Source organism: Kitasatospora sp. NPDC096077 (genome assembly GCF_040303245.1).
Classification (GTDB): Bacteria; Actinomycetota; Actinomycetes; order Streptomycetales; family Streptomycetaceae; genus Kitasatospora.
Map to the genome: position 1 here is coordinate 1 of NZ_JBEOSV010000053.1, position 57,671 is coordinate 57,671.

46 protein-coding genes, 1 pseudogene and 1 riboswitch (1 of these 48 running past the window's edge) are annotated in these 57,671 nt (G+C 72.4%); of the genes and pseudogenes, 37 read left to right on the forward strand and 10 right to left on the reverse strand.

Annotation, left to right across the window (positions count from 1 at the left end; all coding sequences use genetic code 11):
* Positions 1-184: 184 nt before the first annotated feature.
* From ABTZ03_RS32260 to ABTZ03_RS32280, 5 genes are all read left to right on the forward strand, one after another.
* Positions 185-1,393, forward strand: a complete 1,209-nt coding sequence (locus ABTZ03_RS32260) for a L,D-transpeptidase (protein ID WP_350516725.1) — start codon at positions 185-187, stop codon at positions 1,391-1,393.
* A 186-nt stretch (positions 1,394-1,579) separates the two neighbouring features.
* Complete coding sequence (locus ABTZ03_RS32265) at positions 1,580-2,818, forward strand: L,D-transpeptidase (protein WP_350516683.1); 1,239 nt, start codon at positions 1,580-1,582, stop codon at positions 2,816-2,818.
* 163 nt (positions 2,819-2,981) lie between these two features.
* Positions 2,982-4,208: a L,D-transpeptidase gene (locus ABTZ03_RS32270; RefSeq protein WP_350516684.1), complete on the forward strand. Its 1,227-nt coding sequence runs from the start codon at positions 2,982-2,984 to the stop codon at positions 4,206-4,208.
* 159 nt (positions 4,209-4,367) lie between these two features.
* Entirely contained in the window at positions 4,368-4,913 is a 546-nt protein-coding gene (locus tag ABTZ03_RS32275; RefSeq protein WP_350516685.1) for an ATP-binding protein, read from the forward strand.
* 789 nt (positions 4,914-5,702) lie between these two features.
* A complete protein-coding gene (locus ABTZ03_RS32280) occupies positions 5,703-6,563 on the forward strand; it encodes a DMT family transporter (protein WP_350516686.1) in 861 nt (286 codons plus the stop codon).
* Positions 6,564-6,670: 107 nt separating this feature from the next.
* On the opposite strand, the gene ABTZ03_RS32285 is transcribed toward ABTZ03_RS32280, so the two are convergent.
* The 3 genes from ABTZ03_RS32285 to ABTZ03_RS32295 form a co-directional block, all read right to left on the reverse strand.
* Positions 6,671-7,120, reverse strand: coding sequence for a hypothetical protein (locus ABTZ03_RS32285; RefSeq protein ID WP_350516687.1), 450 nt, complete (start codon positions 7,118-7,120; stop codon positions 6,671-6,673).
* Positions 7,121-7,181: 61 nt separating this feature from the next.
* Positions 7,182-7,682 (reverse strand): GNAT family N-acetyltransferase, encoded by a 501-nt coding sequence (locus tag ABTZ03_RS32290; protein ID WP_350516688.1) that lies wholly within the window; start codon positions 7,680-7,682, stop codon positions 7,182-7,184.
* 121 nt (positions 7,683-7,803) lie between these two features.
* Positions 7,804-8,547: a TetR/AcrR family transcriptional regulator gene (locus tag ABTZ03_RS32295; protein ID WP_350516689.1), complete on the reverse strand. Its 744-nt coding sequence runs from the start codon at positions 8,545-8,547 to the stop codon at positions 7,804-7,806.
* Between the two features lie 144 nt (positions 8,548-8,691).
* Here ABTZ03_RS32295 and ABTZ03_RS32300 point away from each other — a divergent pair, with 144 nt between their 5' ends.
* Positions 8,692-9,285 (forward strand): NADPH-dependent FMN reductase, encoded by a 594-nt coding sequence (locus ABTZ03_RS32300; RefSeq protein ID WP_350516690.1) that lies wholly within the window; start codon positions 8,692-8,694, stop codon positions 9,283-9,285.
* 25 nt (positions 9,286-9,310) lie between these two features.
* Positions 9,311-10,861, forward strand: coding sequence for a DHA2 family efflux MFS transporter permease subunit (locus ABTZ03_RS32305; protein ID WP_350516691.1), 1,551 nt, complete (start codon positions 9,311-9,313; stop codon positions 10,859-10,861).
* Here ABTZ03_RS32305 and ABTZ03_RS32310 read toward each other — a convergent pair.
* From ABTZ03_RS32310 to gcvT, 5 genes are all read right to left on the reverse strand, one after another.
* The gene (locus ABTZ03_RS32310) at positions 10,858-10,998 is read right to left on the reverse strand and encodes a hypothetical protein (RefSeq protein WP_350516692.1); all 141 of its coding nucleotides are present in this window, start codon (positions 10,996-10,998) and stop codon (positions 10,858-10,860) included. The two genes, ABTZ03_RS32305 and ABTZ03_RS32310, sit on opposite strands and share 4 nt — an antisense overlap.
* A gap of 105 nt (positions 10,999-11,103) precedes the next feature.
* Positions 11,104-12,471 (reverse strand): L-serine ammonia-lyase, encoded by a 1,368-nt coding sequence (locus ABTZ03_RS32315; RefSeq protein ID WP_350516693.1) that lies wholly within the window; start codon positions 12,469-12,471, stop codon positions 11,104-11,106.
* Between the two features lie 160 nt (positions 12,472-12,631).
* A complete protein-coding gene (gene glyA / locus ABTZ03_RS32320; protein ID WP_350516694.1) occupies positions 12,632-13,900 on the reverse strand; it encodes a serine hydroxymethyltransferase in 1,269 nt (422 codons plus the stop codon).
* An 81-nt stretch (positions 13,901-13,981) separates the two neighbouring features.
* A complete protein-coding gene (gene gcvH, locus ABTZ03_RS32325; protein WP_350516695.1) occupies positions 13,982-14,365 on the reverse strand; it encodes a glycine cleavage system protein GcvH in 384 nt (127 codons plus the stop codon).
* Between the two features lie 111 nt (positions 14,366-14,476).
* Positions 14,477-15,598 carry a glycine cleavage system aminomethyltransferase GcvT gene (gcvT, locus tag ABTZ03_RS32330; RefSeq protein ID WP_350516696.1) on the reverse strand — a complete coding sequence of 374 codons (1,122 nt, stop codon included), beginning with the start codon at positions 15,596-15,598 and terminating at the stop codon, positions 14,477-14,479.
* Between the two features lie 244 nt (positions 15,599-15,842).
* Positions 15,843-15,947: riboswitch (glycine riboswitch) on the reverse strand.
* A 210-nt stretch (positions 15,948-16,157) separates the two neighbouring features.
* Here gcvT and ABTZ03_RS32335 point away from each other — a divergent pair.
* The 7 genes from ABTZ03_RS32335 to ABTZ03_RS32365 all read left to right on the forward strand — a co-directional run bounded on the left by ABTZ03_RS32335 (position 16,158) and on the right by ABTZ03_RS32365 (position 24,640).
* Complete coding sequence (locus ABTZ03_RS32335) at positions 16,158-16,964, forward strand: enhanced serine sensitivity protein SseB C-terminal domain-containing protein (RefSeq protein ID WP_350516697.1); 807 nt, start codon at positions 16,158-16,160, stop codon at positions 16,962-16,964.
* A gap of 115 nt (positions 16,965-17,079) precedes the next feature.
* Positions 17,080-18,033, forward strand: a complete 954-nt coding sequence (locus ABTZ03_RS32340) for an enhanced serine sensitivity protein SseB C-terminal domain-containing protein (protein WP_350516698.1) — start codon at positions 17,080-17,082, stop codon at positions 18,031-18,033.
* 466 nt (positions 18,034-18,499) lie between these two features.
* Positions 18,500-19,489: an ABC transporter permease gene (locus ABTZ03_RS32345; protein ID WP_350516699.1), complete on the forward strand. Its 990-nt coding sequence runs from the start codon at positions 18,500-18,502 to the stop codon at positions 19,487-19,489.
* 66 nt (positions 19,490-19,555) lie between these two features.
* A complete protein-coding gene (locus ABTZ03_RS32350) occupies positions 19,556-21,325 on the forward strand; it encodes an ABC transporter substrate-binding protein (RefSeq protein ID WP_350516700.1) in 1,770 nt (589 codons plus the stop codon).
* Positions 21,326-21,424: 99 nt separating this feature from the next.
* On the forward strand, positions 21,425-22,435 hold the full coding sequence (locus ABTZ03_RS32355) for an ABC transporter permease (RefSeq protein WP_350516701.1): 1,011 nt from the start codon (positions 21,425-21,427) through the stop codon (positions 22,433-22,435).
* Positions 22,432-23,541 (forward strand): ABC transporter ATP-binding protein, encoded by a 1,110-nt coding sequence (locus tag ABTZ03_RS32360; RefSeq protein WP_400920625.1) that lies wholly within the window; start codon positions 22,432-22,434, stop codon positions 23,539-23,541. Before ABTZ03_RS32355 ends, ABTZ03_RS32360 begins: the two co-directional genes overlap by 4 nt.
* 34 nt (positions 23,542-23,575) lie before the next feature.
* Entirely contained in the window at positions 23,576-24,640 is a 1,065-nt protein-coding gene (locus ABTZ03_RS32365) for an ABC transporter ATP-binding protein (RefSeq protein WP_350516702.1), read from the forward strand.
* 73 nt (positions 24,641-24,713) lie between these two features.
* Here ABTZ03_RS32365 and ABTZ03_RS32370 read toward each other — a convergent pair whose 3' ends face one another.
* Positions 24,714-26,132, reverse strand: coding sequence for an acyltransferase family protein (locus ABTZ03_RS32370; protein ID WP_350516703.1), 1,419 nt, complete (start codon positions 26,130-26,132; stop codon positions 24,714-24,716).
* 128 nt (positions 26,133-26,260) lie between these two features.
* On the opposite strand from ABTZ03_RS32370, the gene ABTZ03_RS32375 reads away from it, so the two are divergent.
* Positions 26,261-26,920, forward strand: coding sequence for a trimeric intracellular cation channel family protein (locus ABTZ03_RS32375; RefSeq protein ID WP_350516704.1), 660 nt, complete (start codon positions 26,261-26,263; stop codon positions 26,918-26,920).
* Here the strand turns inward: ABTZ03_RS32375 and ABTZ03_RS32380 are convergent.
* Positions 26,826-27,593: an IclR family transcriptional regulator gene (locus ABTZ03_RS32380; RefSeq protein WP_350516705.1), complete on the reverse strand. Its 768-nt coding sequence runs from the start codon at positions 27,591-27,593 to the stop codon at positions 26,826-26,828. The genes ABTZ03_RS32375 and ABTZ03_RS32380 overlap by 95 nt on opposite strands.
* Positions 27,594-27,801: 208 nt before the next feature.
* Here ABTZ03_RS32380 and ABTZ03_RS32385 point away from each other — a divergent pair, with 208 nt between their 5' ends.
* The 22 genes and pseudogenes from ABTZ03_RS32385 to ABTZ03_RS32490 form a co-directional block, all read left to right on the forward strand.
* Entirely contained in the window at positions 27,802-28,983 is a 1,182-nt protein-coding gene (locus ABTZ03_RS32385) for a cysteine desulfurase family protein (protein WP_350516706.1), read from the forward strand.
* A gap of 110 nt (positions 28,984-29,093) precedes the next feature.
* Positions 29,094-30,230, forward strand: coding sequence for a tRNA 2-thiouridine(34) synthase MnmA (gene mnmA / locus ABTZ03_RS32390; RefSeq protein ID WP_350516707.1), 1,137 nt, complete (start codon positions 29,094-29,096; stop codon positions 30,228-30,230).
* Positions 30,231-30,366: 136 nt separating this feature from the next.
* A complete protein-coding gene (locus ABTZ03_RS32395) occupies positions 30,367-31,431 on the forward strand; it encodes an alpha/beta hydrolase family protein (RefSeq protein ID WP_350516708.1) in 1,065 nt (354 codons plus the stop codon).
* Positions 31,432-31,672: 241 nt separating this feature from the next.
* On the forward strand, positions 31,673-32,248 hold the full coding sequence (locus tag ABTZ03_RS32400) for a TetR/AcrR family transcriptional regulator (RefSeq protein WP_350516709.1): 576 nt from the start codon (positions 31,673-31,675) through the stop codon (positions 32,246-32,248).
* A gap of 61 nt (positions 32,249-32,309) precedes the next feature.
* Positions 32,310-32,834, forward strand: a complete 525-nt coding sequence (locus ABTZ03_RS32405; RefSeq protein ID WP_350516710.1) for an LOG family protein — start codon at positions 32,310-32,312, stop codon at positions 32,832-32,834.
* A gap of 13 nt (positions 32,835-32,847) precedes the next feature.
* A complete protein-coding gene (locus ABTZ03_RS32410; protein WP_350516711.1) occupies positions 32,848-33,537 on the forward strand; it encodes an SDR family oxidoreductase in 690 nt (229 codons plus the stop codon).
* 34 nt (positions 33,538-33,571) lie between these two features.
* On the forward strand, positions 33,572-34,588 hold the full coding sequence (locus tag ABTZ03_RS32415) for a methionine synthase (RefSeq protein WP_350516712.1): 1,017 nt from the start codon (positions 33,572-33,574) through the stop codon (positions 34,586-34,588).
* Positions 34,589-34,607: 19 nt separating this feature from the next.
* Positions 34,608-36,896 (forward strand): NAD-dependent DNA ligase LigA, encoded by a 2,289-nt coding sequence (gene ligA, locus ABTZ03_RS32420; protein ID WP_350516713.1) that lies wholly within the window; start codon positions 34,608-34,610, stop codon positions 36,894-36,896.
* A 385-nt stretch (positions 36,897-37,281) separates the two neighbouring features.
* Positions 37,282-39,033: pseudogene (locus tag ABTZ03_RS32425) on the forward strand (putative bifunctional diguanylate cyclase/phosphodiesterase); the annotation flags it as partial.
* Positions 39,034-39,252: 219 nt separating this feature from the next.
* A complete protein-coding gene (gene gatC / locus ABTZ03_RS32430) occupies positions 39,253-39,549 on the forward strand; it encodes an Asp-tRNA(Asn)/Glu-tRNA(Gln) amidotransferase subunit GatC (protein WP_030057414.1) in 297 nt (98 codons plus the stop codon).
* 5 nt (positions 39,550-39,554) lie between these two features.
* On the forward strand, positions 39,555-41,048 hold the full coding sequence (gatA, locus tag ABTZ03_RS32435; RefSeq protein ID WP_350516715.1) for an Asp-tRNA(Asn)/Glu-tRNA(Gln) amidotransferase subunit GatA: 1,494 nt from the start codon (positions 39,555-39,557) through the stop codon (positions 41,046-41,048).
* Positions 41,045-41,302, forward strand: a complete 258-nt coding sequence (locus ABTZ03_RS32440) for a hypothetical protein (protein ID WP_350516716.1) — start codon at positions 41,045-41,047, stop codon at positions 41,300-41,302. Before gatA ends, ABTZ03_RS32440 begins: the two co-directional genes overlap by 4 nt.
* A 73-nt stretch (positions 41,303-41,375) precedes the next feature.
* Positions 41,376-42,887 carry an Asp-tRNA(Asn)/Glu-tRNA(Gln) amidotransferase subunit GatB gene (gene gatB / locus ABTZ03_RS32445; protein ID WP_350516717.1) on the forward strand — a complete coding sequence of 504 codons (1,512 nt, stop codon included), beginning with the start codon at positions 41,376-41,378 and terminating at the stop codon, positions 42,885-42,887.
* 289 nt (positions 42,888-43,176) lie between these two features.
* Positions 43,177-43,335: a hypothetical protein gene (locus ABTZ03_RS32450; protein WP_350516718.1), complete on the forward strand. Its 159-nt coding sequence runs from the start codon at positions 43,177-43,179 to the stop codon at positions 43,333-43,335.
* A 143-nt stretch (positions 43,336-43,478) separates the two neighbouring features.
* Positions 43,479-46,526: a helix-turn-helix transcriptional regulator gene (locus ABTZ03_RS32455; protein ID WP_350516719.1), complete on the forward strand. Its 3,048-nt coding sequence runs from the start codon at positions 43,479-43,481 to the stop codon at positions 46,524-46,526.
* Positions 46,527-47,003: 477 nt separating this feature from the next.
* Entirely contained in the window at positions 47,004-49,964 is a 2,961-nt protein-coding gene (locus tag ABTZ03_RS32460) for a putative bifunctional diguanylate cyclase/phosphodiesterase (RefSeq protein WP_502894655.1), read from the forward strand.
* A 329-nt stretch (positions 49,965-50,293) separates the two neighbouring features.
* Positions 50,294-52,147: an acetolactate synthase large subunit gene (locus ABTZ03_RS32465; RefSeq protein WP_350516720.1), complete on the forward strand. Its 1,854-nt coding sequence runs from the start codon at positions 50,294-50,296 to the stop codon at positions 52,145-52,147.
* Positions 52,148-52,184: 37 nt separating this feature from the next.
* On the forward strand, positions 52,185-52,709 hold the full coding sequence (gene ilvN, locus ABTZ03_RS32470; RefSeq protein ID WP_030286969.1) for an acetolactate synthase small subunit: 525 nt from the start codon (positions 52,185-52,187) through the stop codon (positions 52,707-52,709).
* 98 nt (positions 52,710-52,807) lie between these two features.
* On the forward strand, positions 52,808-53,806 hold the full coding sequence (gene ilvC, locus ABTZ03_RS32475) for a ketol-acid reductoisomerase (protein WP_350516721.1): 999 nt from the start codon (positions 52,808-52,810) through the stop codon (positions 53,804-53,806).
* A gap of 225 nt (positions 53,807-54,031) precedes the next feature.
* Positions 54,032-55,630 (forward strand): phosphoglycerate dehydrogenase, encoded by a 1,599-nt coding sequence (serA, locus tag ABTZ03_RS32480; protein WP_350516722.1) that lies wholly within the window; start codon positions 54,032-54,034, stop codon positions 55,628-55,630.
* Positions 55,631-55,913: 283 nt separating this feature from the next.
* Positions 55,914-56,072 (forward strand): hypothetical protein, encoded by a 159-nt coding sequence (locus ABTZ03_RS32485; RefSeq protein WP_350516723.1) that lies wholly within the window; start codon positions 55,914-55,916, stop codon positions 56,070-56,072.
* Positions 56,073-56,296: 224 nt separating this feature from the next.
* Positions 56,297-57,671: the start of a S8 family serine peptidase gene (locus ABTZ03_RS32490; protein ID WP_350516724.1), read on the forward strand. Its footprint extends 1,955 nt past the window's final position; 1,375 of the gene's 3,330 nt are visible here — the first part of the coding sequence; the start codon lies at positions 56,297-56,299; its stop codon lies off the right edge, out of view.

Genomic DNA, 57,671 nt, shown 5'->3' on the forward strand with positions numbered 1-57,671 from the left:
GGCGCGGCGGGTTGCGGCGGGGCTCGGTGGCCTGGCGGTGCGCGCGGGGTGTGGGGGCGCGTCTGGTGGGACGGGCGGGGCTGGTGTTTCGGGGGTTGGCGTGTCTCTGTCGGGAGGGTTGTCGTTGTTCCGTGGGCATCGGACGTGAACAGTGGGAGGCCCCGGGATGCGGCGCCGAGTGGGGATGTGGGCGCGGCGGGTTGCGGCGGGGCTCTGTGGCCTGGCGGTGCTCGCCGGGTGTGGGGGCTCTTCTGGTGGGACGGGCGGGGACGCGGTCGGGGGCGGTCCGCGTACTCCGGCGCCGCCGCCGTCGCGGGCGGTGCTGAGTGCGCTGCCCGCGGACGGGGCGCAGGATGTGCCGCCGGAGGGGCCGGTGCGGGTGAATGTGACCCAGGGGCGGCTGGTGTCCGTGCGGTTGGCGGACGCGAAGGGGACGGAGCTGCCGGGGACGATCGGCGCGGACGGGGCCGGCTGGGCGCCGGACGGACCGCTGCCGCTCGGTACGGCGTTCACGGTGGACGCGGTCGCGGAGGACGACCAGGGTCAACGGGCCGCCCAGCACTCGGCGTTCTCCACGGTGGCCCGGGCGCACACCTTCGTGGCCTTCTTCACGCCGGAGGACGGGTCGACGGTCGGGGTGGGGATGCCGGTCTCGCTGCGGTTCAGCCGGCCGATCGGGGACCGGGCGGCGGTGGAGCGGGCCGTGCAGGTCGGCGCGGACCCGCCGGTGCCGGTGGCCGCGCACTGGTTCGGCAACCAGCGGCTGGACTTCCGCCCGCAGCAGTACTGGGCGGCCGGCACCAGGGTGACGGTGGCGCTGCGGCTGAAGGACGTGCAGGGCTCGCCGGGGGAGTTCGGCAGCCAGAACCGGGACCTGCACTTCACGGTGGGGCGGGCGCAGGTGTCCACGGTGGACCTGGACGCGCACACGCTGACCGTCCGGGCCGGTGCGGGCGGCAAGGTGGTGAAGGTGCTCAAGGTGTCCGGCGGCAGCCCCGACCACTCCACCTACCGGGGGGTGATGGTGGTGTCGGAGAAGTACAAGGTGACCCGGATGAACTCGCAGAGCGTCGGCATGGGCGACGAGTACGACATCAAGGACGTCCCGCACGCGATGCGGCTGACCACCTCCGGCACCTTCGTGCACGGCAACTACTGGGCCGATCCGGGGGTGTTCGGCACCGCCAACACCAGCCACGGGTGCATCGGGCTGGCCGACAGCAAGGGCGGCACCGGCAAGGACACCCCGGCGGGCTGGCTGTTCGAGCACACCGTCCCGGGGGACGTGCTGGAGGTGAAGGCGTCGGCCGGGGACTTCGTCCCGCCGTCGAACGGGCTGAACGGCTGGAACGTGCCGTGGGACCAGTGGGTGGCCGGGAGCGCCCTGCGGTAGCGGTCTTCACACCTCCCCCCGGAGTTCACCGGGAGGGCCCGGCTATCCTGCTCCGGCGCGTCGGAGGCCGCCCCGGGAGCGCACCACCGGCGAGCGGGCGATCGGCTCTACGAAAGATCGGGATCCGGTGCAACTTCTCGGGGTGCTCGCCGCGTCAAGTGAGTGAACATCGGGAGGGGAGATTCCGTGAAGACGGGGAAGACGGCCGGGGCCGCGATACGCAGAGGTGCGATGGCGCTGGCCATGGGCGGGGTGCTGCTGCTGACCGCGGCGTGCAACGACGACAAGGGCGGGAAGTCCGCGGACGCCGCCGCGACGGCGTCCGCGGACGCGAACGGGACGGCCGCCCCCGGGGGGAGCGCGGCCTCGCCGAAGGCCTCGGCGGCCGTGCTCGCGGTCGAGCCGAAGGACGGTGCCCAGGACGTCGCGCCGAGCGCGCTGAAGGTGTCCGTCAGCAACGGCAAGCTGACCACGGTCGAGGTGACGGACAAGAACGGCAAGCCCGTCGAGGGGGCGATCACCCCGGACGGCACCGGCTGGAAGCCGGCCGCGGCGCTCGCGGTCGGCATGGCGTACAAGGTGGACGCGCAGGCCAAGGACGACGCCGGGCTGGTGTCCGCGTCGACCACCTCGTTCACCACGCTGACGCCGGACAAGAAGGTGTCCACCAACGACAACATCGCCGACGGCGCCACCTACGGCGTCGGCATGATCGTCTCGGTGAACTTCACCAAGGACGTCAAGAACAAGGACGAGGTGCTGAAGGGCATCACGTTCCAGACCGACAACGGCACCGTGGTCAAGGGCCACTGGTTCGACAGCCGCCGGGTGGACTTCCGTCCGGAGGAGTACTGGAAGCCGGGCACCAAGGTGACCATCAAGTACCGGCTGAAGAGCGTCGAGGTCGCGCCGGGCGTCTACGGGGACGTGGACAAGGACGAGCCGTTCACCATCGGCCGTTCGATGGTCTCCACCGCCGACGCCAAGACCCACAAGATGACGGTCGAGCGGGACGGCAAGAGCAGTACTCTGCCGGTCACCATGGGTGCCGACGCGACGCCGTCCTGGAGCGGGACGATGGTGGTCATGGCCAAGGAGAAGGTCACCCACATGGACTCGCACACCGTCGGTCTGGGTGGCGAGTACGACATCCCGGACGTGCCGCACGCGATGCGGCTGACCACCTCCGGCACCTTCGTGCACGGCAACTACTGGTACAAGGGCATGCCGTTCGGCAACGTCAACGGCAGCCACGGCTGCATCTCGATGCAGGACGTGCAGGGCGGCAGCGACTCCTCGTCGGCCGGCACGTTCTACAACGAGTCGATGGTCGGCGATGTGGTGAAGGTCGTGAACAGCAAGGAGAAGACCGTCTCGCCCTCCAACGGGCTGGGCGGCTGGAACATCACCTGGGCCAACTGGTAGACCCGGGGGTTCTGGACGAGCGGCCCGGACTCACCCGTTGGGGTGGTCGGGCCGCTCGGTTTTCGGGGCAGAAAGCCCCTCGGGCGGCGCAACCTTTCCGATGGTCCGGCACATCTACGGTTCGGGTCCGTCGTGGCCGCGGGGAGCAAGGGAGGGAACGGCGTTGAGATCGATACGCAGAGTGGTGGCCGCCGGTCTGGTCGGCGGGGCGATGGCGCTGACGGCCGCGTGCGGCGGGGGCAGCGGGGGCGGCAGCGGCAGTGGGGTCGCCAAGGCCGACCTGGGAGCCGGGGCCGGGGCGACCGCGTCCGCGACGACGGCGCCCTCCACCGCGGCGCCGAAGGCGTCCACGGCCGCGGTGAGCATCGAGCCGAAGAACGGCGCGGTGGACGTGGCGCCGGGCGCGCTCAGGATCGGCGCGACCGGGGGGAAGCTCACCACCGTCAAGGTGAGCGACAAGTCCGGCAAGGAGGTCCCCGGCACGATCGCCGCGGACGGCGCCAGCTGGACCCCGACCACCGGGCTCGCGGTGGGCACCGCCTACCAGGTCAGCGCGATGGCCGCGGACGCTTCCGGTGCGGTGGCCGAGGCGGACAGCAGCTTCACCACGTTGACCCCGGCGGCGCTGGCGAAGGCCTCCGACAACGTGGACGACAACGCCACCTACGGCGTCGGCATGATCGTCTCGGTGGACTTCAGCAAGGACGTGAAGAACCGGGACGCGGTGCTGAAGGGCATCACGTTCGAGACCAGTGACGGCACCGTGGTCAAGGGCCACTGGTTCGACGACCGACGGCTGGACTTCCGTCCGGAGCAGTACTGGAAGCCGGGCACCAAGGTGACGGTGCACTACCGCCTGAAGAGCGTGGAGATCGCCCCCGGGGTGTACGGCTCCGACCGGGACGAGCCCTTCACGATCGGGCGATCCCAGATCTCGACGGTTGACGCCGCCGCGCACCGGATGACGGTCGCCGACGGCGGGCAGAGCACCGACATCGACATCACTTCTGGCTCGGACGACCACCCGACCTGGAACGGCACCATGGTGATCATGTCCAAGGAGGGCACGGTGCGGATGCAGTCCAGCACCCTGCCCGGGATGACCGGCGCGCCCTACGACCTCCAGGTGCCGCACTCCATGCGGTTGACCACCTCGGGCACCTATGTGCACGGCAACTGGTGGAGCAACAGCTTCGGCGAGGACAACGTCAGCCACGGCTGCGTGGGCCTCAAGGACGTCAAGGGCGGCGGGGACTCCACCACGATGGGCAGGTTCTACGACGGCTCGCTCGTCGGGGACGTGGTGATCGTGAAGAACTCGGTGAAGAAGGAGACCCTCGACCCGTCGAACGGGCTGAGCGGTTGGAACCTGCCGTGGAGCAACTGGTAGCCGCACGATCCGCCAGGTGACGGCGGTTTCACGTCAACCCGGGCTTGACTTCGGTCGGTCCGGGTCGATGCTTTCCTGCCCCGGGCATATGCCGACTCGGGGGAGATCGTTTGCTCATTGTCCGTACGCGGCCGCTTGCGTTCCGCAATGATGGTCCGCATGGCGGGTTGGGGCGAAACAGATCAGTCACCGGTTCCGGCGGCCGGCGTGGTCGCGGAGGCGTCGTGGACCGACGGCCGGAGTGCGCTCTCGGCGCTGGAACGGCTCAGTCCCGAGGAGCTGCAGGAGATGTACTCCGGCAGACTGTGCGACCAGTCCGCGCCGAACGAGGTGCGGCTGCCGTCCCGGCCGGAGTCCGGCCCGGTGGCCCGTCGGCTGGTGCTGAACGTCCTGGAGTCCTGGGAGCTCCACCAGCACCTGGAGGCCGGGGAGCTGCTCACCAGTGAGCTGGTGGCCAACGCGGTGCGGCACGCCGCCGGGCGCACCATCGGACTGCACGTCAGTCGCAAGCCCGGCTGGCTGCGGGTCGAGGTCCGGGACTCCTCCCGCTCGCTGCCCTGCATGATCCTCGCCGAGCCCCGGCCGGTGAACGAGCGCGGCCGCGGGCTGAAGATCGTCGACGACCTCGCCGACCGCTGGGGTGCGGACCTGCTGCCGCTCGGCAAGGGCGTCTGGTTCGAGCTGAAGGTCCGCGAGCGCGGCTGAGGCGCCGGATACGCGCAGGGCCCCCGGTGTCGCCGTGGTCCGGCGGGTGGGGGCCCGTGCAGGTCATCGCGCGGCCAAGGGGGTGCGTGTCGCGCGATGGGCGTCGGCAGTGCCAGGTCGGGCCCGCCGAAGTTCGATGGCTCGACTATCGCATGGATCTCAGCATGTGGGCAAACCGGGTGGCTTTGATTGCAAGGTTTGTAACCTACTTCACCTTTGGATTTTGCATAGGTTCACGCTGTCGCCTGTGAATATTCATGATCTTGGTGATGCGGCCGCGCGGGGGAGCGGTCGGCGGCGGCATCCGGGGGTGGACTCCGGGAGGGTGGGGTGGTCGGGGTGCGAACGGGCCGCCGTTCGTGCCGGGTTCATCGTGCGGCCGAAGTCGACCGTCGACAGTGCGTCGCTAAAGGTTGGCCGACAGCTGCCGTGGTACGGAACGACACCGCCCGCGCCGCCCGTGCTCCCCACGGGCTTCCGCCCCCTGATCGTTGTGGTGACGCACGGATGTGCGCCCAGTACCATCGGGCTCGTGAACTCGTACTGGCGCGTCGCGCTGCCACCGCTCGCCGCCTGATCGGGCGCGCTCCGGTGGTTTGAACCCCGTTCCCGGCCCTGTGTGGCGCCGGGGATTCGTGGTGTGCGCCCGTTCTCGGAACCAGTCCCCTTGACGGTCTTCGACGACGGAAGTTCACGACTGTGCCGAATCGCCTGTCCGCGCCCGCGCGCGCTCGCCTGACCTCTCCCGCTCCCCGTTCTCCCCGCCGCACCCGCCCGTTCGACGGGCCGGTGCCGATCCTGGCCGCCGCCCTGCTGTGGGGCACCACCGGGACGGCCAGTTCGCTGGCGCCCGCCGGTGCCCCGGCGGCGGGGATCGGGGCCGCCGCACTCGTCCTCGGCGGGGCGCTGCTGTTCCTCACCGACCGCACCGCCTGGTCGCTGCCCCGCGCCTGCCGCGCGGGGGAGCGGTGGCTGTTGGCCCTCGGAGCCGTGGCCGTGGTGGGCTACCCGCTCACCTTCTACCCGGCGGTGACCCGCACCGGGGTCGCCGTCGCCACCGTGATCGCCCTCGGCAGCGCGCCGGTGTTCACCGGCCTGCTCGGCTGGCTCGCCCGGCAGGGCCGCCCCGGCGCCCGGTGGACCGGGGCCACGGCGCTGGCCGTGCTGGGCTGCGCGGTGCTGGTGCTCGGTCCCCAACTCGCCGGCGCCGGCGGGGCGGTGGACCCGCTGGGGGTGCTGCTCGCGGCGCTCTCCGGGCTCTCCTACGCGGTGTACTCGCTGGTCGCCGGGCGGCTGATCGCGGCCGGGCGTCCGTCCGCCGGGGTGATGGGCGCGATGTTCGGCGCGGCGGCCGTACTGGTGCTGCCGGTGCTCGCGCTGGAGCCGCACGGTTGGCTGGCCACGGTGCGCGGCGCGGGCGTCGTGCTGCACCTCGGGGTGATCACCACCTTCCTCGCCTACCGCCTCTTCGGCCACGGCCTGCGCCACACCTCGGCCCAGACCGCCACCACCCTCACCCTCGCCGAGCCCGCCGTAGCCGCCGTCCTCGGCGTCGCCGCCCTGGGCGAACGGCTCCCGGCACTCTCCTGGTCCGGCCTCGCCATCCTGGCGGGCGGCCTGGCCGCCCTGACCCTCCCCACCCGCCGCTAGCCGGATCGCCACCCCGCGCAGGAAGTCGGACCCGCCGACTTCCTGCGCCTGGGGGGTGGCAAGCGCCACCGGACGGTGGCCGCGAGATGCGACGAACTCGCCGTCCGCTACGAGGCGACCGTGCTGGTCGCGGCCATCAACGAGTGGCTCTGAGCAGATCGGACGGCCGGCGCCGGGCGGCCGTCCTCATGGGAGGGGTCGGCGGGCGCGGGCCACGGAGCCCAAGGCAGGGCGTCCCGCCACCCCGGGCGCCCAAACGCCCAGTCCTGAAGCACCCGAGCCGCGGTCTCATGGCCGTACAGATCGAACGGCCCGTCCACCCGTGCCTGAAAGTGGAGGTCCGGCCCGCCTTCCCGGAACTCGATCTGACAGCTCATGTCTTCGTTGAGACAGACCTGCATGTAGTACTGGTCCGCCGGCTCCAAGTCCACCCGCTCAACGATCACGAAGCGGTGGCGCAGATTCATCTCACTCAGTAGATCGAACAGTGCGTCCTCGGAAGGGTCGTCCCAGCAGTCTCCGCTCCACGTTCGCGCTCGCAGCACCGGCTTCACCATGGGACGGACCCTATCGATGTCGATCTACGTCTGAAACAGGCCCTGGTCCCGTACTTCGCGGTCATCGTTTCAGGTCTGTGGTCAGTGGCTTTATGCCTCCGGTTGCCGAGTCGGTCGGAACCGTCGACGTGGCTGGCCCGGTGATCGACATCAGCTTCTCCGGTTCGGATACGGCCGAGAAGCCGGCACGTGCGTAGACCTCATGCGCGTCCAACGTGGAGAGCATCAACCGCTTCAGCCGGTAGGGCGCCAGCGCCGCGACGACCGAGTCCGCCAGCCAGCTGCCGATGCCCAGGCCGCGTGACTCACGGGCGACATAGACGTCGCAGAGCCAGCCGAAGGTGGCGTAGTCCGTCACGACTCGGGCGAACGCGACTTGCTCGGCAGTGTCCGGGGTGTAGACACCGAAGACGAGTGAGTGCTCGATCGACAGCGCCACGGTCTCTCGGCTCCGGCCCAGGGCCCAGAAGGCGTCCGTGGAAAGCCAGTGGTGTACGCGGTCGAGATCGATGCGCGCGGGGTCGGTGTCGAGGGTGAAGCCGTCTGCCCTGGTCGTGATCACGGCATCTGATCGTACGGGGCCTGCCCGGAGGGCTGGGCCTGCCGGGTTGCCGTTGGCCGGATCGTCGCCCCGCGCGAGAAGTCGGACCGGCCGACTTCCTGCGCGGCGGGTCCGACGCCGGTCAGATGCCGAAGTGGGTGGCGATGCCGTCGAGGACGCAGTCCAGGCCGGTTTCGAAGTGCCAGTCGGGGTCGTCCTTGCGGGTGGCCTGGCGCAGGTACTGCTGGTAGGCGGGGTAGCGGCCGGTGCCCATCAGGTAGGACATCCGGGGGGCGAGGCCGACCCGGGTCTCGTCGCCGTCGGACCAGCCGCGGGAGCGGCGCAGGTCCTGGAGGGCGATGTCGGTGGCGGACGAGCCGTGGACGTAGATGGCGACCGTGCGGAAGATCGCCATGGTGGTGTCGGCGTCCAGGCCGTGACCGGCGAGGGCGGCGAACGCGCGCTCGGGGACGGCGAGTTGGTGGGGGCTGAGGGAGAACGGGGTGGCCGCCCGGGCGATCCACGGGTGGGCGAGGCTCATCGCCCGCAGGTGGACGGCCAGGGCGTGCATGGTGGTGCGCCAGTCGGCGGCGGGGGCGTCCAGGGGGAGTCCGCCGTAGACGGAGTCGACCATCAGCTCGATGAGTTCGTCCTTGCCGGAGACGTACCGGTAGGCGGCCATCGGGGCCACACCGAGGGCGGTGGCCAGGCGGCGCATGGTGACGGCGTCCAGGCCCTCGGTGTCGGCGATGGCCACCGCGGCCTCGGCGATCCGCTGCGGGGTGAGGGTGCTGCGCGGCGCGGGGGCCGGGCGGTCGAGCCGCTCCCAGAGCGAGGGCTGCGGCTGGTCGTGGTCGTCCCCGGTGGGGGCCTGCTGGGTGGGCATGGGGGCGGGCTCCTTCCGGCTGGGGAGTTTCACCGTACCACTCCGCGTGTACAACGTATTTGTCGAGTGGACGACGTACGCGTCAGTGTGTACGTTGTATCTCGCGCCGATACGGCGTACACAACATCCCGGAGGGGGATCCCCATGTCCACGGAGCAGAACCTCGATGTCGCCGTCGTCCTCGGCAGCACCCGGAACGGCCGCTTCGGCCCGGTCGTCGCCGACTGGCTGATCGGCCACCTGGAGGCCCGCGGCGACATGACCGCCGACCTGGTCGACCTGGCGGCCACCCCGCTGCCCACCGTGATGCCGTCCTGGGGCGTCGAACTGCCGGAGCAGGAGCGCGAGTTGCTCGCCGCCGTGTCGCCCCGGCTGGCCGCCGCGGACGCCTTCGTCTTCGTCACGCCCGAGTACAACCACAGCTTCCCGGCCCCGCTGAAGAACGCGATCGACTGGCACAACCAGCAGTGGCACGGCAAGCCGATCGCCTTCGTCTCGTACGGCGGGCTCTCCGGCGGCCTCCGGGCGGTCGAGCAACTTCGGGTGGTGATGGCCGAGTTGAACGCGGTGACGATCCGCAACACGGTCAGCTTCCACGGCGCCGCCCAGGCCTTCGACACCGACGGCAAGCCGAAGGACCCGGCCGCCGACACCGCCGCCAAGACCATGCTCGACCAGCTGGACTGGTGGGCCCGGCCGCTGCGGGACGCCCGGCGGGCCCGCCCGTTCACCGTCTGAGCCGGACAGTGAAGGGGGAACGGCCATGACCACGGAACGGGCCGAGGAACGGGGCAAACCACCGCTGCTCGGCGTGCTCGGACTGATGCTCGGCATCTTCCTCTCCGCCCTGGACGGGCAGATCATCGGCACCGCGCTGCCGACCGTCGTCGGCGACCTCGGCGGGCTGGAACACCTCGCCTGGGTGGTCACCGCCTACCTGCTCACCTCCGCCGCCGCCACCCCGCTCTGGGGTCGGCTCGGCGACCTGTACGGGCGCAAGGGCGCCTACCAGTGGGCGGTGGCGGTCTTCCTGCTCGGCTCGGTGCTCTCCGGACTCTCGCAGGACATGGGCGAGTTGATCGCCTTCCGGGCACTCCAGGGGGTCGGCGCGGGCGGGCTGATGGTCGGCGCGCTCTCGGTGCTGGGGGTGCTGGTGCCGGCCTCCGAGCGGGGCCGGGTGCAGTCGGTGGTCGGGGTGCTGATGCCGATCGCCTTCGTCGGCGGGCCGCTGCTCGGCGGCCTCCTCACCGACCGGCTCAGCTGGCGGTGGGCCTTCTACGTCAACCTGCCGGTCGGGGTGTTCGCCCTGGTCGCGGTCGGCGTCGCGGTGCGGCTGGAGAAGACCGAACGGGTCCGCGCCCCCTTCGACTGGGCCGGGGTGGCCCTGCTGACCACCGGCATCCTCGGGCTCACCCTGGTCAGCAGCTGGGGCGGGACGGCGTACCCGTGGACCTCGCCGCTGATCCTCGGGACGGCCGTGGTGGCCGCCCTCGCGCTGGCCGGCTTCGTCCGCGCCGAACTGCGCGCCCCCGGACCGCTGATCCCGCCCGCGCTGTTCCACAGCCGCAACTTCACGGTGGCCCAGGTGCTGGGCTTCCTCACCGGCGCGGTGATGCTCGCCCTGATCGGCTACCTGCCGCAGTACCTCCAGTTCGTCCAGGGCGCCTCGCCCACCACCGGCGGGCTGCTCCTGCTGCCGCTGATGCTCGGCATGATGGGCACCCAGCTGGTCACCGCCCGGCTGATGGGCCGGCCCGGCGGCGAGCGGCGCTACCCGCTGCTGGGCGGGGCGCTGGCGGCGGTCGGGGCCGCGCTCCTGCTGCTGCTGGGGACGGACACCCCGGTGGTCCTGGCCTCCGGGCTCACGGCGGTCGCCGGGATCGGCATCGGACTGCTGATGCAGAGCACCCTGCTGACCTCGATCGGCGCGGTCCCGCGCGAGGACATGGGGGCGGCCATGGGCGTGGTGACCCTGCTGCGGAACATCGGCGGCTCGCTCGGGGTGGCCGCCCTCGGCGCGGTCTACACGACCCGGCTGACCGCGGGCCTGGAGGCGCGGCTGGGCCCGACCGAGGCGGCCCACCTGACCGGTGGCGGCGGACTCGCCCCGGCCTCGCTGACGGGCCTGCCGGCGGCCGTCCGGGACGCCGTGGGCACGGCGGTCACCAGCGGGCTGCACGGCACGGTGGCCGGCGGCGTCGCCCTGGCGACGGTGGCGACGGCGGTCGCCTGCCTGGCCCGCCCGACCCCGGCCCCGCAGCCCCAGCCGGAGGCGTCCGCGGCACCGGCGAAAGCCCCGGCGGCCCGGCGCTAGGACCGCCTGCCCCGCAGCACGGCCAGCACGACCGCGAGGAGGACCGAGCCCACCAGGGTCGTCACGGCGGGCGTCAGCGGGTCGCCCGTCTCCACGGCCGACCAGAACCCGCGGATCCCCGCGCCGATCATCCTCATGGCGGGCACCGTGCCGCCCACCTCCGGTACGCGTCAGCCCTGGAACGGGCCGGCCCCCGGACGGCACGGGGTTCCGTCCGGGGGCCGGCCGTCAGGCCCCCGCCGTCAGCACTCGATGACGTTCACGGCGAGGCCGCCGCGCGAGGTCTCCTTGTACTTGATCTTCATGTCGGCGCCGGTCTCCTTCATCGTCTTGATCGCCTTGTCCAGCGAGACGTGGTGGCGCCCGTCGCCGCGCAGCGCCATCCGGGCCGCGGTGACGGCCTTGACCGACGCCATGCCGTTGCGCTCGATGCAGGGGATCTGGACCAGGCCGCCGACCGGGTCGCAGGTGAGGCCGAGGTTGTGCTCGATGCCGATCTCGGCGGCGTTCTCGACCTGCTCGGGGGTGCCGCCGAGGACCTCGGCCAGGCCGCCCGCGGCCATCGAGCAGGCGGAGCCGACCTCGCCCTGGCAGCCGACCTCGGCGCCGGAGATGGAGGCGTTCTCCTTGAAGAGCATGCCGATGGCGCCGGCCGCGAGCAGGAAGCGGACGATGCCGTCGTCGTCGGCGCCCGGGATGAAGTTCAGGTAGTAGTGCAGCGTGGCGGGGATGATGCCCGCCGCACCGTTGGTCGGCGCGGTGACCACCCGGCGCCCGGAGGCGTTCTCCTCGTTGACCGCCATCGCGTAGAGGGTCACCCACTCCATCGCGTTGGCCGGCCCGATCCCCTCGGCGCGCAGCGCCCGCGCCGCGGCGGCGGCCCGGCGGCGGACCTTCAGCCCGCCCGGCAGGATCCCCTCGCGGCTCATGCCGGCCCGCACGCACTCCTGCATCACGGACCAGATCTCCAGCAGCCCGGTGCGGATCTCCTCCTCGCTGCGCCAGGCCTTCTCGTTCTCCAGCATCAGGCCGGAGATCGACAGCCCGGTCTCCCGGCTGAGCCGCAGCAGTTCGTCGCCGGTGCGGAAGGGGTACTTCAGCGCGGTGTCGTCGGGCTTGACCCGGTCCGCGCCGATCGCGTCCTCGTCGACGACGAAGCCGCCACCGACCGAGTAGTAGGTCTTCTCCAGCAGGGTCGAGCCGTCCGCCGCGAACGCCCACAGGGTCATCCCGTTGGCGTGGTACGGCAGCGAGCGGCGCCGGTGCAGGATCAGCTGGGTGTCGGGGTCGAAGTCGATCGGGTGCTCGCCGAGCAGGCTGAGCCGCTTCTCGGCGATGATCCGCTCGACGTCCTTGTCCGCCTGGTCGACGTCGACGGTGCGGGGCGAGTGGCCCTCCAGGCCCAGCAGGACGGCCTTCGGGGTGCCGTGGCCGTGGCCGGTGGCGCCCAGCGAGCCGTACAGCTCGGCGCGTACGCCGGTGACCCGGTCCAGCAGGCCCTCGGAGCGCAGGCGGCGGGCGAACATCCGGGCGGCACGCATCGGGCCGACGGTGTGGGAGCTCGACGGGCCGATGCCGATGGAGAAGAGGTCGAAGACACTGATGGCCACGGGGGGACGTCCTTGTCGGGTCTCGTGGAAGGACTTGCGGGCAGGGGCTGACACGGGACGGGGCACCGCGCGCACTGTCCAGTGTGCGCGGTGCCCCGGGGTCCCAGGTACACCGGCGGAGTGAGGCCGGTCACCTAAGCCCGAACGATCACCGAGGCGATCAGAGGTTCGGGTAGAGCGGGTACTTCTCGGCCAGGGCGGTGACCCGGGCCTTCAGCGCGGTGGCGACGGTCTCGTCGAAGCCGGGCTTGAGCGCCTCGGCGATGACGTCGGCGACCTCGCGGAAGTCCTCGGCCGCGAAGCCGCGGGTGGCCAGCGCCGGGGTGCCGATCCGCAGGCCGGAGGTGACCATCGGCGGGCGCGGGTCGTTCGGGACGGCGTTGCGGTTGACGGTGATGCCGACCTCGTGCAGCCGGTCCTCGGCCTGCTGGCCGTCGAGCTGGCTGTTGCGCAGGTCGACCAGGACCAGGTGGACGTCGGTGCCGCCGGACAGCACGGTGGCGCCGGCCTCGGCGACGTCGGCCTGCAGCAGGCGCTCGGCCAGGATCCGGGCGCCGTCCAGGGTGCGCTGCTGGCGCTCCTTGAACTCCTCCGAGGCGGCGACCTTGAAGGCGACGGCCTTGCCCGCGATCACGTGCTCCAGCGGACCGCCCTGCTGGCCGGGGAAGACCGCGGAGTTGATCTTCTTGGCGTACTCGGCCTTGGACAGGATGACGCCGCCGCGCGGGCCGCCCAGGGTCTTGTGGGTGGTGGTGGTGACCACGTCCGCGTACGGCACCGGGTTCGGGTGCAGACCCGCGGCGACCAGGCCGGCGAAGTGCGCCATGTCGACCATGAGCAGCGCGCCGACCTCGTCGGCGACCCGGCGGAACGCGGCGAAGTCCAGCTGGCGCGGGTAGGCGGACCAGCCGGCGATGATCAGCTTGGGCTGGTGCTCCTTGGCGAGGCGCTCGACCTCGGCCATGTCGACCTGGCCGGTCTTCTCGTCGACGTGGTACGCGGCCACGTTGTAGAGCTTGCCGGAGAAGTTGATCTTCATGCCGTGGGTCAGGTGACCGCCGTGGGCCAGGCTCAGGCCCAGGATGGTGTCGCCCGGCTGGATCAGCGCGAACATCGCGGCGGCGTTGGCCTGCGCGCCCGAGTGCGGCTGGACGTTGGCGTGCTCGGCGCCGAACAGGGCCTTGATCCGGTCGATCGCGATCTGCTCGACCACGTCGACGTGCTCGCAACCGCCGTAGTAGCGACGGCCGGGGTAGCCCTCGGCGTACTTGTTGGTGAGCACCGAGCCCTGGGCCTCCATGACGGCCACCGGGGCGAAGTTCTCGGAGGCGATCATCTCCAGGGTGGTCTGCTGGCGGTGCAGCTCGGCGTCGACCGCGGCGGCGATCTCCGGGTCGAGGGCGTGCAGGGACTGGTTCAGAACCGTCATGGTGTGGTCTTCCCGGGAGGAGAGCGGAGGGACGGTGGAGCGGGGCGGCCCGGCCTGCGGCGGACCGCCCCTACGGGCGGCTCAGCCCTCGGCGTGGGTGAGCGCGTTGTACTGGTCGGCGCTGAGCAGCTCGTCGGTCGACTCGACCCGCACCTTGAACAGCCAGCCGCCCTCGAACGGGGCGCTGTTGACGAGGGCGTTGTCGTCCAGGACGTCCTGGTTGACCTCGACGACCTCGCCGGTCACCGGGGAGTACAGGTCGCTGACCGACTTGGTGGACTCCAGCTCGCCGCAGGTCTCACCGGCGGTCACGGTGTCGCCGACCGCGGGCAGCTGCACGTAGACGATGTCACCGAGCGCGTCGGCGGCGTGCTTGGTGATGCCGATCGTCGAGACACCGTCGGCGTCGGCGGCCGTCAGCCACTCGTGCTCCTTGGTGTACTGCAGGTGCTGGGGGTTGCTCATGGCGTCATTCTCCAGGATGGGAAGCGGGTACGACGCAGCGGGCCGCCGCACGGACGGCTCCGACGTGCGTCGATGGGAAAACGGCGGGGCCGGGACGGCCTCGGCGGTTGGTCAGCGGGCGCGCTTGTAGAACGGCAGCGCCACGACCTGGACCGGCTCGTGCTTGCCGCGCACGTCCACCGCGACGGTGCTGCCCGGGGTGGCGTGGGCCGCGTCCACGTAGGCCATCGCGATCGGCTTGCCCAGCGTCGGGGACGGCGCGCCGGAGGTGATCCGGCCGATCGGGGCACCGTCGGTGGAGACCACGGTGTACTCGGCGCGCGGCACCCGCTTGCCCTCGGAGACCAGGCCGACCAGCACCTTCGGCGGGTTGCTCTCGGCCGCGGCGGCGGCCTGCTCCAGCGCCTTGCGGCCGACGAAGGCGCCCTCGTTGGTGGTCTTGTCGAAGCGGACGACCCGGCCCAGGCCGGCGTCGAACGGGGTCAGGTCGGTGGACAGCTCGTGCCCGTACAGCGGCATGCCCGCCTCCAGGCGCAGCGTGTCGCGGCAGGACAGGCCGCACGGGACCAGGCCGCGGCCCTCGCCGGCCGCCGTCAGCGCCTGCCAGACCGACTCGGCGTCGGCCGGGGCGCAGAAGATCTCGAAGCCGTCCTCGCCGGTGTAGCCCGTCCGGGCCAGCAGCACGTCCTGGCCGGCCACCGTGGCCGGGAGGATCGCGTAGTACTTCAGACCGGGCAGGTCGGCGTCGGTGTTCTCGGTCAGGATCGCGGTGGCCTCCGGGCCCTGCACGGCGATCAGCGCGTAGGTGTCGCGGTCGTCGGTGACGACGGCGTCGAAGCCCTTGGCGCGGGCGATCAGCTCGTCCAGGACCAGCTGGGCGTTGGAGGCGTTGGCGACGACCAGGAAGGCGTCCTCGCGCAGCCGGTAGACGATCAGGTCGTCCAGGATGCCGCCGTCCTCGGCGCAGATCATGGTGTAGCGGGCGCGCAGCTCGCCGAGCGCGGAGACGAAGCCGACCAGCGCGTGGTCCAGCATCTCGCCGGCCTGCGGGCCTGTGACGGTGATCTCGCCCATGTGCGAGAGGTCGAACAGACCGGCCTTGGTGCGGACGGCGAGGTGCTCCTCGCGCTCGCTGCCGTAACGCAGCGGCATGTCCCAGCCGGCGAAGTCGGTCATGGTCGCGCCGAGGGCGCGGTGCAGCGCGTCGAGCGCGGTCAGGCGGAGGGACGACATGGCCAGGAACTCCTCGGTCGGGGCACTCAGGGGTGCACGCGCCGGACCGGGCCCGTTCGGGGCCGACCCTGCGCGCGGGCATGCGGCGGCGTGGGTCTCCCCATCTGTCGTCGGACCTGAGAGCTTCACCGCCGTCCGCCCTCGGCTGTGACCAGCACCAGCTGGTTCCAGCATCGGGGACGGGACGGCGGCTTGCACCGTGGGTGGGCGCACGACCGGGCCGTGCGCCGCTTTCCAGATGTGCCTAACCCGCGCGGTAGGGGGGCCTGAGAGATTCCGGGGAGGACTTGCTCCTTCGGCGCCGGCTGTGCCTCCTGAGGGGCACTCCGGGCTCTCCCGCGCGGGTTCGAGCGGCCGGTGTGGAGTTGTGGGGGCCCGCGGCGCATGCCGTCGGACGCGCACATCATGGCACGTCCGCGCGCACGAGGGGAGAGGGGACCCGGTCACACGCGGGCGAGGGAGCACCGGGACCGGACAAGCGGGCGAACACGAGCCCTAAACTTCTCCGCGTCGGCGCAGCAGTGGGCGGCCGACCTTGCACGAGGGCGGATCGCGGCGCATGGGGTACCCGGTGGAGCAGCAGCAGGGGTGGGGCGGGCCGGAGGCGGCGCCGACGGGCGGTGCGTGGCCGGCGAACGAGCTGGAGCAGGTGCTGACCGCCGCGCTGGGGGACCCGGGGGCGACGCCGCGGGTGATCGAGGTGCTGGCCCGCAGCCAGGTGTGGATCCCGCTGCCGGCCGGGGGCGACCCGGGCGGGCAGGGGCTGGACCTGCCGACCGTCGAGCTGGCCGGGGCCCCGTACGTGCCGGTGTTCTCCTCGCAGGAGGTGTTCCTCCAGCAGGCGCCCGGGATGGCCTTCGCGGTCGCCCCGGCTTGGGAGTTCGCCCGCGGGCTGCCGCTGGGGGTGGGGATCGCGGTCAACCCCGAGGCGGCGGTGGGCATCCCGGTGCCGCCGCAGGGCGTGGCCGAGCTGCGCCGCGGCCCGCGGGACGACCGCTGGGAGCACACCGAGAGCGCGCCGGGGGCGCCGGCCGGCGGCCGGGTGGCGCTGCGCGAGCCGGTGCCGGGCGAGGACCCGGAGCACTTCCTGGCCGCCTGCCGGGCGGAACTGTCGGCCCTCCCCGGGGTGTTGACCGCGCGCCGGGCGCTGGCCAGCGTCGAGGGCGAGCCGACGGTGATGTTCGTGGGCGTCCAGCTGGACCCGGCGGCCCCGGCCGACCCGGGTGCGGTGAACGAGGCGCTCGGGCGGGCGTTGGGAACCGCGCCGCTGCCGGGCGGCGTCCACCTCGTACTGCTCGACCTCGTCGACGACCCGGTGGTCGAGTGGCTGCTCACCCAGGTCATGCCCTTCTACTCGCGGGTGTGAGCGGGGTTCCATCACAGGCACGTCGCCGTGGCGGTGGCCGGTGCCGCGCCATAGGGTGCGTGCAGGCGGCTGACGGGCCGGCGGGTTCAGGAAAGAGGCGCGGCGAGGTGGGCGCATGAGTGCGGGAACGGGAGCGGGCGGGGTGCCGGGGCCCTGGGGCCAGGCTCCGGCCGGGCGCCCGGGAGCGGATCCGGGCGCGTTGGAGCAGGTGCTGCGCGAGGTCGCGCCGGAGCGCTTCGACGCGTACGAGCGGCTGCTGCACGCGCTGGCCGAGGGCCGGGTCTGGATGCTGCTCTGGCACGGCACCCCGGGCAGTCCGGACGCGCAGTACGGGAACATGGAGATCAGCGGCCACGGCTACGCGCCGGCCGTGACCTCGCCCGAGCAGCTGGCGGCCTCGGGCTGGGCGCGGGCCCACGAGGTCATCTCCGGGCCGGAGATCGCCGCTTCGCTGTACCGCACCCGCTGGGGCCTGTGGCTGAATCCGCACGCCCCGGGCGGCGGGGTCGGGGTGCCGTGGGCGGACCTGCGGCGGATCGCCGCGGGCCTGGACCGGCTGCCGGCCGGTCCGTTGCAGCTGAGCGAGCCGCAGGTGAACGCCCAGCAGTTCTTCGCAGTGCTGGAGCGGCAGGCCGGTGAGGTGCGCGCGGTGCGGGCGCTGCGCCGGGCCTGGGTGCGGCCGGCGGTGGGGGAGCCGTACCTGGCGATCGGCCTGGACCTGTACGAGAGTTCGCCGCCGGCCGTGGAGGCGGTGCGGGCGCTGATGCAGCGGGCGATCGCGGTGGCCCCGGAGGGGCTCGCGGTGTCCACGGTGGCGATGGCGGACGAGTACGACCCGGTGGCGCTGTGGATGCGCGCCAACGCGCGGCCGTTCTTCGACCGGGAGGCGGGGCGGCCGGCGTCCGGTCCGTACCCGCAGGTCTCGCCGTCGTACCCGGGGCAGTCGCTGCCCGGTCAGCCGGGGCCCGGGCAGCCGGTGTCGGGGTACGCCCCGTACGGCACCCAGCCGCCCGCGCCGGGCTGGGGGCAGCAGCCCCAGCGGCCGTGGCCCGGATACCCGGGCCGCTGATCGGCGAAACCCCGGAACTCGATAAAACCTTTGGCATGGAGCCGACTTGATTCGCCATCAGGTCGACTTCGATGCTTTCCGGACGAATTTTCCAACCCTGATGCGGGCACATCTTGACATGGCGCTTACAGCCGTGTGAAGAGGTATATGCCGAAGATCGGGGAGGTGCATGCGGGCAGATCACAGTTGGGCATCTGTCGGTTGGCAGGGCTGGCGCAAGCCAGTTCGGATGGCAGAGAGTTCTGCGCAACGCATCGCGCGTACTGGAAACCCCACGAAGGTGAACGCGCACGCCGACCGCTCGATCCACGCGACGCCCATCCCGCGTGGTGGCAGTACCCGTGCACGTCGTACTGCCGCGAACACCCGCTCCTAGCACCTCCGCACGTCCGCAGCCAGCCGTACCGCCGATCCCGGCGCCCGGCGCCCGTGGGCCGGCCACCGTCGGCGAGGGGACCAACTGACCATGACCACAACCATCTCCACCGCCGGGAACGAACCGGAGGCACCGCCCTCCCCGAGCCCGGCCAAGACGATCGAGGGCCGTTCCCTCGGTCGGATCGCCTGGATCCGCTTCAAGCGGGACAAGGCCGCTGTCGCCGGCGGCATCGTGGTGATCCTGCTGATCCTCCTGGCCGTCCTGTCCGGGCCGTTGGAGTCCCTGTTCGGGCTTGACCCCGATGCGTCGAACACCGACCTGCTGGACGCCAACCTCGGTGGACTCCCGCTCGGGGACTGGGGCGGGATGAGTGCGGACCACCCGCTCGGCGTCGACCCGCTGCAGGGTCGTGACCTGCTCGCCCGCGTGATCGACGGCTCCTGGGTCTCCCTGCTGGTCGCCTTCGGCGCGACCGTGCTGTCCAACACCATCGGCACCGTGCTCGGCGTGATGGCCGGTTACTACGGCGGCTGGGTGGACACCCTGATCAGCCGGCTGATGGACGTCTTCCTGGCGTTCCCGCTGCTGCTGTTCGCCATCGCGATCTCCGCCTCGCTCCAGGGCGGCGCGTTCGGCCTGCACGGCCTCCCGCTGCACATCATGGTGCTGATCTTCGTGATCGGCTTCTTCAACTGGCCCTACATGGGCCGGATCGTGCGCGGGCAGACCCTCTCACTGCGCGAGCGGGAGTTCGTCCACGCGGCCCGCAGCCTCGGCGCCCGCGGCCCGTTCATCCTGTTCAAGGAGCTGCTGCCCAACCTGGTCGGCCCGATCCTGGTCTACTCGACCCTGCTGATCCCGACCAACATCCTCTTCGAGGCCGGGCTGAGCTTCCTCGGCGTCGGCATCCAGCCCCCGCAGTCCTCCTGGGGCGGCATGCTGGCCGACGCGAAGAACTACTACCAGGTGGACCCCCAGTACATGGTGGTCCCCGGTGTGGCGATCTTCATCACCGTGCTCGCGTTCAACCTGCTCGGCGACGGGCTGCGTGACGCCCTCGATCCCAAGAGCAACTGACCCGCGGACAACTGATCCGACGTCAGGCACTCCCTCCTCCACATCCTCAAGGGGTTGATCCCACCCATGCGTAGGTCCCGTACCGTCGCACTGACCGCCGTGGCCGCCGCCGCGGTCCTGGTCGTCACCGGCTGCACGTCCAGCTCCAAGGGCGGAAGCTCGTCCTCCTCCTCCAACGACGCGAGTGGCAGCGGTGCCGACGCGGGCACCAAGCAGATTGTCAACGTCTCGGACAAGAAGGGCGGGACGGTCACCTACGAGATGAAGGGCACCCCGGACTCCCTCGACCCGGGCAACACCTACTACGCGTACATCTACAACTTCTCGCGCCTGTACGCCCGTCCGCTGACCACCTTCAGCCCGGGGCCCGGCGCGGACGGCAACAAGCTGGTCCCGGACCTCGCCGAGTCGATGGGCCAGGTCAGCCCCGACGGCCTGACCTGGACGTACAAGCTGCGCGCGGGCCTGAAGTACGACGACGGCACCCCGATCAGCTCCAAGGACGTCAAGTACGCCGTGGAGCGCTCGAACTTCGCGCCCGAGGTGAACTCCAACGGCCCGACGTACTTCCACGACCTGCTGGTCGACAACCCGACGCCGTACCAGGGTCCGTACAAGGACAAGACCGGCGACCTGAAGTCGATCGAGACGCCGGACGACACCACGATCGTCTTCCACCTCCAGCACCCCTTCGCCGACTTCGACTACCTGGTCAGCGCCCCGCAGACCGCGCCGGTCCCGCAGGCCAAGGACACCGGTGCCGACTACGTGAAGCACATCGTGTCCTCGGGCAGCTTCAAGTTCCAGTCCTACGAGGACGGCAAGCAGGCCGTCCTGGTGCCGAACACCAACTGGGACAAGAGCACCGACCCGATCCGGAAGCAGCTGCCGGACAAGATCGTGCTCAAGATGAACATCGACCAGGCCACCATCGACAAGGACCTGATCGCCGGCAACGCCCAGGTCGACCTGGTCGGCGGCGGCGTCGACCCGCAGACCCAGGCGCAGATCCTGCGCGACTCCAAGCTCAAGGCCAAGACCGACAACGCCTACGGCGGCCGCCTGGTCTACATGGCGATCAACACCAAGGTCGCGCCGTTCGACAACGTCGACTGCCGCAAGGCCGTCCAGTTCGCGATCGACAAGGTCGCGGTGCAGACCGCGCTCGGCGGCCCGATCCGCGGCCAGGTGGCCAACACCGTGCTCCCGCCGGACATCCCGGGCCACCAGGACTTCAACCTGTACGAGACCAAGGACAACAAGGGTGACGAGGCCAAGGCCAAGGACTCCCTGAAGGCCTGCGGCAAGGACGGCGGCTTCAGCACCGTCCTCACCGCCCGCACCGAGCGCGCCACCGAGGTCGCCGCGGCCACCCAGATCCAGGCGCAGCTGAAGAAGGTCGGCATCAACGTCGAGATCCAGCAGTTCCCGCAGGGCAAGTACCTGACCGACTCGGCCGGCGCGCCGCAGTTCACCCAGGACCACAACATCGGTCTGATGATGATGCAGTGGGGCGCCGACTGGCCGACCGGCTACGGCTTCCTGCAGCAGATCGTCGACGGCCGCGCGATCAAGGCCTCCGGCAACAGCAACCTCGCCCAGCTGAACGACCCGGCCGTCAACAAGATGCTCGACGACGCCGCGATCAACCCGGACAAGACCGCCCGCGAGAAGATCTACGGCGACATCGACAAGAAGGTCATGGACGCCGCGGTCTACGTCCCGCTGACCGACTTCAAGGTCTTCCTGTTCCGCCCGGACAGCGCGACCAACGTGACCTCCACCGCGGCCTTCTCGGGTGAGTACGACTACCTGAACATCGGCAGCACCAAGTAAAGAGCCTGGCTCCGCATCCCTGAAGGCAGGTGAAGGCAGCGGCGCCCGCCGCCGTCCGGAAGACCCCGGACGGCGGCGGGCCGCCGGAGCCGCCCAACTGTGTTTGCCTACATCATCCGCAGGATCTTCGCGGCCGTGGTGCTGCTGCTGGTCGTCAGCGCCGTCACCTTCGCGATCTTCTTCCTGCTCCCGCGCCTCGCCGGCGAGACCACCGACCAGCTGGCCGCGCAGTACATCGGGAAGGACCCGGGGCCCGCCGCGATCGAGGCGGTCAAGCAGAACCTCGGACTCGACCAGCCGCTGTACACCCAGTACTGGCACTTCCTGAAGGGCCTGTTCGCCGGCGCCGAGTACAAGTTCGGGCCGGAACCGGCCACCTGCCACGTGCCCTGCTTCGGCTACTCCTTCAAGAGCCACCTGGAGGTCTGGCCGCTGATCACCAGCCGGATCCCGGTCACCATCTCGCTCGCCATCGGCGCGGCGGTGCTCTGGCTGATCTCCGGCATCACCACCGGCGTGATCTCCGCCCTCAAGCCGCGGTCGATCTTCGACCGGCTCTCCATGGGCATCGCCCTGGCCGGCGTCTCGCTGCCGGTCTTCTTCACCGGCGCCCTGCTGCTGACCGTGTTCAGCTACGAGTGGCCGATCCTGGACAACCTGCACTACGTCGACTTCACCGACGACCCGCTGATGTGGGCCCGCAACCTGATCCTGCCGTGGATCTCGCTGGCCTTCCTCTACTCCGCGCTCTACGCCCGGCTCACCCGCGCCGGGATGCTGGAGACGATGAGCGAGGACTACATCCGCACCGCCCGCTCCAAGGGCCTGGTCGAGCGCAAGGTCGTCGTCAAGCACGGGCTGCGCTCCGCGCTCACCCCGATCGTCACCATCTTCGGCATGGACCTCGGGCTGCTGCTCGGCGGCGCCCTGATCACCGAGCAGGTCTTCTCGCTCAACGGCGTCGGCCAGTTCGCCGTCCAGGCGATCACCGACAACGACCTGCCCAAGATCCTCGGCGTCACCCTGCTCGCCGCCTTCTTCATCGTCGTCTGCAACCTCGTGGTCGACCTCCTGTACGCCCTCGTCGACCCCCGCGTGAGGCTCTCGTGACCGAGCTCCAGAAGACCCCGGCGGACGTCGCCCCGGCCGACCCCGCCGCCGACCCGGCCGGCCCGGCCGCGCGGCCCCCGCTGGGCGACCCCTTCCTGTCCGTCCGCGACCTGCGGATCCACTTCGACACCGACGACGGCCTGGTCCGCTCGGTGGACGGGGTCAGCTTCGACCTGCACAAGGGCCGCACCCTGGGCATCGTCGGCGAGTCCGGCTCCGGCAAGTCCGTCACCTCGCTCGGCATCATGGGCCTGCACCGCTCCAAGCGGGCCCGGATCAGCGGCGAGATCCTGCTGGCCGGCGAGGACCTGATCGCCGCCGGACCGGACCGGGTGCGCCAACTGCGCGGCCGCGAACTGGCGATGATCTTCCAGGACCCGCTGACCGCGATGCACCCCTACTACACCGTCGGCGCGCAGATCGTCGAGGCGTACCGGGTGCACCACCCCCAGGCGAGCAAGAAGCAGGCCAGGACCCGCGCGATCGAGATGCTCGACCGGGTCGGCATCCCCCAGCCCGACCGCCGGGTGGACGACTACCCGCACCAGTTCTCCGGTGGCATGCGCCAGCGCGCGATGATCGCCATGGCCCTGGTCAACGACCCCTCCCTGCTGATCGCCGACGAGCCCACCACCGCCCTGGACGTCACCGTCCAGGCGCAGATCCTGGACCTCATCCGCGACCTCCAGCAGGAGTTCGGCTCCGCCGTCATCATCATCACCCACGACCTCGGGGTGGTCGCCGAGCTCGCCGACGACATCCTGGTCATGTACGGCGGCAAGTGCATCGAGCGCGGCCCCGCCGAGAGCCTCTTCGACGCACCCGAACACCCCTACACCTGGGGCCTGTTGGGCTCGATGCCGCGACTGGACCGGGAGCTGCAGGAACGGCTCGTCCCGGTGCGGGGCACCCCGCCCAGCCTGATCAACGTGCCGTCCGGCTGCGCCTTCCACCCGCGCTGCCCGTACGCCGCCCTCACCGGCGGACGCTCCGCGAGCGAGGTCCCGACGCTGACCGAGGCCGCCCCCGGGCACCTCGCGGCCTGCCACCTGCCGGCCGGCGAGCGGCACCGCATCTTCGCCGAAGAGATCGCGCCCCGGCTGTGAGCCCGGCCTCGTACCACCTTCCTGGAGAGAACCGATGACGGACACCCGAGGGGCCACGCCCCTCTCATCGGGCAGTGGGGCTTCGTCGGCGCCCACCGCCGAGCGCGAGCCGCTGCTGAAGGTGACCGGCCTGACCCGGCACTTCCCGATCCGGGGCGGACTGCTGCGGCGCCAGACCGGCGCGGTGCGGGCCGTCGACGGCATCGACTTCACCGTCAACGCGGGCGAGACGCTGGGCGTCGTCGGCGAGTCCGGCTGCGGCAAGTCCACCATGGGGCGGCTGATCACCCGGCTCGACGAACCCACCGGCGGGAAGATCGAGTTCGAGGGCACCGACATCACCCACCTGGGCGTCGGCGGGATGCGGCCGCTGCGCCGCGACATCCAGATGATCTTCCAGGACCCGTACTCCTCGCTGAACCCCCGGCACACCGTCGGCACCATCGTCAGCGCGCCGTTCAAGCTCCAGGGCGTCCAGCCCGAGGGCGGGGTCAAGAAGGCCGTCCAGGACCTGCTGGAGCTCTGCGGACTCAGCCCTGAGCACTACAACCGCTACCCGCACGAGTTCTCCGGCGGCCAGCGCCAGCGCATCGGCATCGCCCGGGCGCTCGCCCTCAAGCCGAAGATGATCGTCGCGGACGAGCCGGTCTCGGCGCTGGACGTGTCCATCCAGGCCCAGGTGGTCAACCTGCTGGACGACCTCCAGCAGGAGCTCGGCCTGACCTACCTGATCATCGCCCACGACCTCTCGGTGGTCCGGCACGTCTCGGACCGGGTGGCGGTGATGTACCTCGGCAAGGTCGTCGAGATCGCCGACCGGGACTCGCTCTACCGCAGCCCGATGCACCCGTACACCAACGCCCTGATGTCGGCCGTCCCGGTCCCGGACCCGCGCCGCCGCCACTCCGGCGGCCGCGAGCGCATCCTGCTCAAGGGCGACGTGCCCTCGCCGATCAACCCGCCCAGCGGCTGCCGCTTCCGCACCCGCTGCTGGAAGGCGCAGGACGTCTGCGCTGCGCAGGAGCCGCCGCTCACCGCCCTCGCGACCGGGCACCAGGTGGCGTGTCACTTCCCGGAGGGAAGCGCGGGGAACAGCTAGCACCGCAGGAAACACGCGGCCGCCCGCCCCCTTCCGGGGGCGGGCGGCCTCGTCTCGTACGCGCCGGCGGCCGTCAGCCGCGGCCGGCGACGGGCTCCGCCTCCTGGACCGCCTCGGCCGGCCGGGCCTGAGTCGGCTGCGGCTCGGCCGGCTGCGGCTCGCGCGCGGCCGGGGCGGCCGGGGCGGCCGGCAGGTCGGACGGGAAGCGGCGGTTCACGGCCTTGATCACCTTGCGGCCCAGGTTCTGGAACGGGATCTCGATCAGCCGGTAGCTGAGGTAGCTGATCACCAGCAGCGCGGCCATCAGACCGAAGAACTGCAGGCTGCGGTCCTGCCAGGAGGTGAAGGGCGGGTGGCCCTCCAGCTTCCAGTTCATGAAGTGGATGAGCGGGTTGTGCAGCAGGTAGACCGAGTAGCTGATCGTGCCCAGCCAGGTCAGCCAGCGCGGGAAGCGGCGGTGTCGCAGCAGCATGCCGATCCCGAAGACGACCCAGGCGCCCAGGTAGGCGCCGGAGAAGGACTGCCAGGACTCGGTCCAGGTCCGCCACAGCGCGTTGTCGCGGTTGTACATGAAGCCGACCAGGACGCCGGAGACCATGACGAAGCCGCAGCACAGCAGCGCCGGCAGGCGGTCGATCTGGCCGTGCTCCAGCCGGTAGAGGACCGTCCCGGCGAACATCGTGGCGAAGATCATCAGGGTCTCGAAGGCCGTGGACCGGCTGTTCAGCAGGATCAGCACCAGACCCAGGGCGCCGAGCATCGTCCCGCCCCAGCGGGTCGCGTCGACCCGGCCGCTGAAGATGCCGATCATCGCGGTGACCACGATGGCCCCGGCGGCCAGCAGCAGGTGCCGGTTGGACTCCAGGCCGCCGTTGGTGAGCGTGCCGAGCGGCAGCCAGGCGCCGATGAGCAGTGCGGCGCCGGCGAAGGTCATCGCGATCGGGGCGCTCTGCCGGTGCTTGCCGTTGACGAAGAGGGCCGTCACGAAGAAGTAGAAGATCATCTCGTAGGTGAGCGTCCACATCACCCCGATGACGTTGGTGATGCCCATCATGTCCTGGATCATCAGGCCGTTGCCCGCCAGCGTCAGCAGCGGGTGGTCGAAGGCCCAGCCCTGGACGACCTGGTGGTTGCGCGGCAGGACCAGCAGGCTCACCACGATGGTGACGATCACCACCGGGTAGATCCGGAAGTACCGGCCCGCCCAGAACGAGCGCACATCGCCGCGCCGCTCCAGCGAGGCCGGGATGATGTACCCGCTCACCAGGAAGAACAGCATCACGCCGAAGATGCCCGGGTCCCCGATGGTGCGCGGCAGGTGGTCGATGTGGAGCCAGTAGAACGGCAGCGCCAGGTGGTAGATCGCGACGGAGAGCGCGGCTATGCCACGCAGGGCGTCGAGCCAGCCGAGCCTCGACGAGGCCGCGGAGGCTGCGCCGCCCGCGGCGGTACGGGTGTTCTGGCGTTGGGATGCGCGTCCGATGAGCTTCACACGCGGGAGGTTAGCGGAGTGAGCCGGGGAGTGTGGCCGCGCGGTGGTGGGGGGCGTACCGCGAGACGGTTTCATCCGAACTGTGACCGTTGTCCGGGAAGGTGTCGCGGATCGGGTACACATGGACGGTGAGTTCGCAGATCTTCCCCTCCGACGTGCAGCAGTCGCTGGACCTCGTCGGCATCTTCGTCTTCGCGCTCTCCGGAGCGCTGCTCGCCGTCCGCAAGAACATGGACATCTTCGGGATCTGTGTGCTGGCCGAGGCCACGGCCCTCGGCGGCGGGGTGATGCGCGACCTGGTGATCGGCGCGACGCCGGTCGCCGCCTTCACCAACCTCGGCTACTTCCTGACCCCGCTGGCGGCCGGCCTGGTGGTCTTCTTCCTGCACCCCGAGGTGGAGCGGATCAACCGCGCGGTGCAGACCCTGGACGCCCTCGGCCTCGGGCTGTTCTGCGTCACCGGCACCGCCAAGGCGCACGACTACGGGCTCGGCGCGGTGGCCGCCGTCGCGCTCGGCATGGTGACCGCGGCCGGCGGCGGGGTGATCCGCGACGTGCTGGCCGGGGAGATCCCCTCGCTGCTGCGCTGGGACCGCGAGATCTACGCCGTCCCGGCCCTGGTCGGCGCCGCCCTGGTGGCCGTGCTGATCGGCGCGGACCGGCTCACCGGCGCCACCGGCACCGCCGCCGCGCTCACCGCCTTCGGGCTCCGGATGCTCGCCCTGAAGTACGGCTGGCGCGCCCCGCGGGCCTGGCACCGCAACGGTTCTCGCACCAGCGAGGAGTAGGCGAGCCGCCGTACGCCAGCGAGATCGCCTCGGCCGTGCAGAGCAGCTCCGGCAGCATCCGGGCCAGTTCGGCCGGCGGCACCCGGCCGGCCGGGGCGCTCAGCGCGCAGGCCGCGACCGTCCGCCCGCCGCTGCCCGCGACCGGCGCGGCCACGCAGGTCACCGGCTCCCGGTGCTCGGCCGACTCGGCGGCCCAGCCCCGGCGGCGCACCGCCGCCAGCTCGGGTTCCTCGCCCGGCCCGGCCGCGGGCAGTCCGGCGAGCAGCACCCGGCCGACCGCCGTCCCGGTCACCGGGGCGCGGCGCCCGATCCGGGACGGCCCGTCACCGGCCGGCCCGGCCACCTCGTCCAGGTAGAGCACCTCGCCGTCCTGCAGCACGGCCAGCTGGACGGTGTAGCCGCAGCGGGCGTTGAGCGCGGCCAGGTACGGCGCGGCCACCTGCCGGACGTCGAAGTCCTCCAGCGCCCGGTGGGCCAGCGACAGCACCCGGCCGCCGACCTGGTAGCGCAGGTCGGGCTGGCGGCGGACGAAACCGTGTTCCTCCAGGGTGCGCAGCAGCCGCAGCGCGGTGGACTTGTGCACCCCGAGCCGGCCCGCCGCCTGTTCCAGCGAGAGCGGTCCGTCGCCGAGCGAGCCGAGCAGGGTCAGCGCGCGGTCGACCGACTGCGACATGGCGCCTCCCTGGAACTCGCCGGACCCGCTTGAGAAGTGGTCGTCAGGCTAACCGCTGGGCGGCGCAGTGGTACAAACCAGTGGCGGCACGAACCGCCGGCGGGAACGGCCGGCACGAACCGGTGCCGGGGCCTGGTGTCCGGCGGGTGGCCGGATCGGTGCGGGCTCCTGATCGCCCGGCCGGGGCGCCCTCTACAATCGGGGGGTTATGCCATACCTGGACCATGCGGCGACCACGCCGATGCTGCCCGAGGCGATCGCCGCGATGACGGCGCACCTGGGGGTGGTCGGCAACGCCTCGGCCCTGCACGCGGCCGGCCGCCGGGCCCGCCGGGTGGTCGAGGAGTCCCGCGAGTCGCTGGCCGAATCGCTGGGCGCCCGCCCGAGCGAGATCGTGCTCACCGGCGGCGGCACCGAGTCCGACAACCTGGCGGTCAAGGGCCTGTACTGGTCCCGCCGGGACGCCGACCCGGCCCGCACCCGGGTGCTGTGCAGCCCGGTCGAGCACCACGCGGTGCTGGACGCGGTGCACTGGCTCTCCGAGCACGAAGGCGCGACGGTCGACTACCTGCCGGTGGACGACCTCGGCCGGGTGCACCCGGAGGCCCTGCGCGCCGCGATCGAGCGGGACCCGGACTCCGTCGCCCTGGTCACCGTGATGTGGGCCAACAACGAGGTCGGCACCGTCCAGCCGGTGCGCGAACTCGCCGCCGTGGCCGCCGAGTTCGGCATCCCGATGCACGCCGACGCGGTGCAGGCGCTGGGCCAGGTCCCGGTCTCCTTCGCCGACTCGGGGCTCACCGCGCTCACCGTCACCGGGCACAAGATCGGCGGCCCGTTCGGCATCGGCGCGCTGCTGCTCTCCCGCGGCGCCACGCCCGTACCGCTGCTGCACGGCGGCGGGCAGGAGCGCGACGTGCGCTCCGGCACCCTGGACGCTCCCGCCGCCGCCGGCTTCGCGGCCGCCGCGGCCTGGGCCGTCGAGCACCGGGCCGAGCAGGCCGGGCTGCTGGGCGCGCTGCGCGACGAACTGGTGGCCGGGGTGCTGGCGGCCGTCCCGGACGCGGTGCTCAACGGCGACCCCGCCCCCGAGGGCCGGCTGCCCGCCAACGCCCACTTCTCCTTCCCGGGGTGCGAGGGCGACGCGCTGCTGATGCTGCTGGACGCCCAGGGCATCGAGTGCTCCACCGGCTCGGCCTGCTCGGCCGGGGTGCCGCAGCCCAGCCACGTGCTGCTGGCGATGGGCGTCGACCCGCTGCTGGCCCGGGCCTCGCTGCGGTTCTCGCTCGGGCACACCTCGGAGCGGGCGGACGTCGCGGCGCTGACCGGGGCGATCGCCCCGGCCGTCCAGCGGGCGCGCAACGCGGGCCTGGCGTCCGTGCGGCGCTGACCCCGACCGCTGACCCCGACCGCTGATCCCGACCGCTGACCCCGGCCACCGACGACGGCCACCGACGACGGCCGGGAACACCCGGGCCACCCCGTAACCTTGTTGGCATCATGACTGAGTTCCCGGGTGCCCCGACCACACCGTCCACCGGCCGTCTGCGCGTGCTCGCGGCGATGTCCGGCGGAGTCGACTCCGCCGTCGCCGCCGCCCGCGCCGTCGAAGCCGGCCACGAGGTGACCGGCGTCCACCTGGCGCTGTCCGCCAACCCCCAGTCCTTCCGCACCGGCGCGCGCGGCTGCTGCACCATCGAGGACTCCCGGGACGCCTGGCGGGCCGCCGACGTGATCGGCATCCCGTTCTACGTCTGGGACCTCGCCGAGCGCTTCCGCGAGGACGTGATCGACGACTTCGTCGCCGAGTACGCCGCCGGGCGGACCCCCAACCCGTGCCTGCGCTGCAACGAGAAGATCAAGTTCGCCGCGCTGCTGGACAAGGCGATCGCGCTGGGCTTCGACGCCGTCTGCACCGGCCACTACGCCCGGATCGTCGACCTGCCGGACGGCGCCCGCGAGCTGCACCGCGCGGTGGACGGCGCCAAGGACCAGTCCTACGTCCTCGGCGTGCTCGACGCGGACCAGCTCGCCCACTCGCTCTTCCCGCTCGGTGACACCACCAAGGAGGAGATCCGGGCCGAGGCCGAGCGCCGCGGCCTGGCCGTCGCCAAGAAGCCGGACAGCCACGACATCTGCTTCATCGCCGACGGCGACACCCAGGGCTTCCTGGCCCGGCACCTCGGCACCGCCACCGGCGACATCCTCGACGCCGACGGCACCAAGCTGGGCGAGCACGACGGCGCCTACGGCTTCACCATCGGCCAGCGCAAGGGCCTGCGGATCGGCCGCCCGGCCGCCGACGGCAAGCCCCGCTACGTCCTGGACATCTCCCCGGTGAACAACACCGTCACGGTCGGCCCGGTCGAGGGCCTGGACGTCACCGCCCTGACCGCGATCCGCCCCCGCTGGTGCGGCACCGAGCCGCTGACCGAGGGCCGCTACACCGCCCAGCTCCGCGCCCACGGCGAGGAGGTCCCGGTCTCCGCCGCGATGGTCGACGACACCCTGCACGTCCGCCTGGACACCCCGGCCCGCGGCATCGCCCCCGGCCAGGCCGTCGTCCTCTACGACGGCACCCGGGTGATCGGCTCCGCCACCATCGCCGCCACCGAACGCCCGGCGATCCACGCCTGAACGGGCCGGGCCCGGACGGGCCACGGCGGGGTCATCCGGAGGGATGACGCCGCTGATCCGGCCGGATGACCGGGCCCGGAGAAGGCATCCGGCGGGCTGATCCGGGGGGTCGGGCCGCGAACCTACCGTCGACGGCATGACCCGAACCCGCCGCATCGCGGCCGTCGCCGCGCTCCTGCTCGCCCTTCCGCTGCCGCTCGCCGGGGCCGCGTCGGCCTCGACGACGCCGTCCGCCACGACGGCCGCCGCCCCGGCCGCCGTGGCCTTCCACGGGGAGCTGCCCCGGCCGACCGGCCGGTACGCCGCCGGGGAGGAGGTGCTGCACCTGACCGACCCGAGCCGGACCGATCCGTGGGTGCCCTCGGCCGGACCGCGGCAGCTGGCGGTGACGATGTTCTACCCGGCCCGGCCGGGCACCGGTGAGCCCGCCCCGTACATGACCCCCGGCGAGGCCCGGAACTTCGCGGCGACCCGGATCCCGGCGGGCACCGGGGTGCGGCCGGAGGACGTCGTGGGCATCACGACCCACGCCGCCACCGGGGCGAAGGCCGTCGGCGGGAAGTTCCCGCTGGTGGTCCTGTCGCCCGGCTTCGAGAACCCCCGCGCCACCCTGACCGGCCTGGCGACCGACCTGGCGAGCCACGGCTACGTGGTCGCCCTGGTCGGCCACCCCTACGAGGACTCCGGCGAGACCCTCGCCGACGGCAGCACCTCCGACTGCCCGCTGTGCGCCACCGGCGCACCGGACGCGCTGCCGGAGAGCCGGGCCCGGGACGTGTCCTTCCTGCTGGACCGGCTGACCGGCCCGCACCCGGCCTGGCACCTCTCCCACCTGATCGACCGCGACCGGATCGGCATGGCCGGGCATTCGGTCGGCGGCGCCTCCACGCTGAACGCGATGGCCGACGACCGGCGGATCCTGGCCGGGGCGAACCTGGACGGCGGGTTCTGGAAGGGGTTCCCGACCGACCCGCTGGCCGGGCGCTCCTTCCTGCTGCTCGGGAAGGAGAGCGACCACACGGTCGGCGGCGGGGAGACTCCTGGGGCGAGGCCTGGGCCGGCTGGCAGGGCTACAAGCCCTGGCTGGCGGTCGCGGGCACCAACCACGGCAGCTTCACGGACGTCGAGGTGCTGGCCACCGAGCTCGGTCTGCCGCTGCCGCCGGGGACGACCACCTCGGCGGAGCGCGGGATGCAGCTGACCCGGGAGTACGTCGGCGCCTTCTTCGACCAGACCCTGAAGGGCGTCCACCAGCCGCTGCTGGACGGTCCCACGGCCGCCGACCCGGAGGTGCTCTTCCAGCACCCGTGACCCGCCCCCGGGCCCGGCCGTCCCGCCGCGGGCGGCCGGGCCCGCCGTCCGGCCGTGGAGGGCAGGGCCGACGGGTTCCCGCGGGGGCGGGAAGATGGCAGGGTGACGACGGCAGCGGAAGGACCCCTGCGATGAACGACGGCGCCCGGGGCGAGGCCCCGGCCCAGCGCAAGGACGCCCGGCGCAACAAGGAGGCCCTGCTGGACGCGGCCGCCGCGGCCTTCGTCGCCGCGGGCGTGGAGGCGCCGGTGCGGGACATCGCGGCCCGGGCCGGGGTCGGCCTGGGCACCATCTACCGGCACTTCCCGACCCGGGCGGACCTGGTCATCGCCGTCTACCGGCACCAGATCGACGCCTGCGCCGAGGCCGGCCCGGCCCTGCTGGCCGAGGCCCCCACCCCGCACGCCGCGCTGGCCCGGTGGATCGACCTGTTCGTCGACTTCCTGGTCACCAAGCACGGCCTGGCCGCCGCGCTGCAGGGGGACAACGCGACCTTCGACGGACTGCACGCCCACTTCCTGGACCGGCTGCTGCCGGTCTGCGCCGAACTACTGGAGGCCGCGGCCGCCGCCGGGGAGATCCGCCCCGGCGTCGACGCCTACCCGCTGCTGCGCGGTGTCGGGAACCTCTGCATCGGCGCGGACAGCGACCCCCGTTACGACGCGCGCCTTCTGGTGGCGATCCTGGTCGCGGGGCTCCGCGCGTGACGCCGGCGGGCCGCAATCCCGGTGAGCGGCGACCGCCGGGCGTGATAGACCAGACGACACTATGAATATCTGCGTCTTCTGCTCCGCGTACTCCCTCGACGACCGCTACTCCGCCCCCGCCGCCGAGTTCGCCCGCCTCCTCGGGCAGGGCGGGCACACCCTGGTCTGGGGCGGCTCCGACGCCGGACTGATGGGGCTGCTCGCCGACGAGGTCAAGGGCGCCGGCGGCCGACTGGTCGGGGTGCTGGTCGAGATGCTGAAGCACAAGGCCTACAACGGTGCCGACGAACTCGTGATGACCGCCGATCTGGCCGAGCGGAAGCGGGAGTTGGCCGCCCGCGCGGACGCCGTCGTGGTGCTGGTCGGCGGCCTGGGCACGATGGACGAGGTCACCGAGGTGCTGGAGCTCAAGAAGCACGGCATCTTCGACAAGCCGGTCGTCGTCCTGGACACCGAGGGCTTCTACGCGGGCCTGCGCACCCAGCTGGAGCGGATGGACGCCGAGGGCTTCCTGCCCCGGCCGCTGGCCGAGCTGATCAGCTTCGCCGACAGCCCGGCCGAGGTGTTCGCCCAGCTCAAGGCCTGAGAGGATCGGGACCATGGCTGCACATCTGATCACCGGCGCCGGCTCCGGCATCGGCGCCGTCCTGGCCGGGAAGCTCGCCGAGCGCGGCGACGACCTCTGGCTGCTCGCCCGGGACGCCCGCCGGGCCGCCGAACTGCGCGACCGCTTCCCCGGCGCCCGCACCCTGGTCGGCGACCTCAAGGAGCCGGCCAAGCTGTCCTGGGCCTTCGGGCAGCAGACGCTGCCCGTCACCCTCGACTCGCTGCTGCACGTGGCCGGCACGGTCGAGCTCGGGCCGGTCGGCGAGCTGCCGGTGAAGGCCTGGCAGGAGACGCTGAACGTCAACCTGGTCGCCCCCGCCGAGCTGACCCGGCTGCTCCTGCCCTCGCTCCGGCTCACCAAGGGCCACGTGGTGTTCGTCAACTCCGGTGCCGGGCTGACCGCCCACGCAGAGTGGTCGTCCTACGCGGCCAGCAAGCACGGCCTGAAGGCGCTCGCCGACGCGCTGCGCCAGGAGGAGCACGCGTCCGGCGTCCGGGTCACCTCGGTCTACCCGGGCCGCACCGCCACCGCGATGCAGGTCAAGGTGCACCAGCAGGAGGGCAAGGCGTACGACGCCGACCGCTGGATCGAGCCGGAGTCCGTCGCCAAGGCCGTGCTGGCCGCCCTGGACGCCTCCCGGGACGCCGAGATCACCGACCTCACGGTCCGCCCGGGCCGCTGAAACCACCGCGGCGCCGCGCACTAGGCTCGGACGGGTGAGCACCGGACACCCCTTCCCGTTCCCTGACCTGCGCGGCGCCGCCACCGGCGTCGGCTCGCTGCCCGGCACCGACGCCCGGGAGGCGGCGAAGACCGCCACCGGCGCGCTGGAGCAGCTGCCGTTCCTGCCCGAGCTGCCCGCGCGCGGCCCGGGCGCCGACATGATCGGCCGCGGCGCCGGCCTGCTGGTCGAGCTGTTCGCGCAGACCGAGCCCAGCGGCTGGCGGTTCGCCGACCACCCCGGCCGGGACACCCGTCGGGCCCACTCCTGGCTCGGCGAGGACCTGGACGCCCTGGAGGAGTTCACCCAGGGGTACCGGGGCGCGCTCAAGGTCCAGGCCGTCGGCCCGTGGACGCTGGCGGCGAACATCGAGCTCCGGCACGGCGAGAAGGCGCTCGCCGACCACGGCGCCTGCCGGGACGTGGCCGGCTCGCTCACCGAGGGCCTGCGCCGCCACCTCGCCGAGGTCCGCAAGCGGGTGCCCGGCGCCGAGGTGGTCCTCCAGCTGGACGAGCCCGCGCTGCCCGCGGTGCTGGCCGGCCGGGTGAAGACCGCCAGCGGCTTCCAGCGGCTGCGCGCCGTGGACCGGCAGGTCGCCGAGGAGGTGCTGCGGGAGCTGATCCGCGGCCTGGACGCGCCCGTGGTGGTGCACTCCTGCGCCCCGGACGTCCCGGTCCCGCTGCTGCGCCGGGCCGGTGTGGCCGGAATCTCGCTGGACTTCTCGCTCCTCACCGAGCGCCAGGACGACGACCTGGGCGAGGCCGTGGAGGGCGGCACGACGATCCTCGCCGGTGTCGTCCCCTCCACTGACCAGGCGGTGTCCGACCCGGCCGGTAGTGTCCAGGGGATCAGGACCTTGTGGCGCAGGCTCGGGTTCGCTCCGGAGCTGCTGGGCCGCCGCGTGCTGGTGACGCCGACCTGCGGTCTGGCCGGGGCCTCCCCGGCGTACGCCCGCAAGGCGCTGTCGCTCGCGGCGCGGGCGGCGCAGAGCCTGGTGGACAACCCGGAATGAGAACGTAGGAGGGCTTGCGGTGACGGCTGTCGAGGGCTGGGAGGACGTCCCGGCGGAGGTGCGTCGGCGGCACGCCGAGCTGGCGAAGGAGATCACCGACCACCGCGCCCGCTACTACGAGCAGGACGCGCCCGTCGTCAGCGACGCCGAGTTCGACGCCCTGATGCGCGAGCTGGAGGCGCTGGAGGCCGAGCACCCGGCGCTGGTGACGCCGGACTCGCCCAGCCAGCGGGTCGGCGGCGCCGCCACCGCGCTGTTCGCCGAGGTCGAGCACCGCGAGCGGCTGCTCTCCCTGGACAACGCGATGGACGACGAGGAGCTCGGCGCCTGGGCGGACCGGGTCGCCGCCGAGCTGGACGGCATCGAGTACCACTACCTGTGCGAGCTCAAGGTGGACGGCCTGGCCGTCAACCTCACCTACGAGAACGGCCAGTTGGTGCAGGCGGCGACCCGCGGCGACGGCCGGGTCGGCGAGGACATCACCGCCAACGTCCGCACCATCAAGGAGATCCCACACCGGCTCAAGGGCGACGACGTCCCGGCGCTGGTGGAGATCCGCGGCGAGGTCTACTTCCCGACCGAGGAGTTCGACGCGCTCAACGCCTCCTTCGCGGCGGAGAACGAGCTCCGTCGGCAGGAGAACGAGGTGCGCGCCGAGGAGGGCAAGCGGCCCCGGGCGATGATCCGGCTGTTCATGAACCCCCGCAACGCCGCCGCCGGTTCGCTGCGCCAGAAGGACCCGCACGTCACCGCCTCCCGCCCGCTGCACATGGTGGTGCACGGCATCGGCGCCCGGGTCGGCTTCGACATCGACAACCAGTCGCACGCCTACCGGCTGCTGCACGACTGGGGCCTGCCCACCGCCCGGCACAACCGGGTGGTCGGCACCCTGGCCGAAGTGCGGTCCTTCATCAAGCACTTCGGCGAGCAGCGGCACTCGGTCGAGCACGAGATCGACGGCGTCGTGGTCAAGGTGGACGAGATCGCCCTGCAGGGCCGGCTCGGCGCCACCTCCAAGTCCCCGCGCTGGGCGATCGCCTGGAAGTACCCGCCGGAGGAGGTCACCGGCAAGCTCGCCGAGATCAAGGTCGGCATCGGCCGCACCGGCCGGGCCACCCCGTACGCGGTGCTGGCCGAGCCGGTGAAGGTGGCCGGCTCGATGGTGCAGTACGCGACGCTGCACAACCAGGAGATCGTCAAGGCCAAGGACGTCCTGCTCGGCGACACCATCGTGCTGCGCAAGGCCGGTGACGTGATCCCGGAGATCCTCGGCCCGGTCTACGACCTGCGGGACGGCACCGAGCAGGCCTTCGTGATGCCCTCGCACTGCCCGGAGTGCGGCAGCGAGCTGCGCCCGATGTCCGAGGGGGACATCGATCTGCGCTGCCCGAACGCCCAGTACTGCCCGGCCCAGATCCGGGAGCGGATCGCCTTCCTCGGCGGGCGTTCCTGCCTGGACGTCGAGGGGCTCGGCTACGTGGCGGCCACCGCGCTGACCCAGCCGCTGGAGCCGGCCGAGGCGCCGGTGCGCAACGAGGGCGACGTCTTCGGGCTGACGGAGCGGCAGCTGCTGCCGATCAAGGTGCTGGTGCGCGACCAGAAGACCGGCATGCCCAAGCTGGACGACGCGACCGGCCGGGAGAAGGAGGTCTTCTTCTTCGCGACCACCAAGGGGGATCCGAAGAAGTCGCTGCAGACCCTGCTGGACAACCTGGAGGGCGCGAAGGACCGCCCGCTCTGGCGCTTCCTGAACGGCCTGTCGATCCGGCACGTGGGCCCGGTCGCGGCGCAGGAGCTGGCCCGGGAGTTCCGTGACCTGGACCGGGTCTTCTCGGCCACCGAGGAGGAGCTGGCGGCGGTCGAGGGCGTCGGCCCGACCATCGCGCGCTCGATCAAGGAGTGGTTCGAGGAGGAGTGGCACCGCGAGATCCTGGAGAAGTGGCGGGCCGCGGGCGTGCGCTTCGTCGAGGAGTTCGCGGACGAGGAGGAGGCGGAGCGTCCGCTGGAGGGCCTGACGATGGTGGTGACCGGGACGCTGGCCGGGCACACCCGGGACGGCGCCAAGGAGGCGCTGACCTCGCGCGGAGCGAAGGTGACCGGTTCGGTTTCGAAGAAGACCGATTTTGTGGTCGTCGGTGAGAATCCAGGATCCAAGTACGACAAGGCCGTTCAGCTCGGAGTGCCGGTGCTGGACGACGCGGGCTTCGCCGTGCTGCTCGCCGACGGACCGTCCGCCGCCCGTGCCCACCTGGGGCTTCCGGAGCCCGAGCAGGCCGCGGAGCCCGGCCCGGCCGCCGCGGAGAGCTGATCCGGGGCCGACCCGACCGGCCGCGGACCGGATCCTTGTTGTTATCGTCCTGATGCAACGTCACCGGGTGTCGTCCAGTGAAAGCGGGCATTGTGTCACTGTGCGACACCCGGGCGCGGTGGCGCGTTTCCGGTTGTCCGAAAGTCTGCCCACCGGGTGGACCCCGACATACCCTGGAGCGCAACAGAGTGTCAGCAGGGGTGGGGGTACCGGCTCAGCCGGTGCTCCTCGGGGTCGCTCCATGCCCGGCAGCTGTCGGTACCGGACCGGTGCCTCACCGTAAGGCGGCCTGACGGGGCGGGCCCGACGGAGGACAGGGCTTATGGATCGTACGACCGGCGGCGCGCCCACACGCCCGCCGCAGGGGGTGGCAGGTGCGGTCCTGCTGCTCGGCGTGCTGCTGGCCGGAGCCGCGCCGCTCATCCCGCTGGCCGTCCTGGTCTACCGGTACGAACCCGAACTGCTGCCGCTCTTCGCGGTGCCGCTGGCCGTCCTGGTGGCGGCCTGGCGGATCGCCCGGGATCGCGCCCGCGACCAGCTGACCGACCCCCTGACGGATCTGCCCAACCGTCAGGCCCTGCTGCTGGCCGCCCAGGAGGCGATCGCCGAGCGCGAGCAAGGGTGCAGCGTCGGTCTCATCCTGCTTGACCTCGACCGATTCCGATCACTCAACGACACACTTGGTCATACGGCCGGTGACCGCCTGCTGGTTCACATCGCCCGCCGACTCCATCGCGCGCTGCGCTCCGGCGGACCGGCCGGCAGCGCCACCCGGGAGTCCATCGACGACGTCTTCGCCGGCCTGCCCCGGCACTACCGCCGCGGCCGCCCGATGGTGGCCCGGATGGGCGGCGACGAGTTCGCCGTCCTGCTCCCCGGCATCAACTGCCCGGACAGCCTGGAACGGGTCGCCAAGGCGCTGATCGCCGAACTCGCCGCCCCGATCCGGCTGGACGGACTGCTGCTGGTGCTGGAGGCCAGCGCCGGGGTCTGCGTCTACCCGCAGCACGCCCAGGACGCCGAGTCGCTGCTGCGCCGCGCCGACGTGGCGATGGGCCACGCCCAGCGCGAGTGCAGCGGGGTGGCCCAGTACGACGAGGCCCAGGACGCCGACACCCCGTACCGGATCGGCCTGCTCGGGGACCTCCGCCGGGCCCTGGAGACCGGCGAGGTGCAGCTGCACTACCAGCCGAAGGTGGCCTTCGACGGCCGGGTGGTCGGCCTGGAGGCGCTGCTGCGCTGGGAGCGGCCCGGGCAGGGGAGGGTCTCCCCGGACGAGTTCGTCGGCCTCGCCGAGTCCAGCGGCCTGATGCCCCGGCTCACCGACTACGTGCTGGAGGCCGCCGTCGGCCAGCTCGCCTACTGGCGCGACCAGGGCCTCCAGGTGCAGGTCGCGGTCAACGTCTCGCCGCGCGACGTGCTCAACCCCGGCTTCGCCCAGCGCGTCGCCGGCCACCTGGTCCGCCACCAGGTGCCGGCCCACGCGCTGCAACTGGAGATCACCGAGCGGCTGCTGCTGGACGACTCCCGGCGCGCCGCCGACACCCTGGCCGAACTGCGCGGCTACGGCGTCGGGATGTCCCTGGACGACTTCGGCACCGGCCACTCCTCGCTGGTGCGGCTGCGCAGCCTGCCGGTCGGCGAGCTGAAGATCGACCGCTCCTTCGTCTCCCGGATGGTCGCCGACGACCACGACGCGGCGGTGGTGCGCTGCTCGGTGGAGCTGGCCCACTCGCTCGGCCTGACCGTGGTGGCCGAGGGCGTCGAGGACGACGAGACCTGGGAGCGGCTGCACTGCATGGGGGTGGACGCCGTCCAGGGCTGGCTGGTCTCGGCCGCGCTGCCCGCCGAGCAGGCCACCGCCTGGCTGCGGGTGCACCGCACCACCGGCGCCCCGACGGTGGAGCGCTTCGGCCCCGCCTCGCAGCTCCCGTCGATCATCAAGCCGGTCGACCGGCCCACCGCGATCAAGCCCGCCGAACGGCCCGGCGCGCTGCCCCCGGTGCTCCCGCCGACCCTCCCGCCGGTGCTGCCGCCGGCCGTCCAGACCGTCCAGCGCGGCCCGGCGCTGCCGGCCGGCCAGATCGGCTTCCAGGCGCCGGGCGCGTCGGGCTGGGCCCGTACCGGGCCGCAGTAGCGACCGTGCGGGGAGCGCCCGGAGAGCGCGGCGGACCGCACGGTGGAGGCCGGTGACGCGGGCCCGGCTCCACTCGTTGGCCGGTGGCCGGGCCGGGCCCCATAGGATGGGGTGCAAAGACCACGAGGACGGAGTGCCGAACCCGGCTGCTCCTGCCCGGGCCCGGCACCGCCGCAGGCGTCGCCGGGTCTCACCAGAACTCACCCTGAGGATCGCTGCATGCCTGGCATCACGCGCGAGGAGGTCGCCCACCTCGCCCGGCTGTCGCGTCTTGAGCTGAAGCCCGAAGAGCTGGACCACTTCGCCGAGCAGCTCGACGTGATCATCGGCGCGGTCGCCCGCGTTTCCGAGGTCGCCGGACAGGACGTCCCGCCGACCTCCCACCCGCTGCCGCTGACCAACGTCATGCGCGCGGACGAGGTGCGGCCCTCGCTCACCCCGGAGCAGGCGCTGTCCGGCGCCCCCGCCGCCGAGGAGCAGCGTTTCCGCGTACCGCAGATCCTCGGGGAGGACTGACCGAGATGACCGAGCTGATCCGCTACACCGCCGCCGAGACCGCGGGCGCCATCGCCAAGGGCGAGGTCTCCGCCGTCGAGGTCGCCCAGGCGCACCTGGACCGCATCGGGGCCGTCGACAAGAAGGTCAACGCCTTCCTGCACGTCGACACCGAGGGCGCGCTGGCCGCCGCCAAGGCCGTCGACGAGAAGCGCGCCAAGGGCGAGGAGCTGGGCCCGCTGGCCGGCGTCCCGCTCGCGCTGAAGGACGTCTTCACCACCAAGGGCATCCCGACCACCTGCGGGTCGAAGATGTTGGAGGGCTGGATCCCGCCCTACGACGCCACCCTGACCACCCGTCTCAAGGACGCCGGCGTCGTCATCCTCGGCAAGACCAACATGGACGAGTTCGCGATGGGCTCCTCCACCGAGAACTCCGCCTACGGCCCGACCGGCAACCCGTGGGACCTCACCCGCATCCCCGGCGGCTCCGGCGGCGGCTCGGCCGCCGCGCTGGCCGCCTTCGAGGCCCCGCTGGCGATCGGCACCGACACCGGCGGCTCGATCCGCCAGCCCGGCGCCGTCACCGGCACCGTCGGCGTCAAGCCGACCTACGGCTCGGTGTCCCGCTACGGCCTGGTCGCCTTCTCCAGCAGCCTGGACCAGGGCGGCCCGTGCGCCCGTACGGTGCTGGACGCGGCGCTGCTGCACGAGGCCATCGCCGGCCACGACCCGCTGGACTCCACCTCGATCGACGCGCCGGTCCCGGCCGTGGTCGAGGCCGCGCGGATGCGCGACGTCCGCGGCATGCGGATCGGCGTCGTCAAGGAGTTCGCCGGCGAGGGCTACCAGGCCGGCGTGATGCAGCGCTTCGACGAGTCGGTGGAGCTGCTGCGCGAGCTGGGCGCCGAGGTCGTCGAGGTGTCCTGCCCGTCCTTCACCCTGGCGCTGCCGGCGTACTACCTGATCGCGCCGTCCGAGTGCTCCTCCAACCTGGCCCGCTTCGACGCCATGCGCTACGGCCTGCGGGTCGGCGACGACGGCTCGCGCTCGGCCGAGGAGGTCACCGCGCTGACCCGTGAGGCCGGCTTCGGCGACGAGGTCAAGCGCCGCATCATCCTGGGCACCTACGCGCTCTCCTCGGGCTACTACGACGCCTACTACGGCTCGGCCCAGAAGGTCCGCACGCTGATCTCGCGGGACTTCGACGCGGCCTTCGCCGGTGTGGACGTGCTGGTCTCGCCGACCACGCCGACCACCGCCTTCCCGATCGGCGAGCGCGCCGACGACCCGATGGCGATGTACCTGGCCGACCTGTGCACGATCCCGTCCAACCTGGCGGGCAACGCGGCCATGTCGCTGCCGGTCGGCCTGGCCCCGGAGGACAATCTCCCGGTCGGCCTGCAGATCATCGCTCCCGCGATGGCGGACGACCGCCTGTACCGCGTGGGCGGCGCCGTCGAGGCCGCACTCAACGACAAGTGGGGGCACACCCTGCTGGAGGAGGTACCGGCACTGTGAGCAAGATCGAGAAGGCCAAGGCCCCGAGCTCCCTCAAGGGCTTCAAGCACAGCAAGCCCGGGCTGTGGCTGTCCATCGGCACCAGCGCGTTCGGTGCGATCTCCATCGCCAAGGACGTCCGCAGCGCCCGCGCGGACAGCGACACCCTCAAGCTGGTCAACGCCCTGGTCGGGGCCGCCGCACTGATCACCGGGACCGCCCTGCTGGTGCGCGAGCTCCGTCAGCTCGCCTCCGACGACGTCCTGCTGGGCTGACGCCCCGGCCCGGTCCCGCCCGCCGGGTGGGACCGGGCCCGTACCTCCCAAGCTTCAAGTGAGAAGGGACGCTGTGAGCGTCATGAACCTGGTCTCCTACGAGGACGCTCTCGCGTCGTACGACCCGGTGATGGGCCTTGAGGTCCACGTCGAGCTGGGCACCAAGACCAAGATGTTCTGCGGTTGCTCGACCGAGCTGGGCGCCGAGCCGAACAGCCAGACCTGCCCGACCTGTCTGGGCCTGCCGGGCTCGCTGCCGGTCGTCAACGCGGTGGGCGTGGAGTCGGCCGTCAAGATCGGCCTGGCGCTGAACTGCGAGATCGCCGAGTGGTGCCGGTTCGCGCGGAAGAACTACTTCTACCCGGACATGCCCAAGAACTTCCAGACCTCGCAGTACGACGAGCCGATCGCCTTCAACGGCTACCTCGACGTGCAGCTGGAGGACGGCTCGACCTTCCGGGTGGAGATCGAGCGCGCCCACATGGAGGAGGACACCGGCAAGTCCAGCCACGTCGGCGGCGCCACCGGTCGCATCCACGGGGCCACCCACTCGCTGCTCGACTACAACCGGGCCGGCATCCCGCTGATCGAGATCGTCACCAAGCCGATCGAGGGCGCCGGCGAGCGGGCCCCCGAGGTCGCCAAGGCGTACGTCGCCGAGCTGCGCGAGCTGATCAAGGCGCTGGGCGTCTCCGAGGCCCGGATGGACAAGGGCCAGATGCGCTGCGACGTCAACCTGTCGCTGCGCCCGAACGGCACCGAGACCTTCGGCACCCGCTCGGAGACCAAGAACGTCAACTCGCTGCGCAGCGTGGAGCGGGCCGCCCGGTTCGAGATCCAGCGGCACGCGACCGTGCTCACCGACGGCGGCACCATCGTCCAGGAGACCCGTCACTTCCACGAGGAGGACGGCAGCACCACCTCGGGCCGGATCAAGGACAACGCCGAGGACTACCGCTACTTCCCCGAGCCGGACCTGGTGCCGGTCGCCCCCGCCCGGGAGTGGGTCGAGGAGCTGCGCGCCGCGCTGCCGGAGCTGCCGCGGGTGCGCCGCGCCCGGCTGCAGGCCGAGTGGGGCCTGTCCGACAAGGACATGCAGTCGGTGCTCAACGCCGGTGCGGTCGAGCCGATCCAGGACACCATCGCGGCCGGCGCCCCCGCCGACCAGGCCCGCAAGTGGTGGATGGGCGAGCTGGCCCGTCGCGCCAACGAGACCGGCACCGAGCTGAGCGAGCAGCCGATCACCCCGGCGCAGGTCGCCCGGGTCACCGCGCTGGTCGCCGAGGGCAAGCTGAACGACAAGCTGGCCCGTCAGGTCATCGAGGCCGTGCTGGCCGGCGAGGGCGAGCCGGACGAGGTCGTCGAGAAGCGCGGCCTGGCCGTGGTCTCGGACGACTCCGCGCTGGGTGCCGCCGTCGACCAGGCCATCGCCGAGAACGAGGCGGTCGCCGCCAAGATCCGCGACGGCAAGGTGGCGGCCGTGGGCGCGCTGGTCGGCGCGGTCATGAAGGCCACCCGTGGCCAGGCGGACGCGGCCCGGGTGAAGGACCTGATCCTGGAGCGGCTCGCCGTGGAAGGACAGTAGGCACAGCCTGGAGAAGCTGGGCGTGTCTGCCTGAGATGCCGAGGCGGCCTAGGCCGTCAAGCCCGCCTACCTAAGGCGTCTAAGGCATCTAAGGCCCTCTAAGTAAGGCCTAAGGCCCTGTCTCACCTATGTATCTAGGTGAGACAGGGCCTTAAACCTTTTCTGCTGCCGAATCTAAGGCATCCGGCCTTCGGAAGATGGGGCACGCTCCCGATGTGGCACCCCCCACTGGGGGAGGAAGCTCTTACATGTCAGGGAAACGAAGGCAGGACCCGAGGGGGAGCCCCAAATGATCGAGTACCAGCTCATCCAGCAGCAGGCCCACGAGCTCGAAGCCCGCGCCGAGCACGAGCGCCTGGTCCGCGAGGCCCGGCAGGCCGGCCGCCTCCGTCGCCGTCCGGTGGCCGCCCGCTTCCAGCGGCGCCCCGTGCGTCGGCCGGAGTGCTGACGGTGCGGCACCACGACGGTGTCGAGGGAGTTCCGGAGGGGGAGGCGCCGCGGGGGAGCGCCTCCCCCTCCGGGCGTTCACCCCGTTCGCCTGGGGAGATAACCCCTCTCACCCGCGGCTCCGGCTATGGCATGCTCGCCTCCATGCAGCAGATATCGGTCAGTCCCGTCTTCGTCGGCCGCGGCAGCGAGATCACCGAACTGACCGATGCGCTGCGCCGGGCGGGCAGCGGCAGCCCGCAGGCCGTGCTGATCGGCGGTGAGGCCGGCATCGGCAAGACCCGGCTGCTGGAGGAGTTCCTCCAACGAGCCTGCGACGGGGGAGCGGTCACCACGCTCGGCAGCTGTCTGGAGGTCGGTGCCGAGGGCCTGCCGTACGCTCCGCTGGCGGCCGCGCTGCGCCGGCTGCACCGCTCGCTGGGCGCCGAGTTCGAAGCCGCGGCGGCCGGCAGCGAGGGCCACCTCGCCCGACTGCTCTCCGAGTTCGGCGAGGCGGACGGCGAGCCCAACGACGAGTACGGCCGGGCCCGACTGTTCGAGCACACAGCGAGACTGTTCGAACGGTTCGGCGCGGAACGTACCCTCGTGCTCGCCATCGAGGACCTGCACTGGTCCGACCGCTCCACCCGCGAACTGCTCTCCTTCCTGGTGCGCACCCTGCACCGCTCCCGGGTGCTGCTGGTCGCCACCTACCGCACCGACGACCTGCACCGGCGCCACCCGCTGCGCCCCTTCCTGGCCGAGCACGAACGGCTGCGCACCGTCCAGCGGTTGGAGCTGGAGCGGTTCGGCCGCCGCGAGGTCGCGGCCCAGCTGGCCGGCATCCTCGGCACCGCCGCCCCCGACCGCCAGCTGGTGGACCGCATCCTGCGCCGCTCGGAGGGCAACCCGTTCTTCGTCGAGGAGCTGGCCACCGCCTTCGCGGACGGCTGCGGCGCCGGGCTCACCGACTCGCTGCGGGACATCCTGCTGGTCCGGGTCGAGGGGCTGGACGAGGAGGCCCAGAAGGTGGTGCGGATCGCCGCCGAGGGCGGCTCGCACGTCGAGCACGCCCTGCTGGCCGCCGTCCTGGCCGGTGACGAGGAGGCGCTGATCGAGGCGCTGCGGGTGGCCGTCGGCGCCAACATCCTGCGCCCGGACAGCGAGGGCGAGGGCTACCGGTTCCGGCACGCGCTGGTCCGCGAGGCGGTCTCGGACGACCTGCTGCCCGGCGAACGGCACCGGATCAACCGCAAGTTCGCGCTCGCCGTGGAGGCGCAGCCGCAGCTCGTCCCGGCCGACGCGCTGCCCGCCCGGCTGGCCAACTACTGGTACCACGCGCACGATCCGGCCCGCGCCCTGCCGACCGCCCTGGACGCCGCCCGGGCGGCCCGCCGCCGCAACGCCTTCGCCGAGCAACTCGGGATGCTGGAACGGGCCCTGGAGCTGTGGGACCTGGTCTCCGAGGAGGTGCTGGCGCACACCCTGCGCCCGTACGACTGGGCCGAGACCTACCCGCCCGGCTCCTGCGACCACAGCCCCGCGGGCGCCGACTGCGACCGGATCCAGCTGGTCGACGTGCTGGCCGAGGCGGTGGTCGCGGCCCGGCGCTGCGGCGACCGCGAGCGCGGCCTGAGCCTGGCCAAGCGCGGGCTCCGGCTGGTCGACGAGGCGGAGCACCCGGTGCGCTCGGCCTGGTTCCGGATCAACCGGGCCCGGATGCTGGGCAATCTGCGCCGCTCCGGGGACGACGAGGAGATCGCCCGCGCGCACCGGCTGGTGGAGCACCTGCCGCCGTCCGCGGTGCAGGCCGAGGTGTTCGCGCTGGCCGCCGGGGTGGCGGTGGTGCGCAAGCCGCGCACCGAGCACATGGAGCTGGCCGAGCGGGCGATCGGGATCGCCCGGCAGGTCGGCGCGCACTCGGTCGAGGTGCACGCCCGGATGACCCTCGGCAGCCTGCGCTACGACCTGCTCGGCGACGCCGAGGGCGGGCTGGCCGAGCTGACCGCGGCGATCGAGCGGGCCCGGCAGCTGGGCATCCCGGACCTCCTGCTGCGCGGCATCAACAACCTGGCCAGCATGCAGCACGGACTGGGCCGCACCGAGGAGGCCGTCCGACTGGCCCGGGAGGGCCTGGAGTTCGCGGACGGCAACGGGCTGCAGCGCAACATCGGCTACATCCTGGCGGGCAACCTGGTCGAGGCGCTGATCGACCTCGGGCAGCTGCGGGAGGCCGAGGAACTGCTCGCCGCCAGCGAGCTGACCAGCCTGCCCGGCTCGCACGCCGAGTTCCTGGACCGGCTGCGCGGCGACCTGGCGCTGCTGCGCGGGGACCTGTCCACCGCGGCGACCATGCTGGCGCAGGCCCGGGCGGCCAACCGGGTCGGCCAGGCGCAGCACGGCGTGCCGATCAGCCGGCTGGCGCTGCGGATCGCCGCGTACGGCGGACGGCCGCTGGACGCCCGGGCCGAACTGCTCGCCGCGCTGGCGGAGGAGGGGCGGCTCGGCTACGAGTCCGACGTCTACCCGCTGCTGGTGGAGGCCGCCGGGGTGGAGGCGGACAACCTGGGGCTGCCGGAGGCCGCGGCGGGCCGGGCCGAGGCGCTGGCCGCGATCGCCGCGGCGGCCGCCGAGCTGCGGCCCCGGTCGCCGCTGCACCACGGCTGGGAGCGGCTGCTGGAGGCCGAACTGGCCCGGGCGGCGGCCTCGGACACCCCGGCCCAGTGGGAGCGGGCGGTCACCGAGCTGCGGCCGGCCGGTCTGCCGTACCCGCTGGCGCTGGGCCTGCTGCGCGGGGCCGAGGCCCAGGTGCGGGCCGGCCGGCGGGAGGAGGCCACCGAACTGCTGCGCGAGGCGGCCGAACTGGCGGGCGCCCGGAGCGACCGGCTGCTGGGGGCGCAGATCACCGCCCTGGCCGAGCGGGCCGGGCTGGGGCTGGCCCCGGCCGAGCGCCCGGCCGTCGCGGCCGCGCCCGCTCCGGCGGTCGGGGAGTCCTTCGGGCTCACCCCCCGTGAGCGGGACGTGCTCCGGCTGCTCGCGCGGGGCTGGACCAACCGGCAGATCGCCGAGGAACTGTACATCTCTCCGAAGACCGCAAGCGTGCACGTGTCCAACATCCTCGGCAAGTTGGAGGTCGGCGGCCGCGGCGAGGCCGCCGCACTGGCCCACCGGCTGCGGCTGTTCCCCGACGACGCGGCCCCCGCGGGGCGGTGAAGCCGCAGGTCGTCGGCCGTACCCGGACGATCGGTGGGCAGCCCGGCCCGGGTGGCCGGGCGCCGTCGCGTGCTCCCGTGCGCGCCGCGTGAGCCCCTGTTCGCGCGCCGCCGCCAACCGGGCCGATCGGTCGGAACCGGGTGCATTTCCCCGCCCTGCCGCCATTACTCTAAGTTGAGTGTGCGTGTCATTGAGTGACGGAATTGGTGTAGGGTCCCGGGCGGGAGCATCGGTGCGGTGCGGCGGCCGGACGGCAGTCCACCCCCTGGGCCGCCGTCCTGACGGGGCGCCAGGCCGCCGCGTACGGCCGGGAGGCGCGTGGCCGGTGGTCCGTGGCCGGGGCGCCGGGCCCCGGGCCGGAGGGGGAGAGGCCGAGTGAGCTCCACCGATACGGTGCTGCCCGGATCAGGACGGCAGGGCGTACCGCCCGCCGACGCGTCCGCCGTCGAACCGCCCGGGCCGCCCGGGCCGCCCGGGGTGCCCGGGCCGGTCGGGCAGGGCCCGCTGGCCGGGCTGCGGGGCAGCGGCACGCTGCCCGGCCTCGTCCTCGGGGTGCTCTGCCTGGCCTATGCGACGGGCGCCGCGGCCGGCTGGGGCTCGCACCAACTCGCCGTCTTCATGGGTGACTTCGGGCTGGCCGCGGCCGCCCTCGCGTCCGCGCTGTCCTGTCTGGTCTACGGCTGTACGGTCGGCGGCCACGCCCGCCCGGCCTGGCTGCTGTTCGGCCTCTCCTCGCTCACGGTGGCCTTCGGCAACGGCACCTGGGGCTGGTACGAGGTGGTGGTGCGGATCCAGCAGCCGCAGGACTCGCTCGCCCAGTACGCCTTCCTGCTGTTCGCCCCGCTCTCCATCACCGGCGTGCTGGTGCTCGCCCAGCACCCGCGCTCGGCGGCCGGCTGGCTGTGCCTGCTGCTGGACGGCTGGCTGATCGCCGGCTCGCTGTTCACCCTCAGCTGGAGCCTGGCGCTCGGCCGGATCGCGGCCGTGGGGCACGGCTCCCCGCTGCGGCTGGCCCTCAACCTGGCCTACCCGGTGCTGGACATCCTGCTGGTCAGCCTGGTGGTGGGGCTGCGCTTCGGCGGCCGGGACGGCAACCGGGCGGCGGTGCACACCGCGATGCTCGCGCTCGCCGTCACGGTCACCTGCGACGCCCTGTTCACCTCCCCGGAGCTGCACAGCAACTACCACTCCGGCGAGCTGCTGGACGCCGGCTGGTTCGCCGGCAGTCTGCTGCTCGCCTGGGCGCCGTGGTCCGCGCGCTGGCGCCGCCCGCTGCGCGAGCACCCCTCGGTCGGCGGCCTGCCGCGCCGTCGGGTGGCCACCACCTTCAGCGCGCTCACCCCGTACGCGGCCGCCGCGGTGTGCACCGCCGGAATCCTCTACAACGCCGTCGGCGGGCGCGAGTTGGACCGCGTGGTGGCCGCGGCGGCGTGCACCGTCGGACTGGCCCTGATCCTCCGTCAGGGCGTCATGCTGCTCGACAACCTGTCGCTGGCCCAGGAACTCGCCCACAAGGAGGCGCACTTCCGCTCCCTGGTGCAGGGCTCCAGCGACGTGATCATGATCGCCGGGGCGAACGGGGTGCTCTCGTACGTCTCCCCGGCGGCGCTCGGCGTCTACGGGCGGGACCCGGAGGAGCTGGTCGGCGGCAACCTGCTGGACCTGGTCCACCCCGAGGACGTGGACCGGGTGCTCGCCGAGGTCCGCCGCTACCTCGCGCGGGTGCGGCTGGCCGCCCACCGCACCCCGGGCACCGTCGAACCCTCGGCCCGGGTCGAGTGCCGGATCGGCTCCGGCGTCGGCGAGTGGCTGCACGTCGAGTCGACCGTCAGCCGGCACCGCGACGGGCTGCTGCTGAACAGCCGGGACGTCACCGAACGCGTCATGCTCCAGGCCCAGTTGCAGCACAACGCGTTCCACGACCCGCTCACCGACCTGCCCAACCGGGCGCTGTTCACCCAGCGGCTGCGCGGCGCCCTCGGCACCCGCGGCCAGCAGGGCGGGACGGGCGCCGGCATCGCGGTGCTCTTCCTCGACCTGGACGGCTTCAAGGCGGTCAACGACAGCGCCGGCCACCAGGTCGGCGACGAACTGCTGGTGCAGGCCGCCCGCCGACTGCAGGGCGCCGTCCGCTGCGGGGACACCGTCGCCCGGTTCGGCGGCGACGAGTTCGCCGCGCTGGTCTGCGGCCCGCTCGGCAAGCTGCAGGTCCAGGAGCTGGCCGACCGGCTGCGGGTCGCGCTGTCCGAGCCGTACTGGATCGGCGGGGTCGAACTGGGCGTCGCCGCCAGCATCGGCATCGCCTTCGGCACCCCCGAACGCGGCCCGGCCGCCGACCCCAGAGCCGCCGCCGACGAGCTGATGCGCAACGCCGACCTGGCGATGTACCGGGCCAAGTCCGAGGGCAAGGGCCGGGTGGTGCTCTACGCCCCCGCGATGCGGGCCGACCTGGAGCGCCGCACCGAACTGGAGGAGCGGCTGCGGGTGGCCGTCCGGGAGGGCGGCTTCACCCTGCTCCACCAGCCCGTGGTGGACCTCGCCAGCGGCGCGGTGACCGGGATCGAGGCCCAGGCCCGCTGGCGCTCGGCGGGCGGTCTGCTGCTCACCCCGGCCGAGTTCCTGCGCTCGGCCGAGCACGGCGACGCGGCGACCCGGTTCTCCCGCTGGCTGGTCCACGAGGCGGTCACCGCCGCCGCCGACCGGCGCGACCTGTGCGGCCGGGGCCGCGGCGCGCCGGTGCCCGTCCCGGTGGCCGTCCGGCTCTCCGTCGAGCGGCTCTGCTCGCCCGGCCTGTACGAGACGGTGGCCGCCGTGCTGCGCGACAGCGGGCTGCCGGCCGGCGAGCTGGTGATCGAGGTGGCCCGGATGGGCCCGGACCCGCTCGCCGACGAACTCGGCCGCCGACTGGCCGCGTTGCGCGGACTCGGGGTCTCCACCTGGCTGGCCGGCTACGGCGCCGGCGGCGGCTCGCTGGCGGCGTTCGCCCGGCTGCCGTTGGACGGGCTCAAGCTGGACCGCACGCTGGTCCAGGGCCTGGGCGAGTCCACGCTCAGCCGCACCCTGGCCGGGCACGCGGTGCGGCTCGGCCGGGACCTCGGGATGGCCACCGCCGCCGAGGGGGTGGACCTGCCCCGGCAGGTCGCCGTGCTCCAGGAGCTGGGCTGCCGGCTGGCCCAGGGCTCGGCCTTCGCCCCGCCGCTGGACGAGGCCCGGCTGCGCCGGGCGCTGGCCCGCCGCGGCTACCCGCTGCCCAAGCCGCTCGGCGCGCTCTCCGCCCGTCGCACCCAACTGGCCGCGGACACCCGGACGAGTGGCCGCCCGGACGGTCCGGGCGGACGTGGCGCAGCTCACCACGGGGCCTCCGACCTGCCCGAACACCAGGCCGTCAGCGGTCCGGCGACCGGTCCGCATGGCGAGACGGTCATCCCACCTGCTTGACACGCCACCCCGGACGGGAGGAAGGTCGTTGCCATGCGCACCCGAATTCTCGTACTTGGCGGGCGCGTCGGCTGAGTGGGCTCGCACGCCCCGCTCGTGACAGACCGACGCGCCACCCCTCGCATGCCCTTGGGCACGAGGGGTTTTTTGTTGCACTGACGCTGTTCCCACCGCAAGACCCCTGGCCCCGACCGGCCCGAAGAGTCCGACGTGTCGGATCGAGCGGGACGATTGAGGCAGAGCCGGCGATCGACCCGGACCGGGACCCCACCCTCGCAGCACCGGGGCCCGCAGCACCGGGTCGGCAAGAACCGAGAAGAGACAGGCAGATGACCGAGCACGCCGCTTCCCCCCGCCGCGGGGACAACCCGGCCGCCCACGCTCCCGCTCCCCAGCACGTCGTCGAGACCATGACCGGCGCCCAGTCGCTCATCCGCTCGCTGGAGGCCGTGGGCGCGGACACCGTCTTCGGCATCCCGGGCGGGGCCATCCTTCCCGCGTACGACCCGCTGATGGACTCCGTCAAGGTGCGCCACATCCTGGTCCGGCACGAGCAGGGCGCCGGCCACGCCGCCACCGGCTACGCCCAGGCGACCGGCCGGGTCGGGGTCTGCATGGCCACCTCCGGTCCCGGTGCGACCAACCTGGTCACCCCGATCGCCGACGCGTACATGGACTCGGTGCCGGTCGTCGCGATCACCGGCCAGGTCTCCTCCCACGCGATCGGCACCGACGCCTTCCAGGAGGCGGACATCTGCGGCATCACGATGCCGATCACCAAGCACAACTACCTGGTCACCGACCCGGCCGAGATCCCCCGGGTGATCGCCGAGGCCTTCCACATCGCCTCCACCGGCCGCCCCGGCCCGGTCCTGGTCGACATCGCCAAGGACGCCCTGCAGGCCACCACCACCTTCCGCTGGCCGGTCGAGACCGCGCTGCCGGGCTACCGCCCGGTCACCAAGCCGCACGCCAAGCAGATCCGCGAAGCCGCGAAGATGCTGGTCGGCAGCAAGCGCCCGGTGCTGTACGTCGGCGGCGGCGTGCTCAAGGCGCAGGCCACCGCCGAGCTGCGGATCCTCGCCGAGCTGACCGGCGCCCCGGTCGTCACCACCCTGATGGCGCTCGGCGCCTTCCCGGACAGCCACCCCCAGCACCTGGGCATGCCCGGCATGCACGGTTCCGTCCCCGCCGTCACCGCCCTGCAGAAGTCGGACCTGCTGTTCACCCTCGGCGCCCGCTTCGACGACCGGGTCACCGGCAAGCTGGACAGCTTCGCCCCGTACGCCAAGATCGTGCACGCGGACATCGACCCGGCCGAGATCGGCAAGAACCGCCCGGCCGACGTGCCGATCGTCGGCGACGCCCGCGAGGTGCTGGCCGATCTGATCGTCGCCGTCCAGGCCGAGTTCGACGCCGGCCACAAGGGCGACTACACCGAGTGGTGGGAGAAGCTCGACGAGTGGAAGCGGACCTACCCGCTGGGCTTCGAGCCGGCCCCGGACGGTCGGCTGTCCCCGCAGCAGGTCATCGAGCGGATCGGCCGGCTGGTCGGCCCGGAGGCGATCTACGCCGCGGGCGTCGGCCAGCACCAGATGTGGAGCTCGCAGTTCATCCGCTTCGAGAAGCCCGGCACCTGGCTGAACTCCGGCGGCGCCGGCACCATGGGCTACGCCGTCCCGGCGGCGATGGGGGCCAAGGCGGGCCGCCCGGAGGCCGCGGTCTGGGCCATCGACGGCGACGGCTGCTTCCAGATGACCAACCAGGAACTGGCCACCTGCGCCCTGAACGACATCCCGATCAAGGTCGCGGTCATCAACAACGGCTCGCTGGGCATGGTCCGGCAGTGGCAGACGCTGTTCTACAACCAGCGCTACTCCAACACCGTGCTGCACGCCGGCCCCGAGCACGACGGCATCGCGCCGCCGGCCCAGGGCACCCGGATCCCCGACTTCGTCAAGCTGTCCGAGGCGATGGGCTGCGTCGGTCTGCGCTGCGAGCGCCCCGAGGACCTGGACGCGGTCATCGAGCAGGCGATGGCGATCGACGACCGCCCGGTGGTCATCGACTTCATCGTCCACCAGGACGCGATGGTGTGGCCGATGGTCGCGGCCGGCACCAGCAACGACGAGATCCAGTTCGCCAAGGGCGTCCGGCCCGACTTCGGCGACGATCTCGACTGACGGCCCTGCCAGTTATCCAGAACGACTGAGGAACCACATGTCAAAGCACACCCTCTCCGTCCTGGTCGAGAACAAGCCCGGCGTGCTCGCCCGCATCGCCGCGCTGTTCTCCCGTCGGGGCTTCAACATCGACTCCCTCGCCGTCGGCCCGACCGAGCATCCGGACGTGTCCCGGATGACGATCGTGGTCAACGTCGAGGACCTCCCGCTGGAACAGGTCACCAAGCAGCTCAACAAGCTCGTGAACGTGATAAAGATCGTCGAACTCGACCAGTCCGCTGCGATCCAGCGGGAACTGGTCCTGGTGAAGGTCCGCGCCGACAACGAGACCCGGTCGCAGATCGTCGAGATCGTCCAGCTGTTCCGTGCCAAGACCGTCGACGTGTCGCCGGAAGCGGTGACCATCGAGGCCACCGGCAGCTCGGACAAGCTGGAGGCCATGCTCCGGATGCTGGAGCCTTACGGCATCAAGGAGTTGGTCCAGTCCGGCCTGGTCGCCATCGGCCGCGGCGCGCGCTCCATCACGGACCGCTCGCTGCGCGCCCTCGACCGCAGCGCCTGACCAGCGCTTCTCAAGTAGCAGAGACCGCACCCACGCCGCCGTGCGCATACGGTAGGAAACCGCGCACCCGGCACCCATACGCAAGGAGATGTGCCCCCGTGGCCGAGCTGTTCTACGAAGACGACGCCGACCTGTCCATCATCCAGGGCCGCAAGGTCGCGGTGATCGGCTACGGCAGCCAGGGCCACGCCCACGCGCTGTCCCTGCGCGACTCCGGCGCCGACGTCCGGGTCGGCCTGAAGCCCGAGTCCAAGTCCCGCGCCAAGGCCGAGGAGGCCGGCCTGCGCGTGGTCACCCCGGCCGAGGCCGCCGCCGAGGCCGACGTCATCATGATCCTGGTGCCGGACCCGATCCAGGCCGACGTCTACGAGGCGGACATCGCCCCGCACCTGAAGGCCGGCGACGCCCTGTTCTTCGGTCACGGCCTGAACATCCGCTTCGGCTTCATCAAGCCCCCGGCGGACGTCGACGTCTGCATGGTCGCCCCGAAGGGCCCGGGCCACCTGGTCCGCCGCCAGTACGAGGAGGGCCGCGGCGTCCCGGCGATCGTCGCGGTCGAGCAGGACGCCACCGGCAACGGCTTCGCGCTGGCGCTGTCGTACGCCAAGGGCCTGGGCGCCACCAAGGCCGGCGTCATCAAGACCACCTTCACCGAGGAGACCGAGACCGACCTGTTCGGTGAGCAGGCCGTCCTCTGCGGTGGCACCGCCGCCCTGGTGAAGGCCGGGTTCGAGACCCTGGTCGAGGCCGGCTACCAGCCGGAGATCGCCTACTTCGAGTGCCTGCACGAGCTGAAGCTGATCGTCGACCTGATGTACGAGGGCGGCCTGGAGAAGATGCGCTGGTCGGTCTCCGAGACCGCCGAGTGGGGCGACTACGTCACCGGCCCGCGGATCATCACCGCCGACACCAAGGCCGAGATGAAGAAGGTCCTCACCGAGATCCAGGACGGCACCTTCGCCAACACCTGGATCGCCGAGTACAAGGCGGGTCTGCCCAAGTACAACGAGTACAAGAAGGCCGACGAGGACCACCTGCTGGAGACCACCGGCAAGAAGCTGCGCTCGCTGATGAGCTGGGTCAACGAGAAGGCCTGACCCCGCTTTCCGCAAGGCTCTTTTGTCCCGGCCTTGTACAAGTAGGCTGCTCTCGTCCGGGTGATTTCGCCGGACGGGAGCAGCCCGCCTTCCAGCCCGTCGATACACTCCGAGTGCGCGTCAGGCCCACAGCGTCGTGCGTCTACCTACGCGGCATGCCACCTTCCCCGCCCGAACACGCCACCCACGTGCGTCGGGGAACCGGACAGTTAAGGACCCACTGTCGTGAGCACTGCGACCACTGTGAAATCTGGCGTCGTCCTGATCGCCGAAGAGCTTTCGCCCGCCACCGTCGACGCCCTCGGACCCGACTTCGAGATCCGCCACTGCAACGGCGCCGACCGCACCGAGCTGCTCGCCGCGATCGCCGACGTGGACGCGATCCTGATCCGCTCCGCCACCAAGGTCGACGCCGAGGCGCTGGCCGCCGCCCGCCGGCTCAAGGTGGTCGCCCGGGCCGGCGTCGGCCTGGACAACGTGGACGTCGCCGCCGCCACCAAGGCCGGCGTCATGGTGGTCAACGCGCCGACCTCCAACATCGTCACGGCCGCCGAGCTCGCCTGCGGCCTGCTGATCTCCGTCGCCCGCAACATCGCCCCGGCCAACTCGGCGCTCAAGCAGGGCGAGTGGAAGCGCAACAAGTACACCGGCGTCGAGCTGAGCGAGAAGGTCCTCGGCGTGGTCGGCCTCGGCCGGATCGGCGTCCTGGTCGCCCAGCGGATGTCCGCGTTCGGGATGAAGATCGTCGCGTACGACCCCTACATCCAGGCCGCCCGCGCCGCGCAGATGGGCGTCAAGCTGGTCTCGCTGGAGGAGCTGCTGGAGGTCTCGGACTTCATCACCGTCCACCTCCCCAAGACCCCGGAGACCATCGGCCTGATCGGCGACGAGGCGCTGCACAAGGTCAAGCCGAGTGTGCGGATCGTCAACGCCGCCCGCGGCGGGATCGTGGACGAGGAGGCGCTCGCCGCCGCCCTGAGCGAGGGCCGGGTGGCCGGCGCCGGCCTGGACGTGTACGCCAAGGAGCCGTGCACCGACTCCCCGCTGTTCGCCTTCGACAACGTGGTCGCCACCCCGCACCTGGGCGCCTCCACCGACGAGGCGCAGGAGAAGGCCGGCATCGCGGTCGCCCGGTCGGTACGCCTGGCGCTGGCCGGCGAGCTGGTCCCGGACGCCGTCAACGTCCAGGGCGGTGTGATCGCCGAGGACGTCCGCCCGGGGCTGCCGCTGGCCGAGAAGCTCGGCCGGATCTTCACCGCGCTGGCCGGCGAGGTGGCCGTCCGACTGGACGTCGAGGTCCGCGGCGAGATCACCCAGCACGACGTGAAGGTGCTCGAACTGTCCGCGCTGAAGGGCGTGTTCGAGGACGTGGTGGCGGAGACGGTGTCCTACGTCAACGCCCCGCTGTTCGCCCAGGAGCGCGGCGTCGAGGTCCGGCTGACCACCTCCAGCGAGAGCGCCGAGCACCGCAACGTGATCACCGTGCGCGGCACCCTCGCGGACGGCGAGGAGATCGCCATCTCCGGCACGCTGGCCGGCCCGAAGCAGACCCAGAAGATCGTCGGCGTGGACGCCTTCGACGTGGACGTCGCGCTCACCGACCACATGGCCTTCTTCAAGTACGAGGACCGCCCCGGCGTGGTCGGCGTGCTCGGCCGCCACCTCGGCGACGCGGGCATCAACATCGCGGGCATGCAGGTCGCCCGGGACGGCGGCAGCGCCCTCGCCTCCATCACCGTGGACAGCGAGATCCCGCAGGACGTGCTGACCGCGATCGCCGCCGAGATCGGCGCCCGCTTCGCGCGCTCGGTCGACCTGGGCTGAGCCCCACCGCCCCGAGCAGGGCCCGGACCGCCGCTCCCGCGGTGGTCCGGGCCCTGCTGCGTCCCCCGGGTGACAGCCGTCTCAGATACTAGGAAATCCAAGTATTCGTGCAGACACGGCCGGTGCGGGGTCGTACCGTGGAAGGGCCATACGGCGTGCCGCCCCTGTAGCCAGGGTGTGCGGCCCGTGTGTGCGTGCGCCTTCACGGGCAGGCGATCCCTGCTCCCGCGCGTACCTCTCCCCCCTCCGCGCTCGCCGCAGCGCCGCTTCCAAGGAGCCCGGTATGCCCACCACCGCCGACCGCCACGTCGCCGCCCCCGTCGCCACCCCGGTCCGCGCCCCGCGCCGCCGCCGGGCCGCCGAGCGGAACACCTTCGCCGCCGCCGCGCTGCAGCGCTCGCTGGACCGCCGCGACAACGGCGGTGCCACCGGCCACAGCTGAGCGGCGCCACCGGCGGCGTTCATCGGCCTACTGGGCCGATCAGGTCGACCACGTATCACCCCGTAGAGTGCAACTGACGGCCATCCGAGGGAAGTTGCTCGCCCAGCTCGGCGCGATCATCCTAATTTGGGGCCCCCGGAAGGGTGATCGACGTCCGCGCGGGCGGGCGTCAGCGACCTCCTCGGTATGCGGATCATTCCCCCTTGCCGGGGAGAGGGTCCCTCGTGCGCCTGCCACCCGTCCGCCGACCGCTCGTCCGGATCGGCCTCACCCTGACCCTGCTCGTCGGGACCGCGGTGCTCGCCGCGACCCCGGCGTCCGGCGGCCCGCCGAGCGCCGGGCCGCCGTCCGGTCGCCGGACGTCCGTCCTGCTCGAACTCGACACCGAGGCGGCCGGCCCCGCCTGGCGCCGGGCCGGTGAGAGCGCCCGCCGGGCGCAGCGCTCGCCGGAGGCCGTCCACCGGGCGGCCGCCGAGGCCGGTGCCCACCAGCGCTCCCGGGCCGACGAGGTGCTCGACCGGCTGGCCGGGGCCGTCCACCGGTCGGTGCCCGCCGCCCGCGAGCTCTACCGCACCCGCACCCTGCTCACCGCGCTGGCGGTCAGCGCCCCCGCCGAACAGCTGCCCGCGCTGCGGGCGCTGCCCGGCGTCCGGGCCGTCCACCCGATCGTGAACAAGCAGCGCGACAACGCCTACTCCGTCCCGCTGACCGGCGCCCCGCAGGTCTGGGAGGGCAGCGAAGGGAACACCGGCCGGGGGGTGCGGATCGGCATCATCGACAGCGGCATCGACTACACCCACGCCGACTTCGGCGGCCCCGGCACCGAGGAGGCCTTCCGCTCGGTCGAGCGCGGCAAGCCCGCCCCGGCCGGGCTGTTCCCCAACGCCAAGGTGGTCGGCGGCAAGGACCTGGTCGGCGACGACTACAACCCCGACCCGAGCGCCCCGAACCACCAGCCGGTGCCGCACCCCAGCGACAACCCGCTCGACTGCGTGCGCAACGGGCACGGCACCCATGTCGCCGGCACCGCCGCCGGGTACGGCGTCACCGCCGACGGCCACCCGTACACCGGCCCGTACCGGCCCGGACTCGACCCGGCCGCGTTCCGGGTCGGCCCCGGCGCCGCCCCCGACGCCCAGCTGTACGCGATCCGGGTGTTCGGCTGCGACGGCTCCACCGACCGGCTCGCCCAGGCCCTCGACCTGGCCGCCGACCCGAACGGCGACGGCGACCTCGGCGACCGGCTCGACGTGGTCAACCTGTCGCTCGGCAGCCGCTTCGGCAGTCCCGACGACGCCGACTCGCTGGCCGTCGACCGGCTCGCCGAACTGGGCACCGTGGTGATCGCGGCCGCCGGGAACGAGGGCGACGTGTACGGCGTCGGAGGCAGCCCCGGCACCGCCGTCCGGGCGATCACCGTCGCCGCCTCCGTGCACGGCCACGCCGACGTGGACGGCATCACCGTGCTCGCCCCCGACGCCCTGGCCGGGGTCGTCCCGGGCCACTGGAGCGAGCTCTACCGGGGCTGGGCCGGCACCGAGGTGAGCGGGTCGCTCGCGGTGCCCCGCGACCAGGCGGACGGCTGCGTCGACTTCAGCG

Bases quoted from the DNA above. Each gene is read 5' to 3' on its own strand.
- ABTZ03_RS32260 (WP_350516725.1), top strand. From the start codon at position 185: ATGTGGGCGCGGCGGGTTGCGGCGGGGCTCTGTGGCCTGGCGGTGCTC.
- ABTZ03_RS32275 (WP_350516685.1), top strand. From the start codon at position 4,368: ATGGCGGGTTGGGGCGAAACAGATCAGTCACCGGTTCCGGCGGCCGGC.
- ABTZ03_RS32285 (WP_350516687.1), bottom strand. From the start codon at position 7,120: ATGGTGAAGCCGGTGCTGCGAGCGCGAACGTGGAGCGGAGACTGCTGG.
- ABTZ03_RS32295 (WP_350516689.1), bottom strand. From the start codon at position 8,547: ATGCCCACCCAGCAGGCCCCCACCGGGGACGACCACGACCAGCCGCAG.
- ABTZ03_RS32300 (WP_350516690.1), top strand. From the start codon at position 8,692: ATGTCCACGGAGCAGAACCTCGATGTCGCCGTCGTCCTCGGCAGCACC.
- ABTZ03_RS32305 (WP_350516691.1), top strand. From the start codon at position 9,311: ATGACCACGGAACGGGCCGAGGAACGGGGCAAACCACCGCTGCTCGGC.
- ABTZ03_RS32310 (WP_350516692.1), bottom strand. From the start codon at position 10,998: ATGAGGATGATCGGCGCGGGGATCCGCGGGTTCTGGTCGGCCGTGGAG.
- glyA (WP_350516694.1), bottom strand. From the start codon at position 13,900: ATGACGGTTCTGAACCAGTCCCTGCACGCCCTCGACCCGGAGATCGCC.
- gcvH (WP_350516695.1), bottom strand. From the start codon at position 14,365: ATGAGCAACCCCCAGCACCTGCAGTACACCAAGGAGCACGAGTGGCTG.
- gcvT (WP_350516696.1), bottom strand. From the start codon at position 15,598: ATGTCGTCCCTCCGCCTGACCGCGCTCGACGCGCTGCACCGCGCCCTC.
- ABTZ03_RS32335 (WP_350516697.1), top strand. From the start codon at position 16,158: ATGGGGTACCCGGTGGAGCAGCAGCAGGGGTGGGGCGGGCCGGAGGCG.
- ABTZ03_RS32340 (WP_350516698.1), top strand. From the start codon at position 17,080: ATGAGTGCGGGAACGGGAGCGGGCGGGGTGCCGGGGCCCTGGGGCCAG.
- ABTZ03_RS32345 (WP_350516699.1), top strand. From the start codon at position 18,500: ATGACCACAACCATCTCCACCGCCGGGAACGAACCGGAGGCACCGCCC.
- ABTZ03_RS32350 (WP_350516700.1), top strand. From the start codon at position 19,556: ATGCGTAGGTCCCGTACCGTCGCACTGACCGCCGTGGCCGCCGCCGCG.
- ABTZ03_RS32365 (WP_350516702.1), top strand. From the start codon at position 23,576: ATGACGGACACCCGAGGGGCCACGCCCCTCTCATCGGGCAGTGGGGCT.
- ABTZ03_RS32380 (WP_350516705.1), bottom strand. From the start codon at position 27,593: ATGTCGCAGTCGGTCGACCGCGCGCTGACCCTGCTCGGCTCGCTCGGC.
- ABTZ03_RS32385 (WP_350516706.1), top strand. From the start codon at position 27,802: ATGCCATACCTGGACCATGCGGCGACCACGCCGATGCTGCCCGAGGCG.
- mnmA (WP_350516707.1), top strand. From the start codon at position 29,094: ATGACTGAGTTCCCGGGTGCCCCGACCACACCGTCCACCGGCCGTCTG.
- ABTZ03_RS32395 (WP_350516708.1), top strand. From the start codon at position 30,367: ATGACCCGAACCCGCCGCATCGCGGCCGTCGCCGCGCTCCTGCTCGCC.
- ABTZ03_RS32400 (WP_350516709.1), top strand. From the start codon at position 31,673: ATGAACGACGGCGCCCGGGGCGAGGCCCCGGCCCAGCGCAAGGACGCC.
- ABTZ03_RS32405 (WP_350516710.1), top strand. From the start codon at position 32,310: ATGAATATCTGCGTCTTCTGCTCCGCGTACTCCCTCGACGACCGCTAC.
- ABTZ03_RS32410 (WP_350516711.1), top strand. From the start codon at position 32,848: ATGGCTGCACATCTGATCACCGGCGCCGGCTCCGGCATCGGCGCCGTC.
- gatC (WP_030057414.1), top strand. From the start codon at position 39,253: ATGCCTGGCATCACGCGCGAGGAGGTCGCCCACCTCGCCCGGCTGTCG.
- gatA (WP_350516715.1), top strand. From the start codon at position 39,555: ATGACCGAGCTGATCCGCTACACCGCCGCCGAGACCGCGGGCGCCATC.
- ABTZ03_RS32450 (WP_350516718.1), top strand. From the start codon at position 43,177: ATGATCGAGTACCAGCTCATCCAGCAGCAGGCCCACGAGCTCGAAGCC.
- ABTZ03_RS32455 (WP_350516719.1), top strand. From the start codon at position 43,479: ATGCAGCAGATATCGGTCAGTCCCGTCTTCGTCGGCCGCGGCAGCGAG.
- ABTZ03_RS32465 (WP_350516720.1), top strand. From the start codon at position 50,294: ATGACCGAGCACGCCGCTTCCCCCCGCCGCGGGGACAACCCGGCCGCC.
- ilvN (WP_030286969.1), top strand. From the start codon at position 52,185: ATGTCAAAGCACACCCTCTCCGTCCTGGTCGAGAACAAGCCCGGCGTG.
- ABTZ03_RS32485 (WP_350516723.1), top strand. From the start codon at position 55,914: ATGCCCACCACCGCCGACCGCCACGTCGCCGCCCCCGTCGCCACCCCG.